Source organism: Saccharopolyspora shandongensis (assembly GCF_900106995.1).
Classification (GTDB): domain Bacteria; phylum Actinomycetota; class Actinomycetes; order Mycobacteriales; family Pseudonocardiaceae; genus Saccharopolyspora; species Saccharopolyspora shandongensis.
The window spans coordinates 113,351-170,746 of the sequence record NZ_FNOK01000008.1 but is presented as its reverse complement, the minus strand read 5'-3'; the positions used below and the strand labels follow the sequence as shown (position 1 = coordinate 170,746).

The window sequence follows — 57,396 nt, the reverse complement described above, 5'->3', positions numbered from 1 at the left end:
GGCCAGCGGGCTGGCGAAGATCCGGCCGCCGCGGTCGGCGGATTGTGCCGGTGCAGGCCGGGATTCCGGGATCTCCCGCCGAACCGGCTGCTTGGTCTCCGCCGGCCGCGCGACCGCGACACCCAGCTCCGTCAGCAGGGCATCGACGTCTGCGATGTGCTCGCCGTCGGCGCCGAGCACCGCGATCGCGGCCCCGACGGCGACCTCGGAACCCGGCTCGTACAGGGTTTTCAGCAGCACTCCTGCGGAATCGGCGCTGATCTCGACCTCGGCCTTGTCGGTCTCGACCGCGACGAGCGCGTCGCCCTCGGCGAACGCGGCGCCCTCGGTGAGCTGCCAGGTCGACAGCACGACTTCCGCGGTGTCGGCGGCCACCTCGGGCACGCGGAGAAGCTCGGCCATGTTTTACCCCTAAGGAGCGTTTCGAAAGTGGTTTGCGTAGCGGTGCCTGTAGCGGCCCCCCTGCGGGAGTTACGGCCGCCGCCTCGCTGTGGGATCCCCGACTTATGTATGTCCAATACGCGGCGCTGGGGCTGTCCTCGCAGAGAACCCAGCGGGGTGGGCACCGTCTGAGAACCCGCGGCGGTGCAAGGTGAGTCTCACACCGTAAGCGGCTAGCGCCGCTTGGAAAACGGACTGTAGGTGCCTCGGGTCAGCGGCCGGTGATGTTCTTGAGCCGGTCGACGATTTCGTCGGTCTGCGCGATCGCTGCGCGTTCGAGCACCTTGCTGATGCTCGGCGAGGCCTCAGCGCCGTGCACCCGTTGCACCGGCTGGTCGAGCCAGTCGAAGAAGCGGCGCTGGATCTCGTCGGCGAGCCACGCGCCGTAGGAGGTGCCGGGCGGGCCCTGTTCGGCGATGAGCACGTTGTTCGTCTTGCGGATGCTGGCGCCGATGGTCTCCCAGTCGATGCTGGCCCGGTCCAGCCAGCGCAGGTCGATGATCTCGGCGTCGACGGTGCCCAGCCGCTCGACCGCGTCCAGCGCGTACCCGGTCGTCGCCAGGTAGGTCAGCACGGTGATGTCCGAGCCGGTGCGGCGGACCGCGGCCTTGCCGACCGGCAGGCAGTAGTCGAAGTCGTCGACCGGGCCCTCGCCGACCGAGCCGTAGAGGTCGACGTGCTCGATCACCACCACCGGGTCCTTGCACCGCAGGGCGCTGTTCATCAGGCCCACGTAGTCGAACGGCGTGGAGGGCGCGACGATGCGCCAGCCGGGCGCCGTGGCGAAGATCCCGGCGGGATCCATCGAGTGCTGCGAGCCGTAGCCGGTGCCCATCGCGACCTTGCTGCGCAGCACGAGCGGAACGTCGCTGTCGCCGCCGAACATGTGCCGCGCCTTGCCGATCTGGTTGAAGATCTGGTCGGCCGCCACCCACATGAAGTCGGCGTACATCAGCTCGACGACCGGCGTGTAACGCCCGTCGAGGGCGATGCCGCCTGCGAGGCCGGTGAAGGCGTTCTCGCTGATCGGAGTGCCGAGTACCCGGTCCGGGTGCGCCTCGGCCAGTCCTCGCGTGGCCCCGTTGGTGCCGCCCTTGAGCCGGTGCACGTCCTCGCCGAGGACCACCACCGGGTCGACGTCCATGCGCCGGCGCATCACCTCGGAGACCACATCGATGAACTTGCGCCGGTCGGTGCGGCCGGTGAAGGTGTCGCGGTCGGCGATGCGGGCGCCGGTGAACTCGCCGAGGTCACCGCGCACCCCGACGTCCCGGAACGCCGGGTCCGGCCATTCGCCGGGCTTGATCCGCCGCCGGCCGGGCTTGCCCTGCGGATCGGCTTCGAGGATCTCGTCGCCGATCGACGCCATCAGCCGCTTGGCCCGCTCGGTGGCATCCTCGACGTCGTCGGCGCCGAGGATGCCGCGCGCCACCAGCCGCTCGGCGAGCCGGGCCAGCGGGTCGCGGGCCCGCCACTCCTGCTCCTCTGCCTTGGTGCGATAGCCGAACGCGCTGCCCGGGAACGGCCCGTTCTGGTGGAAGTAGCGGTAGACGTCGGCCTCGACGATGGTGGGGCCCGCGCCGGAGCGCATGTGCGCCACGGCTTCGGTCATGGCCATGTGCACGGCCAGCGGATCCATCCCGTCGACCCGCCAGCTCGGGATGTTGAACCCGAGTCCGCGCGCCGACAGGCGGGGCTCGGCCGTCACCTCGTCGACGTGGGTGGACACCGCGTACCGGTTGTTCTCGATGAAGAAGCACACCGGCAGCCGCCATGCCGCGGCGAGGTTCATGGTCTCCAGCACCGAGCCGATGTTGACCGCCCCGTCGCCGAAGTAGGTCACCGACACCGCGTCGGTCCCGGCCTGCTTGGCCGCCCAGGCGAACCCGGCCGCCTGCGGGACTCCGCCGCCGACGATGGCATTGGTGCCCATCGCCCCGGCTTCCTTCCACTGCAGGTGCATCGAGCCGCCGCGGCCGCGGCAGAAGCCGCGCGACAGGCCGCAGATCTCCGCCAGGCTGCGGGACAGCACCTCGGAGACCGCCGGGTCGGTCGGCTGCCGCGGGTCGATGCCCTCCGGCGCGACGTGGCCGAGCGCCTTGGCCAGGAACTGGTGGTGCCCGCGGTGCGATCCGTTGACGAAGTCGCTGCTGGTCAGCGGCAGGATCGAGCCGACGGCCCCGCCTTCCTGCCCGATGCTGGAGTGAGCCGGGCCGTGGATCAGGCCCTGGCCGGCGAGTTCGAGGACGTACTCCTCGAAGGCCCGGATCAGCAGCGTCTGGGCGAACATCGACCGCAGCAGCCGCGGGTCGGCGGCCGCCCAGTCCGGCTCGGTGGTGGTCACCTCGATCCACGGCGATGACGCGGTCAGCTTGCGGTGTTCAGGCATGGCACTCTCCTGTGCGACCCGGCGGGGCCGGGCGTCCTTCAGGGATGGCGGGGCGCCGGCCGCGGCTATCGGCGCGGCGGGCGGAAGATGGATCCAACGGTGGCATCGATTGGATCCATTTTCAAGTCCTAAGTCAGCGAGGGCGTGGTTCAAGATCCGCCTAAGGGGTCGTTCCGGAGGGCTCCGCGCAAGGTCATCCCAAGGGGCGCCCGGGCCCTGGCGCCGGTGGCGATTTCGCGCGAAATCGCCACCTCGTCGCCGCGTGGAGTGGTGATTTCGCGCGAAATCGGCGCCCTGTGTTCCAGGTGGGCGTGGCTCACGCGTGCCCGCGCCTCGCTCTGAAACGCCCCTTGAAACTGCGTATTGACAGGTCGTTGGTGCTGGCTGAAACTTGTCGCAACTTCGCCATTGGATCCAATGGTCGTTCCCCTCGATGTGGAGGTGATGGTCGCGATGCCCGGACCGCGCCCCGGCGGGCTGCCCGGCCTGGCCGGTGTCGAGCACGTCGGATTCACGGTGCCCGACCTGGAAGAGGCCACCAGGTTCTTCGTGGACGTGATCGGCTGCGAGCTGGTGTACTCCCTGGGCCCGTTCCGCTCCGACGGCGAATGGATGGCCGAGCACCTGGACGTGCATCCCCGCACCGTGATGCGGGAACTGCGGTTCTTCCGGTGCGCCAACGGCCCCAACTTCGAGATCTTCGAGTACGAAGCGCCGGACCAGCGCACGGCCCAGCCGCGCAACAGCGACGTCGGGGGCCACCACCTGGCCTTCTACGTCACCGACCTCGACGCGGCCGTCGCGCACCTGCGTAGCCACGGCGTTCGCGTGCTGGGCGAGCCCACGACCAGCTCCGGCGCCAGCGCGGGCCAGCGGTGGGTGTACTTCCTGACGCCCTGGGGCATGCAGCTGGAGCTGGTGTCCTACCCGGACGGAAAGGCCTACGAGGAAAACGCCCCGGTTCTGCTATGGCAACCTCAGCGGGAAGAACAGGGCTAGAGAACACTGAGGAGAGATCGTGTCCGAGAAGGCAACGGCGTCGACGGTGGCGAGCCAGCGGGTCGCCGAGCACCTGCGGAGCATGATCCTCAACGGGGAACTGGCGCCCGGCACGCGGATCCGGCAGGAGGACGTGGCCGCCCGGCTCGGCGCCAGCCGGTTGCCGGTCCGCGAGGCGCTGCGGATCCTGGCCGCCGAAGGACTCGCGGTGCTGAAGTCCAACACCGGCGCCTGGGTGTCCAAACTGGACATGAACGAGTGCGAGGGGATCTACAAGATCCGCGAACGCATCGAACCGCTCGCGCTCAGCGAGAGCGTCCCGAACCTCACCGCCGGCGACATCGCCCGCATGGAGCGGATCCAGGACGAGATCGAGGACAACACCGACGTCGACCGGTTCCTGCTGCTGGACCGCGAACTGCACCTGGCGACCTACGCCGGATGCGGCAACCGCGAGCTCACCTCGATGGTGCACCGCTTCTGGAACACCACCCAGCACTACCGGCGTGCCTACGCGCGGGTCATCGACTCGGCGGGGCACCAGCTCATCAACTTCGAGCACCGGCTCATCATCGAAGCGGTCAAGCGCGCCGACGGCGTCGACGCAGAGCGCTTCCTCACCGGCCACATCCGGCGCACCCGCCTGGAACTGGCCAAGCACCCAGAACTCTTCGCCGAGGACGAACATGACTGATTTCCAAGGAAAAACTCTGGTGCTCTCCGGGGCGGGCGGTTCCATCGCCCGCGAGATCGCCCGGCAGTTCTTCGACGCGGGCGCGAACCTCGTGCTCGGCGATCTCGACGGGGAAGCCCTGCGCGAGCTGGCGGCGACGCTGGATCCAACCGGTGCCCGGACCGCCACCTTCGTGCTCGACGCCGCTTCCTCCGCCGCCAACGACGAGTTCGTCCGGTTCGCGGTCGAGCGGTTCGGCGGCATCGACCACCTGGTTCCCGCCGCCGGGATCTACCCCGAGCAGCCGGTCGCCGAGATGACCGACGAGCAGTGGCACCGCGTCGTGTCGATCAACCTCGACGGCGTCTTCTTCCTCGTCCGCGCGGCCCTGCCGCACCTCAACCGCGGCGGCTCGATCGTGCCCATCGCCTCCGTCGCCGGGCACCGCGGCAGCGCGCGGCACGCCCACTACGCCGCCACCAAGGGCGCGCTGCTGTCCTTCTCCCGAAGTCTGGCCTGGGAACTGGGCGACCGCGCGCGGATCAACGTGGTTTCGCCCGGGATCATCGAAACGCCGATGACGAACGACCTCGTCGCCGCCAAGGGCGGGGACCTGATCGCGGCCACCCCGATGGGCCGACTCGGCAAGCCCGGCGAGGTCGCCTCCGTGGTGGCCTTCCTGTGCGGTTCCGCCGCCGCTTTCGTGCAGGGCGAGGTCATCCACGTCAACGGCGGCCTGCACATGGCCTGATCGGCAACGAATCTCTCGATGACGCCGCGCCCACCGGACGCGTGCTACCCGAACGCGCTTCGAAATCAGTTCCTCAGCGGTCCTTCGAGAATGCGGCGTCAGCCGCATGCGGTGTGGGACTCAGCTTGCACCGCCGCGGGTTCTCAGGCAGCGGCCCGCCCCTGGGCTCTTGGCGAGGACAGCCCCGATGCCGCGTATTGGTCATACACAAGTCGGGGATCCCGGAGTCCAGGCGGCGGCCGTAACTCCCGCAGGGGGGCCGCCACCCGCACCGCCACGCAAGCACATTGAAGAAATCACTTCCTACTCACAACGAGGTGACCGACCATGGCGCAGAACGCCGCAACGACCGAGGCACCGGATCTCAGAGCCCGCCGCAGGCTGATGGCCGCCGGCCTGATCGCCAGCTCCATCGAGTGGTACGACTTCTTCATCTACGCCACCGCGGCAGCGCTGGTGTTCGGACCGCTGTTCTTCCCCGGCGCTTCGCCGCTGGTGGGGGTGCTGCTGTCGTTCGCGACGTTCTGGGCCGGCTTCGTCGCGCGCCCGATCGGCGGGCTGATCTTCGGCAACCTGGGCGACAAGGTGGGCCGGAAACGCGCCGTCGTGATCTGCCTGATGATGATGGGATCGGCGACGTTCCTCATCGGCCTGCTGCCCGCCAGCAGCACCGTCGGCGTGCTGGCGCCGCTCGCGCTGGTGGTGCTGCGCTTCCTGCAAGGCATCGCCGTCGGCGGACAGTGGGGCGGGATCGTGCTGCTGCTGACCGAGAACGCCGAACCCAGGCGCCGCGGCTTCGCCGGCACGTTCGGGCAGATGGGCGTGCCGCTGGGCGTGATCCTGGGCAACGTGGTGTTCCTGGCCGTCACCGCCGCCACCAGCACCGAGCAGTTCGCTTCGTGGGGCTGGCGAATCCCGTTCCTGGCCAGCGCGGTGCTGGCACCGGTGGTGCTCTACATCCAGCTCAAGGTCGAGGACGGTCCCGTCTACCGGCAGCTGGAGCAGCAGCGCAAGGCCAACTCGGAGGCGGTCGAGCAGGCGCCGCTGTCGGAGGTGCTGCGCAACCACAAGCGGATCGTGCTGCTCGGCACCGGTCTGCTGTTCGCCACCAACGCCATCTTCTACGCGTGCATCTCAGGCCTGCTGGACTACGCGACCCGAAACCTCGGCGTGGCCCGGACGCCGCTGCTGATGATTTCACTGGTGGCGACCGGTGTGATGGTGTTCGCGATCTTGATCAGCGGTGCGCTGTCGGACCGGTTCGGCCGCCGGCCGCTGATCCTCGCCGGCTCCGGCTTGGTCGCGCTCTGGGGATTCCCGCTCTTCTGGTTGGTCGACACCGCATCGCTGCCGCTGATCGCGATCGCCACCACGGTCGGCCTGATCGGCTCCGCCCTGACCTACGGTCCGCTCGCCGCGTATCTCGCGGAGTTGTTCCCGCCGCGGATCCGCTACTCCGGCGCGTCCCTGGCCTACCAGCTGGGCGCGATCGTGGTCAGCGGTGGCACGCCGTTCCTCATGACGACGCTGTTCGCCACGACCGGCACATCCGCCTCGATTTCGGTGTTCCTGGTCTTGATGGGGCTGGTGACGTTCGTGTCCGCGTGGCGGCTGCACGAGACCGCCGGCGTCCGGGCCGACAGGTCGCAACCCGAGCGCGTCGCGACCGCCTGACCCGGGAGCCGACGGGCGCCGGCCGGGACCGGTCGGCGCCCGCCGGGATCAGGTGTCCGGACGGGTTGCCCGCAGCGAGTACAGCAGGGGGACGCGCGCATGGCCTTCGGGGAAGCGGAACTCGTCACCGCGCTGCTCCAGCACCGGGAAGCGCTGGAACAACGTGACGTCGTGCTCGTGCAGGAAGTCCAAGCGCAGTCCCGCGTTCGCCAGTGCGGTGAGCACCTCGCCGAGCGGGTGATGCCATTGCACCGAGCGGGTGTGGGTGAGCGCCGGGCCTCCCGTGTAGGTGTGCGGGTGGTCGATGTGCAGGCCTCGCGTGTCGAAGTAGTCGTGCTCCACCGCGCGACCGTCCTCGCCGAGCACGTCGCTGAACGGGTGAAGTTCCACGAGGTAGAGGAAACCGCCCGGGTTCAGCAGCGAGGCGACGATCTGCGCCCAGCGGTCCAGGTCGGGCAGCCACACGAGCGCGCCTATGCCGGTGTAGACGATGTCGAAGCGCTGTTCCTGGAGGGCTGTCCTGGCCTCGTGGACATCCGCGACGACGAAGCGGGCGCGCCCGGACAGCCGGGTGTCCTCGGCGAGCGTGCGGGCGGTGCGGATGGCCGGCTCGGAGAAGTCCAGGCCGGTGGTGTCGGCGCCGAGCCGGGCCCAGGACAGAGTGTCCTGACCCATGTGGCACTGCAGGTGCAGCAGCCTGCGCCCGGACACGTCACCTGCCTCGGCGCGCTCGAACGACCGCAGGGTCGAGGCGCCGGCCCGGAACGCGGAGAGGTCGTAGAAGTCGCTGGCGGAGTGGATTCCCACGCGGTCGTCCCAGTTCGCGCGGTTGAGCCGCAGCCAATCGGGGACGAGATCACCTTCGGTCATGGCGTGACGGTAGCGAGCGGCTCCCGCCACGGGCATCCGGTTTTCCCCGCGCCCGCGATCTGTCCAATGAGGACGCGGGCCGTCCATCAACCCGAAGAGGAGAAGCGAGAACATGGATCCAGCGCGGAAGGAACTCCTGCCGCCGAGCTTGCGGTCCCGGCCGGTCGCGCAGGTGGGCATCCTGGTGCCCGATCTGCGCGCCGGGATGCGAACCTGGAGCCCGCTGCTCGGCGAGGACGACTGGCTCGTCTACACCTACGGGCCCGAGACGGTGCAAGACCTCACCTACCAGGGCGCCGCAGCCGGGTTCGCGATGCGGGTCGCGCTGGCCGGCACCGGGCCGCAGGTGGAACTGATCGAGCCCCTGCGCGGGCCGAGCATCTACCACGAGTGGCTCCGGGAGCGCGGCCACGGGCTGCACCACCTCGGTTTCCACGTCGACTCGATCGCCGAGGCGATCGAGGACTTCCGGGACAGCGGCATCCCGCTGCTGCAGTCCGGGCGCGGTTACGGCCTCGACGGCGATGGCGGATTCGCCTACTTCGACACCCAGGACACCGTCGGCGTGATCGTCGAAGCGATCGAGGTCCCGAAGCGGCGGCGGCCGAGCGAAGACCCGGCCGACTGACCGGTGCGGCTGTGGCGATGCTCACCAGGTGTTAGGCCATCCGGTCCATATCCTGTAGTCCTGACCAGTTGCGCCGCCAAGCATGGGGAGAGGACCGCGTTGACCGAGGCATCCGAGAGCACGCCCAGCTACTTCGAGCGGCTCGACGCGCATCGCTTCAAACCGACCACCCACGCCAGCGGCGCGTGGCGGAACGACGAGCAGCACTTCAGCCCGCTGGGCGGGCTCCTCGTCCACGCCATCGAGCGCGCGCGTGCCGGTCGGCCCGACCTGCTGATCAGCCGCATCAGCTTCGACATCCTGGGCAAGATCGCGCTCGACGAGTTCGAGATCCAGGTGGAGACGACCCGGCCGGGCCGCACCATCGAGCTGGTGGAGGCCACCGCGATCATCGCCGGTCGCCCCGTGGTCCGGGCTCGCGCGTGGTTCCTGGCGGAGCTGGACACCGGCGCGGCCGCCGGGGGCGAGCCCGATCCGCTGCCGGCCCCCGAATCGCTGGCCTCCTGGCCGATGAACTCGCTGTGGCCGGGCGGTTTCATCGCGTCGCTGGACACCCGGCCCGTCGGCACGCCCCGGCCCGGGCGCAACACGGCCTGGGTGTCCACCCGGACCGACCTGGTGGCCGGCGAGCCGGTCAGCCCGGTGGCGTCCTACGTGGCGCTCGTCGACACGGCCAACGGCATCGCCGTGCGGCAGGAGCCGACCAAGTGGATGTTCCCCAACGTCGACCTGTCGATCCACCTCTACCGCCAGCCGGAAGGCCGCTGGACCGGGCTGGACACCACCGTCGTCTTCGGCGGCCGCGGCCAGGGCCTCACCAGCAGCGTCCTGCACGACACCCGGGGCCCGATCGGAACCGCGCAGCAGAGCCTCACCGTCCGCCCCCTGGAGCAGTAGCCGGCGCTCACTTGCGCCCGAAGAACTCGAGCTCGCCCAGCGCGATGTGCTTGCCCTCGGTCAGACCCGTCACCGTCTCGATGCGCACCCGGACCTTGATCACGTCGCTGGTCTTGATGCGGACCTCGTGCGTGGCCGGGCTGTCGGGCACCTCGACGGTCTCGGTGCGGGTCCGGCCGTCGGAGCTGGTGGCGGTGATCTCCAGCCGGGATGGCCGGGCCTGGCTGCGGAACTCCTCGTCCCTCCGCGACGGCCCGGTGCTCACCAGCACGCCCACCAGCCGGAACGGGTGATCGAAATTGAACTCGGCCCATTCCCCGGGCCGCTCGGTTCCCCAGTACACGTCCCTGAGCCCGTCCACGGCCTTGCCTCGCGGGTGGTCGGGCATCTCGCCGCTGGCGCTGGAGCTCACCGGGCCGATCGGCGCCGCCCCGAAGGTCTTGTCGAGCACGTCCTCGACGATCTCCCGGCCCGTCGGGTAGAGCAGGACGCCGCCGATCACCAGGATGATCAGCACGGCAAGGACGACGAGCCGCCGCCACACCTTGCCGCGATCGATCCGGCGCCGCCGGCGGCGCGCGCGATTCGATTGCGGCGCTTCGGAATCCGGGACGAGCGGCGCGGCGCAGCGGATGCAGAAACGCCGTTCGGGCGGGTTGGGAGTGCCGCACGCGCCGCACGGCGGGCCCTCGACGGCGGGCGCCTCTACTGGCGTATTCGTCTCGGGCCGCGGCGCGACGGGCTTCGCCGGTTGCACGGCGGCCGGTTGCGCCGGTTCCGGCTCGGCGACCGGTTCCGCGGGTGGTTCGGGTGCCGCCGGGACAGGGGTTTGCGGAACCGGGATGCGTGCCGTCGGCGCGGACGGGTCCGGGGCGGGTGGCTCGGGCTCGGAGCCCTTGTCCCAGCCCAGGTAGGCGCCGCAGGTGGGGCAGAAGTCCTCGCCGCGGGCGACTTGGGCGCCGCACGTCGAACAGGAGCGCATCAGGTCATCCTCCTTCCCGTTGTGGCGGCCCGGGCAGGACCTCGACGGTGCAGGTGAGGTGGATCGGGCAGGCCGCCTCGACCACCGCGTCGACCTGCTTCCGGTCCACCGCCGAGCGGCCCGGCCAGACCTGGATCACGGCCCGGGTGATCGCGTTGCCGGGCAGCGCGGTGCCCGGCCGGGTCGACCAGACCGCGCCCGGGCCGTCGAGCACCCGCGCGTGCACCCCGGCGCACAGCCAAAGCCGGTCCACGAGCCCCCGCACGGTGCCGTTGCGGCGGTGCAGCTCGACGGCGCGCATCACCACCGCCCGCCGCAGCGGCGGCGGCCACGCCGGGTCGAGCTCCACCGAGACCCAGCCGGCCAACCAGGACACGAAGTCCTCCGGCGCCACGCGCGGGTCGAAGTAGCGCGCGATGTTGTCCATTGTGGACACGATCGGGGCGAGGACCGAGTCCAGGCCCGCGGTGAACCGCTGGGCGAAGTCGTCCCCGGCGTACAGCGCGGGAAGAAGGTCGCCGAGCGGGTAGCGGCTGGGCAGGTCGGGTACCGCGCGGCGGCTCATCGCGGCCCCTGGCCTTCCGCCGGATCCCCGGAACCCACCAGCACCTGGTGCTGGTGGGAGAAGACCAGCGCGTGGGCGGCCAGCTCGACGCGATCCACCGGCGTGCCCCGCTGACCGGTGATCGGATCGGCGGGGAACAGCCGGATCTCGTCGATCAGCTCGACGCCCTCGACCTGCTGGAGCACGGCGAAGATCTCGCCGACCTGGACCGGCCGCCCGAACGGCCAGCCGGTGCCGTCGGCGCCGCCGCGCAGCGGGTTGAGGTACCGGTAGAGCGCGGCGAGGGCGTCCCGGTTCACCCGGTTCACGTCGGCTTCCGCGGAACGCATCCGCGCCACGACGGTGATCCCCTGGTAGAACGGCGGCTCCACGACGAGGCGGGTGCCCAGCAGCCGGTGCTCGTCGAGCCGGGTCGCGATCGCGGCGAGCAGCTGCGGCGAGGGGATCAGCTGCTCGAACCGCAGCTGGTCGCCCGCGTCGGCCACGGCGTTCGGCACGACCAGCACGCGGGCCGCGCCCGGCTCGTGCTCCGCGCCCGCGGGCAGGCAGCGGATCCGGGCCGCGGCCGGCGCCGCCTGCCACGCGATCTGCTCGTAATCCGCGGCGGTCACGGCCCGCTCCTGCACCCGAAGCTGGTGCGGCGCGCGCACTTTCGCCTCCGCCACGGTCTCCCCGTCGACGCCGCCGCCTGCGGCCTCGCGGTTCTCGACATCGGACACATAGGGCACCGAGCTGCGCAGCACCGAGATCGCACCGCGCGCCACGTTGCCCGATCGGCCGCCGCCCGTGCGGTACTTCGCCACCCTGAGGTGCGCGCCCTTGGGCGGCACCGCCCCGTACCTGCGCAGGCTGCCGTCCGGCGCGCGGACGGCGGGCGGGAAGAGGAACTCGCCGTTCGTCGCGTCGAGCGTGACGTGCCGGTCGGCGGGGCCGGAGTTGCCGAAGTGCTCCACGACGTGCCAGTCCTGCCAGCCGTCGTCCGCGGCGACCTGCACCACGACCGGCTCCGCGTCGGTGAGCACCGGCGCCCGGTCGAGCCGGAACCGTTGGCCCGGCACGCCTTCGGAGAGGCCCAGCGGGACGTCGGTGACGGTCTCGGCGTGCTCGACGGTCGTGGTGCCGCCGATGGTGAACGCCTCCGCCACCCGGACGGTCGGCGACTCGGAGTAGAACGGCTGGTTCTGTTCCGGGGCCACGACGCGGCAGCGCAACCAGCCCGCCCGGACGCCCGCCACCGACGACAGGGCGTGCCCGGCGGGTACCTGCAGCACCACCTCGCCGGGCCGGTTGAGGCCGCCGGTGGTGTCGTCGAAGACCGCGCACTCCGTCCAGCGCACCCCGTCCCACGATTCCCACACCAGCGGTGGCTGCCGGGGATCGACGCCGATGCCTTCGACCTGGCTGTCCAGCCGCACCGCGATCACGCAGCGCGGGACGGCGTTGCTGAGGCCGAACAGCATGGCGTCGTCGACGGCCGGTTCCGCCTGGAAGCACGGCACGTCCTTGCCCGCGTCGAGGTCGCCGGTGTGGTTCTGCTGCGCCCCGGCGGCCGAGATCGTCACGAGCGTCGTCAGCTCGCAGGGCACGATGGGCAGTTCGTCGGTGGTGGCGAAGACGACCGCCTCCTCGGTCTCCGAACGCGCGGTGGCGACCTCGGTGCCCAGCGGGAGGAGCACCGTTTCCGGCTGCGCGGCCGACAGCCAGAAGGTCACGTCGGCCCGCGCCGCCGCCGGCGGGAACAGCCGGACGCCCAGCAGGTCGAGGAACGCCAGGTAGTTCTTCTCCGGCACCCTGTTCAGCCGGTAGATGAGCTGGTCCACCATGTGCGCGAACGTCTCGATGAGGGTTACGCCCGGATCGGAGACGTTGTGGTCGGTCCACTCCGGGGCGCGCTGCTGCACGTAGCGCTTCGCCTCGTCGACGAGTTCCTGGAACCGGCGGTCGTCCAGGTTCGGCAGGGGCAGGGCCATCAGTCCGCGTCTCCCTCCGCCGCGCCGTGCGGGATCGTGTAGAAGGGGAAGACGAGGTTCCGGCGGTCGTTGGTGGCGCGCAGCGTGTAGTGCACGTCGATGTACAGCACGCCTTCTTCGACGGTGTCGAACGCGACGACCACATCGGTCACGTCGATCCGGGGCTCCCAGCGCCGCAGCGCGCTGCGCACCTCCTGGGCGATGCGCCCGGCGGTGGCGCCGTCGCTCGGGGCGAACACGTACTCGTGGATGCCGCAGCCGAATTCCGGGCGCATCGGGCGCTCGCCCGGCGCGGTGCCCAGCACGAGGCGGATCGCCTCCTCGATCTCCTGCTCCCGCTCGACCATCGCGATGCCGCCGGTCGCCCCGACCCGCATCGGGAAGGCCCAGCCGCGGCCGATGAAGCGCTCGCTCACAGCGGGCCTCCGATCAGCACGTTCGGCGCCCCGATGACCACTGTCGCGCCGCAGGTGGTCTTGTCGTTCATCCGCGCGGCGGGCAGGCCGCCGATGAGCACCACGCCGGAGCGCGGCGGGCTGGGCATGAGCACGTTCCCCGCGCTCAGCACGGTGTGCGGCAGCAGCGGGCACAGGTGCTGACTTCCCGTCACCGCGGCGGGTTTGCCGCCGATGAGCACGGTGGCCACCTTGAGGGCAGCGGGCGCGGGAGGCGGGCCGATGGTGCCTCCGTGGGAGGTGGGATCGCCCATCCGGGCTGCGGGTGGCATCGCGGGAACTCCTTGTCAGCTCGGGAAATCGGTCTGATCAGTTGATGTGGACCATGCGGCCGCGCAACGTGGCCATCGCGCCGCCGTCGATTCCCACGTTGGTCCGGCCGTTGATCGAGACCGACGTCTTCGCGTCGATCGACACCGACTTGCCGGTCAGGGTGATGTCGCCGGTACCGGCGTCGAGCGTGATCCCGCGGTCGGTCAGCGACACCGAGCTCAGCGCTCGCCGGCCGCCCACGGCCGACACCGTGATGTCGATCGTCCGCCGCTTCTCGTCCATCCGGATGTCCAGCCGCTTGTCGCCGCTGGTGAGCCGGATCCCCGGCGTTTTGGTGGTGGAGTCGATGAGTTCGAGCCGATGTCCCTTGCGCGACACCAGGGAACGCCGGTTGACCTTGCCGGTGGTGCGGTCGACCAGCGGCAGGTCGTGCGGTGACGGGTTGTCCCGGCCGTTGTAGAGCCCGCCGAGCACGTAGGGCCGGTCGAGGCAGCCCTGCTCGAAGCCGACCAGCACCTCGTCGTTGACGTCGGGGCTGAACACGCCGCCACCGCCCTGCCCGCCGAGCTGCACGGTGCGGACCCAGTCGGTCACGTAGGCGTCGTCGAGCCACGGGAACTTGAGCTTCACCCAGCCCCGCTCGGCCTTGCCCGCCTCCTTGATGTCGGTCACGATCCCGGTGGCCAGGCCCGGGATGCGCGGGCCTCGGTCCGGCGCGTTGGCGCCGGTGACCAGCCCGGTCAGCGACCGGTCGGGGGAGGTGCTGACCAGCACCGTGGTGCGGTAGCCGTTCCCGGGTTCCAGCACGTGGTGCACCGCCGTCGCGGTGAACCGCCCGGAGAACTTCGGCCCGACGTTGCCGAGCGCGATCGGCACTCCCGCGCGCAGTTCCGGGTTGCCCTCCGCGACCGCTTCGATCTCGCCCAGCCCCGCGCTCATCGACGCCGCCAGCGCGCGTGCCGCCGCCGTGGCCTCGGCCTGCGTGCCGTAGGGCGTGTCGGTGACGCGCATCCGGGCGCCCTTGCCGAACTTGCCGGTCGCCTCCGCCGCGGTGAGCCCGGGTCGCACGGTCGTGCTCTTGGTGGCGTTCTCCTCGGCTATCAAAGGACGTTTGGTGGCGACGTTCCAGCCGCGCACCTCGACCTTGTCGACCTGGTCCACGGCCGTGAGCGCCGCGCGCAGTGCCATCAGGTTCCGGCCGTATTCCAGGACGAACGGGCTCTTGGTCGCCGGGGTGTTGGGCGAGGGAGCGCTCGCGGCGGGTTTGAGCGCGGCGAAGTCCAGCCTCCCCTTTTCGTCGACCCGCACGGTGACGCCGTGTTCCTGCGCCAGGCCCTGGAGGAACTCCCAGTCCGACACGTTCGCCTGGGAGATCTGGGTGTAGGTGATCGGCTTGGCCTGGATGCGGCCGGCCGACAGGCCCGCGCCCGTCGCGACCTTCCGCACGATCGCGGCGGCGGTCATGTTCCGGAACGCCGTGACCTTCCGGCCCCGCATCAGCCGGTGCGCCTTGCTCATCGCCCGCACCACGGTGAACGAGCCGGTGTCGTCGGTGTCCAGCTCCAGGCCGGTGACCTCGCCGGTGAACAGGCGCTTCGGTGCCTGGCTGGAGGTGGTGGCGACGGACACCGTCAGCGGCGAGCCGATGGTGATGCCGGTCGCGGTCAGCAGTTCGTGGTTCGGGTCCCGGAAGGTCAGCAGGGCTGCGTCGGGCAGGCCGACGTTCTCGTCGACCACGCAGCTGGTGAGCTGTTCCTGCCAGGCCGCGGGCAGCGGGCCGGGCGTGGCCACGATCGGATCGGCGGCGACAGAACGCCCGCCCTCTTTTCCGCCCATCACACACCGTCCTGTCCGTCGTCGAAGGCGGGCACCAGCAGTTCGGTCCCGGGCGCCAGGATCATGGGGTCGTCGATCTCGTTGGCCTCGGCGATGATCCGCCACGCCGTGGCGTCGCCGTACTCGTGCCAGGCGAGCTGCGGCAGGCTGTCGCCGGCGATGACCCGGTGTGTGCGGCGGGTGTTCTCGGAGCCCGAGGTGGGGTTCTGGCCCGGGGTGTCGACGCTGGCCTCTTCGATGCCCAGCGAACACGTCGCCCGCAGCGGCTTCCCGTCGACGTCGAACAGCGAGTAGTCGACCGAGAAGCTCGACAGCACGCCGTTGAACGACGTCGTCCTGGCCGTGCCCCATTCGAACCGCACCCACGGGCTGGCGGGCTTCTTGCTGGCCAGGCTCTTCGGGGTCGGCACGCAGGCCACCATCAGGTCCTCGATCTTCTTCTCCACCGAGCCGTCGTGCTTGTCGGTGGCGTCCAGGAACACTTCGAGGGAGAGGGAACGCGGGCCGCTGCCGACGAACTCGGGCAACGCCGCGTCGGGCGCCATCCGGGACGGCTTGCGCCGCCACTCGGTGCTCTTGGTCAGCGCGAGCTTGTTCGGGTTGAACTGGAACCTGACCCGCTTGATCGTCGCGCCCGGTTTCGCGCCGACCTTCGCGGGTGGCTCCATGATCAACAGCTGGGCGCGGGCGAGGTTGTTGCCCGGTGCGGCGGCCATCCGGCCCCTCCTCTCACGATGGTTGCAGGCCCAGGTGGGCGATTTCCAGCGTCTCCACCGCGGCCTGCGCGTTGGACGGGTCGAAGGACGGGCCCTGCCAGCTGACCGGGATGATGCCGAGCACCTGCCACCGGGCGATGGGCGTGAGATCCGGCTTCAGCGCGACGATCTCGCCGTTCTTGCGCTCGGCGCGCTGGATGATCTTCCCGAGCCACCGCGAGATCTTGGTGGTGTCGCTGGTGACGGGGCGGGTCAGCGTGATGTTGGTCCAGGTGATCCGGGTGGGCAGCTGCCAGGCGAAGCCGTTGTTGCCGCCCTCGGCGAACTGCTCCACCTCGACCTGGGCGCCGAGCCCGGAGCAGGTGTTGAACCTGCCCAGGTCGTTGCCCCCGATGACCAGCCGGAAGAACACGCTGGACGCGAAGATCTCCTGACGCACCGGCAACACTCCTTCCGAACGTGCTAGCGGCGGCGGTCGTGCAGCCGCCCGATTCGTTCCCTGCCATGGCGGAACTCGGCGCGCAGCAGCCGACCCACCGGCTCGATCAGGCGACGAGCGAGCTCGTCGATGTCGTGCCCGCCGGCGCCGCCCGCCGCGACGGCCGGGGCGGGGTCTTGCTCCCCGCTGGCGGCCGGTTCGGGCTTGCGCTGGACCACCGTGACCGGAACTCCTGCCGGGACACCGGGAATCGGGCTCGACGCGGCGACCGGTTTCGGGGCAGCGGCCTTCTGCCGTTCTGCGGGCTGCTCCACCGGGGTTGGGCTCGAACGCTGCACGGTTGGGGCCGCTGGGCGGGATACCGGGAGGACTTCGCGCGGAGTTTCGGCTGGCTGGTGTGTCAGCGCAGCGCTCGGCAGGGCTTCACCGCCGGGTGGTGCCGGGAGCGGGGCGAGCTGTACCGGAGTGCTGGGTGCCGGGGGAGCGGCCGAGATCCGGGCTCGCTGCACTGGCGTGCTCGGCGCGGGGCGCGGCGGCGTGACCCCGGAAGGCGGTGCCGGGTCGGCCTGGTTCCAGCGCACCGGTGCCACCGGTCGTGCGGGTTGCTGAGGGCTGCGCGCCGCGCCGACGCCCGGGTCCTGTCCGATTCGTGCGGTCAGCGACCACGCCGACAGCAGTGGCAGGACGCGCTGGACGGGTTCGTGAGGGCGAGCCCCGGCCCGCGTCGTCACGCGGTTCGGTGGTGCGGATTCGGGTGCCCGAACCTGGCGTTGAACGTCGGCGGCGGAGCCCTGAGCGGAGGAAGCCCCGGTCAACGGGAGCGCGGTCGGCGCATCCCTTTCCGGTGGGTGAGGCCGTGTCGTCGGACCCTCGGCCTCGGGTGTGGCCGTGGAGGGCCCCTGGTGCTGGCTCAGGGGCGCGCGCTGGACCACCGGCACCAGGCCTGGCCCAGGTTCTGCCTTGGCATCCCCGAAGGGAAGGCCCGCGTTCAGATCCGTCCGATTTTGCCTAAAATTGGGAACCTCCCGATTTTGCCTAAAATTGGGAGGTTCCTGATTTTGCCTAAAATTGGGAGTCGCCTGGTGTCGGGCCGCTTCGGTGGCGTCCTGTTCGGATTCCGACGCCCCGTGTGTCGCCGGAGGGGGATGGCCCGGCGGCGTGCTGAGCGGGCTCTCGATCCGTTGCACGGCAGTGGAATCATGGATCAGGGGTGCTGCCGGCGCGTCCTCGTCGTGCCCGGGGTTGGCCGGGGTCGCGTCTCGGATCGAGCGCGGGACGACGAGTTCGGTCGGCGGCGAGTGCACGTCGACGGGTTCGGGTCCTTCTGGCGTTTCGCCGGGGGAATCATCGTGCGCAAGCCGCTGCACCACCATGGATTCCGCGGAATCGTGGATCAGCGGCGCGATCGGGGACTCGGCCGACGTGCTTCGCGGCGGGGTTCCGGCTGGTTCGTGTGGTATCTCGCCTGGGGCGTCCGGCTCGGCAAGGCCGGGCGACGGCAGGACCTCCGAGACGCTCGTAGGCGAGTGCGAGTGCGAGTGCGCGTTGCGGGCTTCGGGCTCCTGCGGCGGTGTCGGCGGCGCGGTGAGCCGCTGAACCACGCGATCTGCTTCCCCCGACGCATTGCGCGGCTGCGATGTAGGCGCGATTCGTTGCGGCTCAACTGGGTCCGAGGAGTCGGGGCGAACCGTCGCGGGTGAGCCGCTATCCGGGCTTGCAAGAGCCTCTGCTCCGGTGATCGAAGCGACCGGTTTCCGCTGCACAACGGGAGAATCGGCCGGAGGTGGGACCGACTCGGCGGGCGTCGGGCGGTCTTCGGCGCTGGTCGTTCCGGCAGGAGTCGCGGACGGTGGGATCTGGGCGATCGGCGCTCCGATGCCCAACCGAGGGCGAACCCGGGGCGGGGCCTGGCTTCCCTGGGCATCACGCGCGGAGGTCTTCGTGACCCGCTGGACCGCGCGGTGCTCACCGGTGCGGGACGGAGCCGGGTCGGTGCTCGCCAGCGGCAATGCCGACTCGGCGTCCGGAGGCTGGTCCTGTGCGCGGTCCGGGTCGGGGAAGACCACGGCGCTGGGCGGAAGGGCGCGCAACGGTTCGCCAGGACCTGATCGCGTCGCGGCGTCGGGCTTGGCCGATGAAACCTGGCGCTGCACGACCGGTTCCGGCGCAACAGCCGTCCTGTCGCCTGGATGTAAACCATCCACTATGGATGATTGGTCGGGCGTGGTACTCGGGCGCGGTCCCACTGCGCGCAAGGGCCGCGGCGCGAGTGGCGTCGCCAGCCGGGCCACGGTCAGCGGCGGAGAGAGCCGCCGTGGCAGCACCTGAGCAACATTACCTTCGGCGACAGGGGATTCCGCCGCGGCAACGGATGCCGGGGAGTGGTCCAGCGGCACCGGACCGCCGTCGTATGCGGGGACGACCACGGGCAGCGCCTCGGTCGCCGAGCGCTGCGCGGGAACCCCGGCAGCCGGGCGGAGCAGCCCATGCACGAGACCGGACGGCGCGCCTGCCTGGAGGCTGTGCCCGAGCCCGGTCAGCACGCCGTGGTCCTGGAACGAGGTCACGGATTCCCGGAACCGCATGGCCGCGGTCACGTCGATTCCGGCGCGCTGGATCACGCCGGGATTCGCGGCGGCCCGCCGCCACCCGCCGTCCCAGTCGGGCGTCGTGGTGGCAGGTCGCGCCGAGCCGTCCTCGCGCCGCGCGCCGCCGCGGCGACGGCGGAAGAGGTCCCACAGGCTCACCCGGTCACCCGCCTTCGTTCACCCTGGTGTTGATGCGCGCGATCTCGCGGACCCAACGCCGTCGTTCGTGGTGGTCGAGTTCGAGGATCTCCTCGCGCGGCCAGTGGAAGTGGTAGGCGACGTACGCGACCTCCTCGTGCAGCCGGTCGACCGCGTACGTCACCATTCCCCCAGGCGCCCACCGGCGAGGTCGACCTCGAACGCCGTGCCGCAGGACGGGCAGGTGACACCCGCCCTGGTGTGCCCCTCGCTGTTGATCCGCCGGTAGAAGTCCTGCAGGAAGGCGATGTCGGTGGCGTACATGTTCTCCACCAGGCCCGTGTGCACCTCGGTGAGCTCGCCGAGCCGGGTGATCACCTGGCTGAGCAGCACCACGCTGAGGTAGGCGGGGTTCTCCTTGACCCGCACGTCGATCAGCGGCCGGAGCTCGTCCTTCGCGGTGGCCAGCCGCATCCGGCCGTGCCGGTGCACGGTGCCGTCGGAGTGCACGTAGCCGCGGGGGAGTTCGAACTCGAACTCGTCGTGCTGCGTCGCCTGCTCGGCCGGGGCCGGGCGGGTCTCCGCCGCCTGGCCCTTGCCCGTGACCTCGTCGAGCTCGCCGAGCGACGCGATGCGTCGCCTCATTCGACCTCGATCCGCTCGAACGTGATGGTGGCCTTCTCCGTCGCCGCCTGGGACTCGCCCGCGGTGAGCGACGGGCCCGCCCACTTGCTGACCCAGGCGTCGAAGAGCTGGATCCGCCGCACCGTGTCGCCCTTGGAATCCTGGATCTCGATCGTCAGGTTCTCCCGCGCGACCTCGACGTTGCCGTCCAGCAGCGTCTTCTTGATCCAGTCGGTGAACTCGGCGCTCTGGTCCATGCCGCGGGTGATCGTCACCTCGCCGCCCTTCTGACCGCCGGGTTGCTTCTTGTTGATCCGCTCGCCGGTCGGCGTGACCTGCTGGGTCTCGATCACGTCCTGCTCGACGGTCAGGCCGCTGATCTCCTTGACCGATTCCACCGTGATGCCGCCGAGTTGCACACCGAACCGGTGCGTGGCGAGACTGTCGCCCTGTGCCATGGCTTATCCGCCGCCTTCCGTGCCGTTGGGGCTATTCGCTGAGCAGGCTGGTGCTGTCGGAGAACTGGGAGAGCCGGAAGATCACGAACTCGGCGGGCTTGACCGGCGCGACACCGATGTCGCACACGACCTGCCCCAGGTCGATCGACTCCGTCGGGTTGTTCTCCCGGTCGCACTTGACGAAGAACGCCTCCTCGGCGGTGCGGCCGAACAACGCGCCGTCGCGCCAGGCCTCGTGCAGGAACGCGGAGACGTTGCGCCGGATGCTCGACCACAACCGGTCGTCGTTCGGCTCGAAGACCACCCACTGGGTGCCGATCAGGATCGACTCCTCCAGGTAGTTGAACAGCCGGCGGACGTTGAGGTAGCGCCAGGCGGGGTCCGAGGAGAGCGTCCGGGCGCCCCAGATCCGGATGCCGCGCCCGGCGAACGCGCGGACGCAGTTCACGCCAATCGGGTTGAGCAGGTCCTGCTCGCCCTTGCTCAGGTTGATCTCCAGGTCCACCGCGCCGCGGATGACCTCGTTCGCCGGGGCCTTGTGCACGCCGCGCTCTGCATCGCTGCGCGCCCACACGCCGGCGACGTGGCCGCTCGGCGGGACCAGCGTGTTGCGCCCGCTGGCGGGGTCGAAGACCTTGATCCACGGGTAGTACAGCGTCGCGTACCGCGAGTCGTAGCCCGCCTGGTCCATCCGCCAGTTCCGCACCTGCTGGGCGTTGAGGCCCGGGGGAGCGTCGAGCACCGCGACGCGGTCGCCCATCTGCTCGCAGTGCGAGATCGCCGCGAGCTGCACGGTCTTCACGCCTTCGGCGTCGATCAGGCCGCGCTGGTGGGCACTCATCAGGTCGGGGACGGCGACCATGGTGATCTCGTCGATGGTCTCCAGCCCGCCGAAGCCGGTGCGCGCTGCGAGGTCCCCGACGTACTCCTGGGCGTCCACGGTGGCCGGTTTCGACTCGCGCGGCGGCGTCGCGGCGATCGTGACCGACTGGTTCTCCGGCCTGGTCAGGGCCGCGCTGGACCGCTCGGTGACCTCGATGAGCTTGGACCGCTCGCGGACCTGGGTGACCACGTAGCTCTTGACGTTCTTCTTGGTCGACACGTCGTAGGTCTCGGCGACCTTGCCGCCCTGGCTGACCAGCAGCCGGAACCGGTCCTCCGGCGGGTTCTCGCCCTCGGCGTCGGCGACCTCGACGGTGATGTCGGCGCCGGCGCCGGGCAGCGCCGAGATCCGCAGGCCACCGAGCTCCACGGGCGTCGGTGGGGCTGCGTCGGGTGCCGCAGCAGGCCCGCCGATGCGGACGACGTAGGCCGTGCCGCCGCCGTTGGCGAAGTAGCCGTAGATGGCGTGCGCCAGGTAGCCGTCGTCGAAGCCGCCGAAGGTCTGCACGTACTGGCTCCAGTTCGTCACCAGCGTCGGCTGGTGGAACGGCCCCTGCGGCGCGAAGCCGACGAAAGCGGCGATGGCGGTCCCGACCCCCTCGATCGGTCTGGCCCCGTTCTGGACCTCCTCGACGTACACGCCAGGGGACAGGTACGACGGCATGTTCGCTCCTTCGTCTGAAGTGTGGCGTGCCCAGAGCCTCGCGCCCGGCGATGCGGGCGAACAGGTCCGCCCGACCCCCACCGAGGGCAACACGACTGCCTTCCCGGGCAACCCGGTGCTGCCTTCCCGGGATATGCCGGTCGGGGTGCGCGGGGTTCTGCCCCCCAGATGTGCCCTTCCGGGCATGTCCCGACAGCGCTGGTCGCGGTACCAGTGGTGCACGGGCGTTGTGAGGAGACCTGATGCGCGACCGGCACAACAACGGTGAAGCGGAGTCGTCCGAGCGGGAACGGCGCGCTCGACCATCGGAACCCGGAGCACGGCCGAGCAGTGCTGTCGGCTCCGCCGAACACATCCTGCACCTGCAAAGAACGCTGGGGAATGCCGCCGTGGCGAGGGCGATCGCCGACGCCCGAAGTGGCGACGACGTGGCGGAGGTGCAGCGTTCGGCCGTGCACGAAGTGCTGCGGTCGTCCGGAGCGCCGCTGGACGAGCCCGTGCGGACGGATATGGAGGCTCGTCTCGGCGCGGACTTCTCCGACGTCCGCCTGCACACCGGACCGGCCGCACAACGCTCGGCGGCCGAGATCGGCGCCCGCGCCTACACCTCCGGAAACCACATCGTCGTAGGCGAAGGCGGAGCCGACAAGCACACCCTCGCCCACGAACTCACCCACGTCATCCAGCAGCGCTCCGGCCCGGTCGCAGGAACGGACAACGGCAACGGCCAGAAGGTGTCAGATCCATCGGACCGCTTCGAGCGCGAAGCTGAAGCCAACGCGATACGGGCCACAAGCGCCGCGGCCCCGATGCAACGCGCCGAGCAGCCGAACACGCCGGGGTTCGCTGGGGAAGCAACAGTTCAGCGGATGCTCAGACAACGCGGGAATCGGAGGGGTGGTGGCCAGTCCCACGGGCAGCCGTACAACAAGGACCGAAGGAACCGAAACCAGCCACAGCAGACGGAACAGGTTACCGCGAACGAATGGGCGACGCGTCGCGGAAAAAAGTGGGTGCAGGTTCCGGGGCCTGATTCTGGCAACCGTGCCAAGGTGAAGCACCACGTGATCTCCTGGTTGGAAGACAATGAGACCATCGTTTTGGGGGTCAAAGCAACGGAACCGCCGTATCCTGGGCAGGATCCGTACGGCGTTGGGTATCCCGCTGTTGTGGGCGGTACGAGTGAGATGACGGATGCTGCCAAGAGGAGCAGGTGGCGTCATGAGATCGGCCCAATTGATGATATGGCCAGGTCCACGCTGGAAAAAGAGGTGGACGAGGAGCTGAAGCGCGAGTACAGATTCGCTTCGGAGAGAGGAATGTGGAACATGGGGGAGGGGGCCTATGGAAATACGACGAATCGCATCTGGACGGGCTACGTATCTCCAACCTCCGCCAAGTACCGGGAAGATCATCCACTACCTAGCAAGGAAGATGATCCGTCGTTCCACGAGAACGAGAGGGTGTTCACGGTGACGCTGACCGAGCTTCAGCAGCGCTACCGGATCACCTCCGGTTCGAGCAATGAGGAGGTACTGCGTGCCGTGGCCGAGGTCGCGGGCACGTCGGTCCCCGATCAGCTGGAAGGCAACGAGCAGGCGGAAATCTATCTGGCACCTGACAACTATCCTCTCCAAGCACTTGCCAACCAGATCAAGGGTGCACTTACGGAGAGGGAGCAGGGTGCGCCGACGGCTCCCGAGTAGGCGCTCTGGACATGGAGATTCGGGACGCGGAGGTGCCTTCTCCGATGCTCAGCGCTCCGCCGCCCACTGCCCGAACTCCGATTCCAGCACCAGGCGTCCGAGCTTGCCGTACTCCTGGCGGACTGACGTGATCAGCTCGTCCATGCCCACCGGCCTGCCCGCCTCCGCCGCGAGGTAGGCGGCCGTGATGGCGCAGGAGCGGATCGAGCCGCCCGCGAGCCCGAAGCGCTCCGCGCAGAACGCCAGGTCCAGGTCTTCCGCTCGGGGGATCGCGCTGCCGAGGCAGCGGTCCCAGAGGGCTTGGCGCTGCTCCGGGCCCGGCATCGGGAAGTCGGCGATCACGTCCAGGCGGCGGGTGAACGCGTCGTCCAGGTTCGCCCGGAGGTTCGTCGTCAGGATCGCGATGCCGTCGAAGGTTTCCATGCGCTGCAACAGGAATGCCGACTCGACGTTGGCGTAGCGGTCGTGGGCGTCCTTCACCTGGGAGCGCTTGCCGAAGATGGCGTCGGCCTCGTCGAACAGCAGCACCCCGTTCACACCGACCGCCTCGGTGAAGATCCGTTCCAGATTCTTCTCCGTCTCGCCGACGTACTTGTCGACCACTGTGGACAGATCGACCACGTAGAGGTCCATCCCGAGGTCGGCCGCGACCACTTCCGCCGACATGGTCTTGCCAGTGCCGGATTCACCCGCGAACAACGCGATCACGCCGCGCCCGCGGCCGCCGCCGGGACGCATCCGCCAGTCGCCGAGGACGAGGTCCCGGTGCCGGGCGCGCATCGACAGCTCGGCCAGGTGGCGGTGGGTCGGCTCGGGCAGCACCAGGTCATCCCAGTGCACCGCCGGCGTGATGCGCCGGGCGAGGCGTTCCAGGCCCGCGCCGTTCTGGGCGCGCACGCCCGCCCGCAGATCGTCCAGCCCCACCGGGCGGGCGTCGAGCGTGGCGAGCTGGGTCGCCACCGAGGCCGCCCGGACGACCTGGTCGGCGTCCAACCGGTAGCGGGTGAGGGCATCGACGAGCGCGCTTTCGGGCACCGCTGCGGCGTCACCGGCCGCCGCGAGGGCCTCCCGCCAGGCCCGCGCCCGCTGCTCCGGCTTCGGGGCCGCGACGCGGATCGACACCGGAGCCTGCCGCGACCAGGCCGGATCCCAGCTGCGGGAACCGTGCAGGAACAGCGGAATGCCCGCCGCCGACGCGACGATCGCCCGCAGCAACCGGGCCTGCTCGCGCTCCAACGCCTCCAGCGGGCCGAACACGATCCCGGCCCGGTGCAGCCGCGCTTCCCGCACCAGTGCGGGCAGGACGGGCAGCGGCTCCGGCTCACCGGCCAGCTCCCCGGCGTCCAGGATGAGTGCGCGACGGCCGCCGACCGCCAGGGCGTCCGTCGCGACCTGCATCGCGCCCTCCGCCCCGGTGAGGTGGACGAGCCGGATCCCGGTGTCCAGCGCCGCGCCGATCCGCTTGGCCAGCACGTCTGGCGGGCGCGGATCGGCGTGATCGAGGCGAGCGAGGCGCGCGATGTGGGGATCGATGTCGTCGTTGCCCAGCAGGTGCGCCACGACCCGGTCGGGAACTCGCAGCGTCCGCGACAGCGCCGGCCGCTCCGGCTCCTGCACCTCCAGCAGGCCACCGGCGACCAGCGGCGCGCCCGCGGCGAACCGGAACCGCCCGTCGCCCGCCGCGGGCACCCCGCACAGCTCCAGCGCCAGCCCGGTGGTCGGCCGCCGCCGGGTCACGTCGTCGTTGAGGTAGCCGTAGAGCGGTTCGAAGCGGACGTCGACGTCGGGCGCCATCGCCACCAGCAGCAGTTCCAGATCCAGTGCGGTGAGGCCGAAATCCTCGGTGAGGCGCAGCAATCTCGGCCCAGGTTCGGGCACGGCCGCCGCGAGCGCGTCGAGCTCGGCGGACGCGGGATCGTCGTCGCGGGTCGCGGCCCAGGACTTCGCCGGGGAGGCGAGGATGCGGTCGACGTCGTCCGGGGTGACGTAGAGCCCGCGGTAGGGATCGTCCGGTTGCGGGTCGGCGGCCCGCCGCGCCGCCACGACCTCGCGGACGCGCCGTTCGATCAGCCCGAGGCGGGCCCAGAGGTAGTTCAGGTCCGGCCCGGTCACGAGATCGTGCCCCGCCGCCGTCGCTTCGGCTCCGGGCGCGGCCGGGTCGGGGCGAAGCCGGCGCCTTCTGCCGTGGTCGGCCCGTCGTAGCGCAACCGACGGGGGGACTCGTTCACCGGATCACCCGAGCTTTCCGCTTGCAGGACAGCGCCTTCGGTGACCGGCGGCCCGGCCGGGATCCGCTCGCCGGCCAGCGGCGCCGTCACCCGGAGGTTGATCGACGGCTTGAGCTGCCCGCCGAGCGCCGACCACACGTCGGAGGCCGACCGGCCCTCCGCCATCGTTCCGCCCGCGTCGAACGAGACCGTCAGCCCGAGCTCGGCCAGCGTCCCGGTCAGCCACTGCGACGCCAGCGCGTCGTGCCGCACCAGGCAGCGCAGCACGTCCGAGAGCAGCCGGTGTTCGTCCTGCGGACGGTTCGTCCACGCCGTCACCAGGTAGGAGAGCTGGAACCAGTGCGGCGGGCTCTGCCAGCCGATCATCTTCCCATCGTCGTCGTACTGCTCGAACGCGCCCGCGCGCCGGAGGTCCGGCTCCTCCCTGATGTCGTAGAGGAAGACGCTGACCGTGGGAGAGTTGCGCTTCGCCGCCCAGTCCGTCGTGGGTGGGTCGAAGGCGAGCTCCACGCCCGAGCCCGGCACACCCCCATCGGCCAGCAGCAGGCGCAGGCCCTCGTCCACCTCGTGGATCACCGGATCACCTCCGCCCGACCAGGTCCGGCGGCGCGATAGTGGGCTCCACCACCAGGAACTGAGTGGTGACAGGGCCGAATCCTGGGCCGGACGCGGTGATGGTGCGCGGCCCGGTCTGGTCCTTGGGCAGGATCAGCAGCTGCGCGGCGAACCTGCCGTCCGGGCCGGGCAGCGTCGGCGCCGCGGCGGCGGTGATGCCGGGCGTCCACAGCAGCTGCACCGGGGCTCCCGGCGGGAAGTCGATGCCGCGGACGGACGTCACGAAACCGGGTTCGCCGATGTTCGGCACCGCGACGATCCGGGGCTGCAGCACGCGGTACGGGGTGGTCGCGGCGTTGTCGGCCGGGTTGGCGTCCGTTCCGGTGGTCCGCAGCGTTGCGCCGATCACCGCCTCCAGCGCCGCGTTCGGCGCCAGCACCACCTGCTTGCTGACGACTCCGCCGGGAGGCAGGTCCGGCAGGGTGCACCGCACGGCCGAGCAGTCCGGCGGCAGGCTGGTCACCGGGACACCGCGCGGCAGCGCGATATCCAGGGCGAGGCCCGTCGCCGTGCCCTCAGCGGTGTTGCGCACGGTGTAGGTCACCTCGGTCCGACCGCCCACATAGGACGGATTCGGCTGGGCTTCCACCGCCACGGCGGGATTGGCGTCCGGCGGTGGTGGCGGCGGCGGGGGATCCGGCGGCACCGGAACCACCGGCACGACCGTCGTCCCGGTGTTGTCGTCGGGGAGGGAGTCCTGCATCGAGCTGCCCGCCCGCCAGCGGAGCCGGTGGTTGCCGGTGGTCACGCCGACGAGTTCCGCGGTGACCTGGATGGACTTCCCCGGCTGCACCACGTCGAGATCGCAGCGCGCTTTCTCGGCGTCGCAGCGGCCCGCTTGCGCCCGGAGCCGTTCCAGCCGCAGCCCGTCCGGCACGTCGAGGGTCACCCTCGTGTCCGGTGAGGCGGCCGGGCCGTTGTTGCGCACCGTGGCGGTGACCGGCACCGAGGACCCGACCTCGACGGTGGCCGACGACTGGGGAGCGGTCAGCGCCAGGTCGATGGTCGCCTGCCAGGTCGGTTCCTTCTGCCGCCCGGGGAGCCGGCTGGTGATCGGGGTCAGCCGGCCCTTCGCCGTGTCCAGGACCGCCAGGTGTTCCGGCGGGTTGAAATCCTTGACCGGGCGCGTGGACAGCACGATCTGGTCGCCGTCCGGCGCCAGGCTGGCGTCCCGGGGCTGGAACGGCCCGGTGTCCCCGCCGTCGGGCCGGTCCGCGCAGCTCGCCAGCCCCTTCGGCAGCAGCACCTCGCAGCGGTCATCGGCCAGGTACATCCGGTACAACCCGTCGGGCTCGCGGTTGAACACGATGCTGCGCCCGTCCGGCGAGAACGCCGGGCTGTCGTCGACCACATCGCACAGGCAGACGAGCTCGCTCAGGTCGCGTTGCTGGTCGAGGCCTTCGGCGCGGGCGATCCAGATGTGGTTCTTCCGCTTGTCCGTGTCGGCGACCCGGCCCCGGCTGAACGCGAACCGCTTGCCGTCCGGCGAGAACGCGGGCTGGGTGTCGTCCTCCTCCGCGTTCGCGCCCTGCAGGTGCCCGGTGACCTCGCCGGTGGCGACGTTCACGACGATGATCCGGCTCCGGCCGCGTCCTTCCTCCATCGCGCCGGGCGACCTGCGGGCCACGGCCATCTTCGTGCCGTCTGGCGACCACGCGGCGTCGGTCTCCCAGTCGCCGGACTTGCGGTCGTCGATGGGCAGCAGCTGGGGATCGGAGCCGTCGGCGCCGACGATCCAGATCCGCTGGACGCGCTGCCCGCCGACGGTCTCGAACCGGCTGACCGCGATCTTGCTGCCGTCCGGGGAGTAGCTCTGTCGCTGCGTCCACGGGTCGAAGCCCGCGTCCGGCACGAAGAGCTTGGTGGAGTCGACGACGGCTTTGGGATCCTCGGTCAGCACGTCGACCCCCAGGCTCCGCGGATCCGACCCGTCCTGCTGGATGTCCTGCAGCAGCGCGGTGTTCCGGAGCTTCGCGGTCGTGCGCGTCACCACGAGGCGCCCGGTGATCCCGTTGGCGAGCCAGGCGGGGGAGTCGACCAGCCGGTCCTCCTCCAGCATCTGCTGGGGCGGGGGAGCGGGCAGCGTCGCGGTGTCGGCCCGGTAGACCCGGTCGATGCTGTCCGCCGCAGCGGCGTAGCCGCCCTCGACCCGCTGGAGGTTGGGGCTGACGAACAGCAACCCGTCGCCGTTCGGCAGCCAACTGGGCTCCCGGCTCTGCCAGCCGTCTTGCAGCAGCGGCGCGCCGGTCCCGGTGCCCCGGAGCACCCGCACGCTCTGGTCGGAGGCGTCGCCGATGTTGCCGTCGCGGTCGAAGGTGTAGGCGATCTGGTCCCGGTGGTCGGCGTCGTCGACCGGGTTCCACGACGGCTGGAACGCGCTGCCGGACGGCTCGTCGGTCAGCCGCCGCAGGGAGCCGCCGCCGGAGGCCTGGTCGTAGATCTGCCACCGGCCGCCGGCATCGCAGGCGTAGGCGATGCGGGAACCGTCCGGCGAGAAGGTGGGATGCGTGTCGTTGTCGGCGGTTTCGGCGAGCCGGTGCGCATCGGTGCCGTCGACGCGCACCAGCCAGATGTCGCGCTGCGTCTGCTGCCCCGACGTCTCGGCCGAGTCGAACACCACCCACTTCAGGTCCGGCGAGAGCTGCGGATTCGCGGCATCGCGGCCCCGGGTGAGCCGCCGCACCTCGCCATCGGCGTCTCGCAGGTACACCTGCGGCTTGGCCTCGTCGCGGAGGCTGGTGAACACCAGCAGCCCGCCGTGCGAGGACACGTCCTGGTCGAAGTGCTGCGGGGATTCGTCCAGCAGCGGCTGCGTCGAGGTCTGCCCGGACATCCCGGTGGTGGTGACGCCCAGGCTGCGGTGCTCGGTACCCGAGTAGGCGGTGCGGGCCGGTGGTTGCTCGGCGGCCGGCCGGGGCGGTGCCTGCGCCGCGGTGCTCGGAACGCTGATCAGCCCGTCCAGCAACAGCACGACGCCGACCAAGGCGATCCCGAAACGCGTTGAGCCGCGCCGGAATCCTGGCACGCTGCCGATCACGGTTGACCTCCACCGCAGACGACCGATACCCCCGCATCCTGGCCCGGCACCCCGTCCCGCCCCCAGATCCCGACAGGCAGGCGAGCGGGCAGGCCTCCGGCACTTTCGGGCAACGTCCGGCGCGCGGCGGGTCAGATCAGGCCGTGGCGCATGACGTAGCCGACGGCGTGCGCCCGGTTGCGCAGCTGCAGGCGCGTGGTGACCTCCTGGAGGATGTTCTTCACGGTGCGCTCGGAGTAGGACATCTTGACGGCGATCTCCCTGGTGTCGAAGCCGTCGGCGATCAGGCGGAGAACTTCCACCTCGCGGGTGTTCAGCGTCGACAGGATCGGCCGCACCGCGGCGGTGGCGCTGCGCTGGAGCTTGCCGACGTGGTCGAGCAGCCGGCCGAGCATGTCGCCGGGCAGCATGCCTTCGCCGCGGACCAGCGCCGTGATCAGCCCGACCATGCGATCCTGGTCCGCTTCGCTGCGGCGCAGGACGGCCGCCACGCCGCATTCAATGGTGGTTTGCAGCGCGTCCTGCTCGAACTCGCTGACGATGAGGCCGGTGCGCACCGACGACGTCCGCTGCAGCCGGCGGAGCAGCTGTCCGGCCGCGTCGTCCAGCCGGTCGATCACGACCAGCGACACCTCGGCCCGAGCTTGCTCGCTCGGTCTCAGCACTTCCACCTCGGGGCGCGGGCGCAACTGCTGGGCGACGCCGAACTCCAGAATGGGATCCCCTGCGTAGACCGCCACCGGGACTCTCGTCATCGTGTCCTCTCCCTAGAACCGGGTCCTGTCGCTGCGTGTTCTCGGTGAGACCTGCTCGATGCCCGCCGCCGGGCGAACTTCGGGTGGTGCCGGATCAGGCCTGCGGCGCGGGACCGCCGCTCGCGAGGGCAGCGCGGCGGCGTTGCCGCGGGCAGCCGCCTTGCCCCCGCACTGCCCTCACCGCCCTGCTCGAAACCGCTCGGGTCGCCTAGCTTTTCTGAGGTGAGCCCTTATGCCGAACTCGAAAGCGCCACGGTGGTGGTGAATCCGGGCGGGGAGGCGACCACGACCCTCACCGTGCGCAACGACACCGAGATCGTCGAGGCGTACGAGTTCGAGGTGGTCGGCGAATGCGCGGCCTGGACGACGGTGGAACCGACCAGGCTGTCGCTCTACCCGGGAACCCAGGACGTGGTGACCCTGCACCTGCGCCCGCCCCGCTCGCCGGAGGTGCGGGCCGGCGAGGTACCGCTGGCCGTGCGGGTCGTGCCCGTGGAGCGGCCCGACCTGGTGACCGTGCCCGAGACGACGGTGATCATCACCCCGTTCCACCGGCTGAAGGCCGCGCTCGTCCCGCAGCGGCGCCGCACCTGGCGGACCGGCCGGTACGAGGTGGAACTGCACAACCGGGGCAACAAGCCTGCGGCGATACCGCTGTCGGCGACCGATCCGGCCGAGCAGCTGAACTTCCGGTTCGAGTCGGATCGCCCCGCGCTCGAACCCGGTGACCGGACCGAGGTCCGGCTGCGCGTGCGGTCGAGCAGACTCATGTGGTTCGGCAAGCCGACCAGCCACCAGTTCCTGATCACGGCCGCCACCGAGGCGGAGGCGTTGGAGGGCGAGCTCCCGCAGCCGGAGGAGCTGGACGGCGAGCTGGTTCAGCTCCCGCTGCTGCCGCGGTGGTTGCTCACCCTGCTGGCGCTGCTGCTGGCCCTGCTGCTGGCCTGGCTCTTCATGGTGGGCCCGGCGCTGCTGAGCGCGGCGCAGGAGGCCGCGCGGGAAGAGGCGAGGCAGATGGCGCAGAACGGCGAACTCGTGCCGCCGCCACCCGCAGAACCGCCCAAGCCTCCGGACAACGGGCAGCAACCGCCGCCCCCGCCTCCTCCGCCGCCGCCGGACGTTCCGGGAGTTCCGCCCGGCAACGGCGGGCCGCATTCGATGACCATCGAGGTGGTCACCAACCCCGGCGCCAACCTCTCGCGTTCCGCGAAGGCCCCGGAGGGCAAGGTCTTCTTCGTGACCGACCTCGTCCTGGCCAACTACCAGGGGGACGAGGGCCTGCTCACCATCCGCTTCGGCGACCGGACGATCACCACGATCGCGCTGGAGACCTTCCGGAACCAGGACTACCACTGGGTGACGCCGATCGAGATCCCGGCCGACGAGGACGTCACCGCGACCGTGCGCTGCGCCCGGCCGGGCACGCCGCCGTCCGGTCAGCAGGCGGGGCGGTGCGTGGAACTGCTCAACGTCAGCGGTGTGCTCCGCGACGCGCCTCGATAATCCGCCCCAGTTGTCGCTATTCGGCATCTGCTCCCCTAGCATGCCCGTTCGCCCCATCAACTCATAGCGCTGTTCCGCCAGCAAACCACGAAACTGTGCGGAAAACCACGGAGATCGATATGCGCGAAAATACCGCAACATTCCCGGTTCCGGCGGTCGGAGTGGTTTCCCGGATGCGACCGATCCACCATCCGGAGGTGGTGGGGTGGGCCGTTCAGTAGCGGTCGGGAGGCGCGTCCCGAGTTCGGGACGCGCGAACCGCTCGCCCGGTAGTCCCAGGTCGGATGCCGGGCCGGACGGTTCGGCTATGTGCTGGACGTTCTCCGGGAAACACGAACGCAAGACGGCATCGGTGTGACGGCTCACCTACTGGTCCACAGTAGACTGGAGGCGAACGGCGTAAGATACCGTCCGCCGTCTGCCGCAATTGCTCATAGAAGCGCGAACCTGCATTGAAAAGCGTGCATTTTCGTCCTGAGTGGAATCGCGGATGCGCTCGGCCTTGGGGTGGAATTTCGCGAGAGACTGCCCCGAGGGTGCGACATTGGCGAAGCGGTTTCATAAATTCTTAACGCATTTCACACTTCTTTTCCCGAGTCGTCCGATGGTTGCGAATCCGCGCTAAAAACACCCGATCGGCCGCATTGGTGCACCAAAATCGGCGAGGGCATTCGGCATTCCGGGACGTTCCGGCCCGGGAGTCGGCGACGAGAAACCTCTGGTGCGCGGGCGAAACCGAACCCGGGAGCCGCGCCGCAAGACTTGGCCCGCTCGCACCGGACGGGCGTCGGGCTGACGGGGTCGGCTACTCAGGGCGGCATCGCACCGGGTTTGCCAGTTCCACGCACGGGCGGTTGCCGTAGGCGCGGATGATGTCGCTGCCCACCTGGTTCGTCAGGTAGCGCCGGAAGCTGGCGGCCAGGGACGTCGGCGCGAGTTCGCCGAAGGTGTAGGCGTACTCCGTCTGCCAGAACGGATAGGCGCCGTGGTCGGCCGCTTCCAGGCTGGCTTCGTGGCCGTCGATGCGGACCTTGCGCAGCTCCGCTTTGCGGTTCTCGGCGGCCCGGAGCTCGCTGTAGCCGATTGCTCCAGGGGTGTTGGCCACGGTGTCCAGCAGGCTGCGGGTCTCGGTGCGCCGGCAGCGGAGGACGCTGCCGCGCAGGCTCTCGTTCCGTGGCTCCACGCAGTCGTCGGAGTTCTCGCCGGGCTCCACGTCGCCACCGAGGAGCCGTTCCTCCAGGGTGGCGCGGGTGCCCGACAGGGCTTCCCGGTCGACGATGCGCACCGGCACGTCGTTGCCGCCCACCGCCCGCCAGTTGACGACCCGGCCGCTGAAGACGTCCCGGATCTGCTCCGGCTTGAGGTCCTGGACGCCGGCATCCGGGTTGATGACGATCGTGAACAGCAGGAACGCCACGGGTTGCGGCAGCAGCTCCGGCTGCCGGTCGCCCTTGGGGCCGTCGGAGAACGCCAGCACCTCGGGCGATCGCGTGCTGTTGAGCAGTTCGAGGCCCTGGGCGCTGCTGCGCATCTCCCACTTGAAGTTGGCCCCCGGGCAGGACTTCGCGTACTCGTCGGCGGCCTCCCGCAGCACGGGTTCGAAGGCCGTGGAGCCCGTGACGGTGAGGTTCCCGGCGGCGCAGTCCAGCCGGGCCTCGTTCTTGGTGAGGTCGATGATGAACGGCTCGACGAGGCTGATCATCAGCAGGAAGCACACCAGCGCCACCACCCAGCGGGGCGTCCCGGTCTGGCTCTTGGTCTCGTGCACCTTCCCGCTGCCCACGCCGCCGCTGATGGTGCCGACGACCTCGGGATCCGGGATCTTGCCGCCGCCGTCTTCGTCCCCCGCGCGTTCCAGCACGACCAGGACCTTGTAGTGCGCGGAGCTGTTCAGCTTGACCTTGGGCAGCTCGACGAGCCCGACCGTCCGGTCGGCCTCCTCGACGTCCGACATGCCCAGCCCCGGCGCCTTGGCGTCGAAGTACGTCGCCAGCGACGGGTCGCTGAGCTCGGTGACGACGACGCCGGCGACCCGGCGACCCGGGAACCTGACGCGGATGCCCACGGAGGTGTCCTCGGGGAAGCCGTAGTCGCCCTCGGCGATGTTGGTGGTGCCGGTGTTCTCGATGCGCAGCAGGACGAACGACGGGTCGACCAACCGCTCGCCGTCGTCCCGCTCCAGCCGCCGCCACGCGCCCGCGTAGAGGGCGCTGACATCGGTGGGGGTGGTGTCCATCTGCACCCGGTAGCCGAGCCGCTTGCGGCCGACGAACGCGAATTCCCACAGGAAGGCCATGAGGGGGACCAGCGCACCGACGATCGCGAGCGCCAGCTCCCAGGGAAATCCGTCCACGACCGCCTCCGCAGGCACGAGCAACGAACCGAGATCGTCAACGTAGTGAGCCCGCGGAGGCGGCCGGTCTCACTTACCGACCAATTTCCCCGTAATTCACTGACCGTTCCTCATCGTGATCGATCGGCCGAGGTCAGTACCGCCAGTCGATGGCGCTTCCGCAGCTCGCGAACCCGTGCCGGTCGGCGGCGGCGTTCAGGGCGTTCTTCGCGTCGTCGACCTTCTGCTTGGCCGAGCCGAGTTGGAGCACGCCGATCATGTCGGTACCGGGAGCGCCCTTCCACGGCGTCACGGACTGCCAGGCCTCGCGATCCTCTTGGAGCGCCACGGTCATCCCGTTCCAGGCGTCCTGGAAATCCGCCGGTACCTCCGCATCCGCGAACACGCCCTGCGCTTCGCGCGCTGCCGCGATCTGCTCGTCGAGGCTGGGCATGATCTCGACGCCGGTGTCGTCCGGTTTGGTCGGTGGCACGGCGTCCACCACCTCCTTGACGTCCGAGCAGGCGCCGGTTGCACTCTGGAACAACGAGCAGCCCGACAGCAGCAGGGCCCCGCCAGCACTACCGCGCCGCCCCGGATGCCGTTCCCGATGATTCGTGACATGCCGCTCCTCGCGCTCCGCACTCGCTGGATCCGCGCGACTTTCGCACAGCGGCGCGGGGAGAGGTCCCGGCCGTTTCCGCGTGCGTCGCGGGCGACCGCTGGGCAAAGTCCGCTCGGTCGGGTGGCCGGACCTCGCCACGCTGGGGGAATGGGCTCCGCGGGCGCCATCGGAGCGCCGGTGGCGGGCTTCGGGCGCGCTGCCCGGCCATGGCGGATGCGGTAGTACTCGGCCTGACACCGAGCATCAGGGAGAGAGCGCATGACAACTGCGGACGTGCCCTTCTCGATGTACCCGCGGACAACCGCAGTGCCGATGCGGGATCTGCTGCGGCGCTGCGAGATCACCCACGACCACGCCGAACGGGCCGCACTGCTGGAACGGCTGGCGGACGAGCTGGACCGGGCCACCCGGGACCTCCTCGCGGGCCGGTCGGCCGAGGAGTGCGACCGGCGTGAGCTGGCCGCAAGCCTGCGCGGGCAGGCCGGCATGGTCCGATTCTTCGCCGACCTGGAACGCCGCGACCGGGCCAGGCAAGCATTCGACTCCGCGCGGCCGCGGGTGCGATGACCCGGCGGGATCAGCGGAGGTCGAGCGACGGCCAGAACGGCCCGGCCTGGATGACCCGGTGCGGGGCGCCGGGTTCGCCGGGCGCGGGGAGGCTGCGCAGGGCTTCGACGGTGGCGGCCAAGGTGCCCGAATACCGCCAGACGACCCCGCCGCGCCGGTCCGGCGAGTCGACGAGCAGCCGCACCGCGAGGGCCTCGTGGCGGTCGGCGATCCACAGCGCGTCGCTGTGCGCCGGCCAGTTCAGCACTCCGAACAGCCACTCCCGGCGCCCGGCCGCGCCGGTCAGGCTCCAGAAGGTCCACAGGGACAGCCCGAGCAGGACCGCCAGCTCCGGGTAGAGCTGCAGGGCTTCGTCGATTCCGGTCACGAACCGGCATCCTTCGCGAAATTCGCTCGGCCGCGTAGCAGGCGGGATGGCGCGTCGGCCGCTGCCGCCCTTCTGGGGGATGCGCGGAGGTCACGGTTCGTGCATGGCCGGACGCCTCCGCCGAGCGGACCTACATTGGTGAGCAGCCCGCCGGACGACCTCCGTGCCCGCTCGAACCGCGCCCGGTGGGGACCACCTGCCTGGCGAGGAGACCGCGATGGACTACGAAGTGTTCGACCTCGGCGACGTCCGGCTGCAGCGCGGTGCGACGCTGCGCGACGCGAAGCTGGCGTACAAGACCTATGGCGAGCTCAACGCCGCCAAGGACAACGCGATCGTCTACCCGACCTGGTACTCGGGGCAGCACTACGACAACGAATGGCTCATCGGCGAAGGCATGGCCCTCGACCCGTCGCGGTACTTCGTGATCATCCCGAACATGCTGGGCAACGGCCTGTCGTCGTCGCCCAGCAACACCCCGGAGCCGCACGACCGGGCGCGGTTTCCGCAGGTGACGATGCACGACAACGTCCGCCTCCAGCACCGCCTGGTGACCGAGCGGTTCGGCATCGAACGGCTGGAGCTGGTCACCGGGTGGTCCATGGGCGCCGGCCAGACCTACCAGTGGGCGCTGAGCTATCCGGAGATGGTGCGCCGCATCCTGCCGTTCTGCGGCTCGGCGAAGACCAGCCTGCACAACTTCGTCTTCCTGGAAGGCGTCAAGGCGGCGCTCACCGCGGACGGGCAGTGGCACCACGGCTGGTATCGGGAGAAGCCGGTGACCGGGCTGCGGGCGATGGCCCGGGTCTACGCGGGCTGGGGTTTCAGCCAGCAGTTCTACCGCGAGCAGATCTTCCTGCAGGAGCCGCTCGGCTACGGCTCGCTGGAGGACTTCCTGGTCGGGTTCTGGGAGGACATGTTCCTCAAGCGGGACGCGAACAACCTGCTGACCATGTTGTGGACCTGGCAGCACGCGGACCTCGGCAACACCCCCGGCTACGCCGGTGTCGAGGACGCGCTCGCGGGCATCCGGGCGACGACGATCCTCATGCCCGGCGAGCAGGACCTGTACTTCCCGCCGGAGGACAACGAGTGGGAGCAGGCCCGCATCCCCGGGGCCGAGCTGCGGGTCATCCCCGGCGCCTGGGGGCACTTCGCCGGCGGCGGCAGCAACCCGGTGGACACCGCGTTCATCGACGACACGCTCAAGGATCTGCTCAATCGGAAAGCCCCGTTCTGAAACCAGTCCTCAGTGGACGGTTGTGGGGTCGGATAGGATTGGCGGTGTGAGCTCCCCGACCCCGATCCGCGTGGTCGCCGACCACTTCGAGCTGGCGATCTCGACGTTGCACTACTGGGAACGGCGCGGCCTGATCAGTCCCCAGCGGCGGGCCGGGCAGCGCTGCTACGACGCCGATCAGCTCTACCGGATCGCGCTGATCAAGCTGTGGCGCACGACCGGGCTGATGAGCATCGACGAGATCGCGGCCATGCTCGACGCGGAATCCGGTTGGCAGGACACCGTTCCCGCCCGGATCGCGGAGATCGAGCGGCAGCAGGCGGCGCTGGAAGCGGCGCGGGACTACCTGAACCACCTGCTCGGCTGCCGTCACGAGTCCGGCCCCGACCGGTGCCCGGGGTTCCGCGCCGCCGTCGACCTGCCGTGATCAGCGGCGCGGCATGGCCAGCGCCGCGACGCCCGCCGCGACCGCCAGGCAGGCGGCGGAGGCGGTGAACGCGACCGCGTAGCCGTGCGCGAGCGCCTCCGCGCCCGGTTCCCACGCGATGGCGGCGGTCAGCGCCGCCAGCCCGATCGCGCCGCTGGTCTGCCGGACGGTGTTGAGGAGTCCGGCCGCGAGGCCGTTGTGGCGGGGCGGCACGCCGCCGGTGGCGGAGATGGTGATCGGGGTGAACGCGGCGGCGGTCCCGAATCCCAGCAGGATCCCCGGCAGCTGCACCGAAGAGAGGTACGAGGCGTGCACGCCGATCAGCGCCGCCACCCCGGCGAAACCGGCGCCGCCGAGCAGGCAGCACAGCACGGCCGCACGGCGGTTTCCCAGCCGCACCGATAGCGCTCCGGCGGTCTGCGCGCCGCAGAACATCGCGAATCCGATCGGCAGGTAGGCCAGGCCGGCTTGCAGCGGCGAATAGCCGTGCACGTCCTGCAAGTACAGCGACAACAGCACGGGGCTGGCGAAGAAGCCCAGGCCCAGCAGGAACATCACCAGGTTCCCGCTGCTGACCGAACGCAGCCGGAACACCTCCAGTGGCAACAGCGGATCCGCCGCCCATTTCGCCTGGTGCAGCAGGAAAATCCCGAGCAGTGCGAGGCTACCCAGCAGCGGCGGCAGGGTATCCCGGGCGGAGGCCTGCATCACCGCGTACACCAGCGCGCCCAGGCCCGCTGTCGCCAGCACCGCGCCGATCACGTAGAGCCGGGCCGGGGCTCCGGCGGTCGACCGGCCCGGCAGCACCGCGGCGGCGACCGCGACGGCCAGCACGCCGACCGGGACGCTGACGAAGAACACCCACCGCCACCCGGCCCACTGCGTCAGCACGCCGCCGATGACCGGACCGGACGCGGCCCCGACCGCGCCTACGGCGCTCCAGGTGCCCAGCGCGCGGGCCCGCCTGCCGGGCTCGGTGAAGGTCGTGGTCAGCAGGGACAGCGTCACCGGCATCAGCAGCGCCCCGCCGAAGCCCTGCACCGCCCGCGCGATGAGCAGCTGCTCGGCCGACCCGGTCAGCCCGCCGGCCAGCCGGGCGGCCGTGAACAGGCCCATGCCCAGCATGAACATCGCGCGCTGCCCGAGGAGATCCGCCAACCGCCCGCCGAGCAGCAGGAATCCGGCGAAGACCAGCGTGTAGGCGTTGACCACCCACGAAAGCGCGACCGGGTCGAACCCCAGCTCCGCGCGAACGGCGGGTAGCGCGACGGAGACGATCGTGGCGTCGAGGACCACCACGAACGAACCGGCGCAGGCCAGCGATAGCACCACCGCGGGCGCGGCGACCACCGGCGGTGAGGACTGTGCGTGCATGTTTTCCCTTCTGTCGCTGGAAGAACCGATGTCACATCGGAGGGAAGCATGCTGGCTCAACCCGGGTTGAGCGCAAGACCCGACCGCCCCTGGGACCTCGCGGGCGGCGCGAATGCGTTGGACTTTCGCCTTCTTCGGATGTGTCGCTGAACCGGGCCACAGGGGCCATCCCTTCCAGTGACCAGGCACATGTGCGCCGCGAACCCTTGTCATAGTCGCGCTTGGCGCCCCGGCGCCGACCCGCCGAGACCTGCGACTTCTCATGCAGGCCAACGATGACGGTGCTCGAATTCGACCACGCGGTGACCGACTACCGCCTGCAGCACGCGTACTGGCTCGCCAGGGCGGCGAAGCTCGCCTACGACGACGAGGCGACGATCCGGAAGACCACGCGGGAGTGGGGATTCGATCGGTGCGAGTACTTCCACGCCGAGCTCGACGAGTCGTTCCCCATCGAGGACACGCAGGCCTTCGCGGCGGGTAGCGACAAGATGGTCATCGTCGCCTTTCGGGGCACCGAGCCCAAGAAGATCAAGGATTGGCTGTCCGACACCAACACGCTGGCCGCTCCCGGCCCCGCCGGGAAGGGGCTCGTGCACCTGGGATTCAGCCGCGCGCTGGACTCGATCTACCCGCAGGTGCGGGACGCGGTGCAGCGATTCCGGGACGACGACCAGAGCCTGTGGTTCACCGGTCACAGCCTCGGTGGCGCGCTGGCGATGCTCGCCTCCGCCCGGATCTTCTTCGAAGACCCGCAGCTGCTCCCGGACGGCGTCTACACCTTCGGGCAGCCGCGCACCTGCGACCGGCTGCTGGCAGGCCCGTACAACGAGGCGCTCGCCGCGCGGGTGTTCCGGTTCGTCAACAACAACGACGTCGTCCCGCAGCTCCCGCCGGAGCCGGTGTTCCACCACGTCGACGACGTCCGGTACTTCGACAGCAGCGGGAAGCTGCACGAGAAGATCACCTTCACCGCCGGGCTGACCGACAAGTTCAAGGGGTTCACCAGCGACGCGTTCGCGCCCGCCGCCGACGGGATCCGCGACCACATGATCGACCGATACGTCGAGCTGATCCAGAAGAACCTCTGAGCTGTCCCGAGAACGCCCGCACCCGCACAGGTGCGGGCGTTTGTCGTGAGTGCTGGTTCCGGTAAGAACCGGAACCAGCACTCACGAGAGCACATCGCCTGCCTGTGGCGGGTGATTGGCGTTGCGTCGTTGCTTGGTTTGCACCAGACCGGGTTTCGACGCCGAATGTCGCGGAGGAGATCCCCCATGGCCGTCGCCGAGCTGATCCTGACCGGAGCAGAACTGTACACAATGGACCAATCTCGGCCATGGGTGACCGACCTGGCGATCGCGGACGGACGGGTGCTCGTGAACGGCCTGTTCGCCCCGAACTGGCCGTGCGCGGATGCCTTGGGTGGGTGGAGTGAACGGGCCGTTCACCTCGCCTACTGGGACGTATGGTCCGTTCACTCCAAGGTGGCCGGTGAGTCCTGCGGCGGCGGTGTTCGCCGTCAGCGGTCCTGGACCAGTGGTGGATCGCCCCAGTTGCAGTCGAGGCCGTCGCGCAGGGCTTCGACCGCGTCGGCGCCGATCTGCTCGGCCAGGACGTCTTCGATGGTCGCGATCATCCTCAGGGCGCGCTCGTGGGCGCGGGCTCCCGCCGGGGTGGTGCGGACCAGGCGGCTGCGCGCCGACGTCGGGTCGGGGACCTGCTTCAGCAGACCCATGCCGATCAGCCCGTGCACCGCCTGGTGGACGGACTGGCGGGTGGTGCCGATCCGGCGGGCGAGCTCGGAGATCGACGTCCCGCCCGCGTCCAGGTTCGCGAAGACCGCGGCCTGGGCGACGGTCACCGGGCGTTCGCCCGCCGCCTGCATGCTGTTCAGCAGCGCGTCGTCGAACCAGCGCTTGGCGTCGACGAGCAGCTGGGGGAGGTTCGGTGGTGGTGCCGTCATGGTTCCTGGGGTGCGGGAGCGGGCCCCGAGCATACCCAGCCGCCATCGCCTGCGACAAAATGTCAGGTAGCTTGACAAAACAGTCGCGCCCAAGAGGAACCGCATGGCGATGGAGTTCGCCACGCCCTACCGGTCCCGCTCGCGCATCCCGCCCGAGCCGGGAAGGCCGTACTTCGTCGAGAAGGGGATGGGCGACCGCGCGCACCTGTTCGGCGACCTGATCACCATCTACGCCGGCGGCGAGCAGACCGAGCGCACCTTCAACTTGTTCACCTGCGAGGGCCCGAAGGGCGACACGATCCCGGCGCATTCCCACTCGGAGACCTACGAGGCCTTCTGTGTCACGGCCGGCGCGGTCCGGCTCTTCGTCGAGGGCGCCGCCGGCGAGCAGTACGAGAAGCTGCTCGGCGCAGGCGATTTCGGCTTCGTGCCGAAGAACTGCCCGCACGTCTACCGGATCGAGCGCCACCACAGCCAGATCGTCGGGGTGGCGGCCGGGCCGGGCGGCACCTCAGTCCATCTCGTGGTCCGGCTCCGCCGCGAAGCCATCCAGCGACATCGTGAAGTGCCAGAGCACTTTTGCAGTTCGCGACCTGCGGTTCGGTGTCGCCCATTCGTCGCCTCCCGGATTCTGATTGCAGACTGCAATCGGTAAATTTCCAAGCTGGGCCACCCGATAGCAGGCCGCAACCGGTTCGTGGCGGTCAGTCCGGCGCATTCCTCTTGGTGCGAGCCGCAACCGTGCAATGTGGACAGATGTGGTGCCGGGACGGCCGCCCGCCCCGGCACCGGTGGATCACTCGCTCCGGCCCAGTTCCGCGAGGTATTCCGCCCGCTGTTCGGTGAGGCGCTCGACCAGTGCGGGCGCCTCGGCCCGCTCGATGGCCGAGGTGTAGCAGGCGAGCGCCTCGTCCGCGCGACCCTGGCCACGCAGGATCTGAGCGGCCAGGAACTCGCTGTTCGCGCCCGCGTTCGCGTCGCCGCTCGCGGCGTACCCGTCCGCCGCAGCCAGGGCGCACTGCACCGCCTCGTCGTGGCGTTCGGCGCCGGCCAGCTCGCGCGCCTTGGAGTCGGTGGCGTCGGCCGCGAGCCACGCCTCGCCCGCGGCGTTCGCCTCGGCGATCACCGCGTCGAAGTCCGCGATGGCCGACTCGTCGCCCAGGTTCGCCTTGGCCAGCCCGCGCTCGTTGAGCATCCGCAGCGCCGACCGGCCGTCCCCGGCGGCGCGCGCCCGCTCCAGCACGGCGTCGAGCACCTCGACGGCCTCGTCGTCGCGGAACTGCACCAGCATCCGCGCCAGCTGCGTCGCCAAGCCCACCTGCAGAGGCAGGTGCTCGGCCTCGACGGCGTGCCCGAGCCCCCGCTGGAACGCGCCGTAGGCGACGCCCGGTTGGTCGCCCCGCAGGGCCGCGACACCCAGGCCCAGCATGGTCTCGCCGAGCGCGACCGGCGGCGCCCCGGTCTCGGATTCGCCGCGGTAGACCTCGTCGATGACCTCGATCGCCTCGTGGGCCTGGTCCGACCAGGTCAGGTACTGCCCGAGCCGGAACTTCTCGGTGAAGGCGCCGGTGATCCCGGCGGACTCGGCCTGCCGCAGCGCGAACCGCATGCGGGCCGCGGCCTCGGCGTCGCGGCCCAGGTCCGAAAGCAGTTGCGAGCTCAGGCCGGCGGCGTTGAGCACCAGCCGGGCATCACCGATGGCCACCTGCAGGGACAGCGCCTCCTCGGCCGCCTGCAGGGCCTCGTCGAGCCGGTCCTGGTTGGCCAGCGCCTGCGCCTTCATCCGCAGCCCGCCCTGACGGGTCTGCCTGCCGATCCCGGCGTCCCGGAGCAGGTCGTCGATGGACCCGGCGGCTTCCTCGAACCGCTGCGACAGCATCAGCAGGAACGTGCGGTGCAGCACGGCGTGGTTGCGCAGCTGCCGCTCGGCGATGGTCGGCTCCGCCACCGGCATGAGCAGGGCCGCCGCTTCCTGAGCGTCGCGCAGTGCTTCGTCGATCCGATCCTCGGTGCCGAGCACGTCCGCCCGGGTTGCGAGCAGATCGGCCAGCACGTCCTGACCGGCGCGGGCGCGGGCGTCTTCGATCGCGGCGTCGAACGCGGGCAGGTCGGCCGCGGTCGCGGTGCCGTACAGGGCGAGGCCGATCTGGTCCTCGATGTCGGCGTAGTCGTCCCGGCCGAGCTCGCGCAGCGCCTTCCCGCGATCGGCGAGCGCGTTCGCGGCCTCCTCGTGCTGATCCCGCGCGACCAGGGCTTGGACCACGACGCGGTAGGCGTCGGCAGCGATCACCCGCCCGCCCGCGGCGAGAGCGCGCTCGGCAGCATCCACGACCCCGTCGTGATCTCCGGTCGCGGCGCGCTCACCGGCCCGCCGCAGCCAGTCCTCGGCCGTGGTCGGCTCGGTCGTGGCGACCTCGGCCGTCACGACCGGCGTGTAGGTGCTCGACTCCAGCGGCACGTCGTAGCGCTCGTCGGCGAGCGCCCGGGACCGGGCCACCTGCCGGGTGTGGAAGTCGTTGCCGTTGCGGGCGTCGAACGCCGCCGCCAGCCGGTCCGCCGCCGCCCAGAACGTGGCGGCCAGGTCTGCGGCCGTCCACGGGCCGGCGTGCTCGCCCAGCAACGGCGCGAGCGCCGGGGCGTCGGAGTGCCGCACCGGCGTCGAACCCTGGCCGGCCCGGGTGACCGCGTCCAGCAGCACGGCCGCGGCGCACGATCCGACGAACTTCTGCCGGTCGTTCATCGGGTCCACCATCAGGTCGCGGATGTGCCGCTCCAGCAACGCCAATCCGCGTGCCTCGTTGCCGGTGACCGCGCAGAAGATCCAGTGCCGGGCGATCATCGCGATGTTGTCCGGGTTGCCGCGCGCGGCCCGGTAGCCGCGCATGTGCGCGGCGGCGGCGTCCTCGCCGCGCCCCAGCCTCAGCAGCGGCAGCAGCGAATCGGCCTCGTTGCCCTCCGGCTCCTCGCCGCAGCTGAGCCGCTGCTCCTGGATCTCGTCGAACAGCGCCACCGCAGCCGCGTCGTCGCCGATGGTCTGCTGGTAGTCCGCGAACTCGCTGCGCGCGCAGGCCTCGCAGTGCGAGTAGTCGTCCTTGGGCAGGGCCTCCAGCTCCAGGCGGAACCGCTCGGCGTCCTCCAGCCGCCCCGTCTCCACGGACGAGGAGAACAGCGACTGCACCACGCCGGAGCGGCCGACGCCGGCCTCGGTGTAGCGGCGGTCCATGTCGGCGAGCACGGCCTCCAGCTGCTCCGAGGAGAACTGCAGGCTGCCGGTCACCGTGGAGGCCATCCACTTGAAGTACCAGAGCAGGTCCCAGGAATCGGTGCCGGTGATCTCCGATGGGAACCGGACCGGGTCCGAGTCGAATTTGCCCAGGCACCAGGCGAAGGCGGCGAGCATGCCGTCGGTGTCGCCGGTCATCTTCGCCGAGGTCACCAGGCGCATCCGCGCCGCGTAGGCGAGTTCCTCGTGCCCGGCCTCCTCGGACAGCGCGATGGCCTGGTCGAGCAGCGCGCGCTCCTGCGCGCCGTACGGCGTCTGGTCGGCCTCGTCGAGCAGGTCGGTGATGGTCTTGGCGGCGTCGCTCATGCCAGGTCGCTTTCGAATCCGATGGAGAGGTGGACGAGATCGGTCATCGTCGTCGTGAGCAGGCGGCGATCGCGGGCGGACAGCGGGCGGTGGCCGGCGAGCATCGCCTGCAGGTAGACCAGCCGCACCGAGCGGGAGAACACCGCCTCGTCGCGGACGTCCGCGAGTTGCCGCACCAGCGGGTTGGACCAGTTCAGGCACAGCCGGGCCGTCGCGTCCGCGCCCCGCACCGCCGCGTGCTTGGCCATGAACGCGTCCGCTTCGGAGACCAGGCCGGCCCACAGGGTGGGGGCGACGTCGGTGGCCTTGGAGCGCTCGATGTGCCGCAGCACCTCCGGATCCGCCACGTACAGGGCGGGCAGGTCCGCCGGGGCGAACATGCGCACCGCCGCCTCCGCGCCGGAATCCGCCAGCACCGCGGTGGCGCGATCCTCCAGCGCGACGACGGATTGCCGGTCCGCCAGCGGCGGCGGGTTGAGGTTGTCCAGCTCGGCGGTGACGTTGACCCGCTCCAGCGTCAGGCCCGGGGTGAGCTCCACCAGCTGCCGCAGCAGGTCGGCGTCGAAGGCGTACCCGGCGTTCACGATGGGCGCGTCCGCCGGGATCACGGCCGCGATCTGGCGGAACTCGTCGACGGTCTCGGTGTAGCGAACCCGGGGTGTGAGGGCGGTGTAGTCGGTGACCTTCATGGTGCCCGCGCTGGTCTCGACCGTGAGCCAGGAGAACAGGATCCGGGCCAGGTCGGCGTCGTGCACGGCCAGCGCCTTCATGCCCTGCTGGTGCACGCCCATCACCTGGCCGAACAGGTGCGGGTCGGTGCGGGCGGTGCCGAGCAGCCACCGGCGCAGCTGGGCGCCCAGTTCGGTGCGGGTGTGCTCCAGGTCGTCCCCGCCCACGAACGATTCCCGGGACGCCGTCGGCTTCAGGCCCGTCGTGTCGAGCACGCACCGAACGAAGAAACCCCAGTCGGGCAGCAGGTCGTCCACCCGCTCGCTCAGCAGCATCCGGCCCAGGTACACGCGGTTCGCCTGGTTCCCGCCGGGCGGCGGCGCGTACGGCAGCACGAACGCCACGCCCCGGGTACCGGTGCCGGGCGCCTCGACGGGGAACGCGGCGAGCGGTTTCGCGCCGACGATCTCGGTGCCGAGCTCCAGCACCTGCTCGGGGTGGGCGTGCGGGTCCAGGAAGACCGGCGCGCGGGTGATGGTGTCCCGGGTTCCGTCCGGTGCGGCGACCTCCACCGCGTGCGGCAGGTACTGGCCGAACCGGGTGGCCAGGGCGCGCACCCGGTTCGCGGAGAGCATCTCGGCCTCGTCCGGGCGCGGGGTCAGGCGCACCGTGGTGCCGGTCGGCAGCGCGTCGGTCTGGTCCTCGGGCAGCTCGCGGACGTGGAAGGTGCCCTCGGCGTGCCCGACCCACTCGATGGCGCGGCCGCCGCGCGCGGACCGGCTGAGCACGGTGATGTGGTCGGACACCATGAAGCAGGAGAGCAGGCCGATGCCGAACTGGCCCAGGTAGTCCTCCCGGCGCAGGTTCAGCACCTCGTCGCGCTTCGAGGAGCGGCCCACGGTGGCGAGCAGGTCGGTGGCCTCGGCCGCGGTCAGCCCGATCCCGTTGTCGGAGAAGGTGAAGTCGGGCCGGCCCGCGGCGGCGGGCTTGATCCGCATCCGTCCCTCGGGGGCCGCCGGGTCCAGCAGCCGGCGGGCCTCGATCGCGTCGCGCCCGTTCTGCAGCAGTTCCCGCAGGAACACCTGCGGGCTGGCGTAGATGTGCCTGCTGAGCAGGTCCACCACGCCGCGGAGGTCCACCTGGAACGGGCGCGCGGGTACCTGCTCCGCCGGGTTCCCGGGCTCGGGTGCGGTGGTGGACATGGCGGAACTTCCTTTCGCGGTGCGCCCGCTGGCGGGGGCGCGGGTTCGGGCCGCGTGGTGGGCGGCGGGGCCGTGCCGGAGGTCGCGATCAGGGCGCTTGCGCAACCCTGATCGCGGGCGAGTCCCGTTGGCAGGAGGGAAAGCCGATGCGCTGGGCCGCTTCGCATCCCCGGCGGCCTCGCGTGGTTTAGATATATCACCCGCCGCCGACAATTCCGACGCTCGGTCGCACTCGGCGGTGGTGATCTGGGCCATTCGGCCACCCGGAATCCTTGCGGTGTAGGCAGAATTACCCACAACGGAACCGGTGGCCAGGGCGATCAGTCAAGGCGGCCACTCGACGTGCTGGCAGCGGAATTTGCGGAGTCCTCTTCGGACCGCTGCGACAGCGCTTCAGGATCGCCCTGCGTGGACGGAGAAATCGAGCACGAACAGTTCACCTTCCGCCAGGGCAATGGCCATGGAATCCACACCGGACCCGGGCGGTCAGCCGGCGGGCTGGCGGATCAGGCAGGTCGTCGTGGCGTGCGCCATCAGCTTCCCTGCTCGTCAAGCACTTTTCCCTCGGCCGTCGCCGTGCTGCGGCGAGGTCTGCGGTGGACACGGGAAACTCCTTGCTGTTGCTGATGATCAGGCCGTTCCTCGGGGCCGGCCGGTGGTCTCTTGCAGGGTGCGGGCCAGCAGTTCGTGGATCTCGACCGCGGCCGCTTCCATCGGCGCGGCGCTCTGCTCGGCCTTGCACATGACCATCGCGCCTTCGGCGGCGGCGATGACGAAGGCGGCCAGCCGCTTCCCGCGTTCGTCGGGCAGGCCGTGCCGATGGAACAAGGCGGCGAGCGCGTCCTGCCAGCGGGCGAAGACCGCGCCCGCCGAGCGCGCGAGCTGCGGCGCGTCGTCGTTGGTCTCCACGGCCACCGCCACGATCGGGCAGCCGGCCCGGAAGTCGCTGGCCACGATCCGGTCGCGCCACAGCGCGAAGAAGGCGTCGATGACCACCACGGGATCGTCGGCCTGCGCGGCGGTCTCGATCAGGCCGGTGATGGACTCGCCGGCGAGCGTCACCGCCTCGTCGACGAGCTGCGTCCGCCCGCCGGGGAAGTGGTGGTAGACGGAGCCGCGAGGGGCGCCGCTGTGCGCGAGGACCCGGTCGATGGTCGTGGCGGTGGCCCCGTGCTCCCGCAACAGCGCCTCGGTGCTGGTGAGCATCCGCTCGCGGCTGTCGCTCCTGCGCGGGCTCATGAGGTCGCGGCCGATGAGCTGCCGACCATGCCGCATCGCCTCCCGCGGACCCGAAGAAACTTCCGTTCGGTAATTTATGATAGGTGACATAGTACCTGCGAACGGGCGAACCGCGGCGTCCCCGTGGAGGTTCGCGGCCTGCCGGTATGATCCCGATCTTGTTCTGGGGCGGGGCGACGACTGGGGACTCTTGTGCTGCAGGGCCTGGGCATCAGCGAGCCGGGAGAGCAGATCTACCGGTTGCTGCTGACCGGGTCCGTTGCCGAGGCTGGAGTCCGACTCGGCCTCGCGCCCGAGGAGGTAGCCACCGCGCTTGCCGAGCTCCGGGCGAGCGGGCTGGTGGAGGAGTACGACGACGGGACCGGCGCGATCCGCCCGGTCCACCCGAACATCGCCTTCGGGCCGCTGCTCGCCCGCGCCCGGGTGGCGCTGCGCGCCGAGGAACAACGAATCGAGCTGGCTTCGGCGACGGTGGAGGAACTTTCCGCACTGCAGCCGCAGGGAATCGCCGCGGGCTCGCCCGAGGTCGAGCTCAACCGCGGGCCCGCCGCGGCCTTCAGCTGCCTGGAGCGCATCGCGGCGACCGCGCGCGAGGACGTGCTGGTGCTGGCGGCGTCCGGGCCGGCTCCCGGCGTGCCGGATCCGACGGACTACAGCCCGGTCGTGCAGCTGGCGGTGTCGCTGGCCGAACGCGACGTCCGGCTGCGGGTGATCATGCTGGACAGCATCAACTACCTGACGCCGCTGGTCGAAGGCGCGCGGCGGATGCAGCAGGCCGGCGTGGAGATCCGGATGAGCCCGACGCTGCCGGTCTGGACGATCGTCGTCGACCACGAGTACGTGGTGACCGCCCTCGACATCGCCGACCACGACCGCGGGAGCATGCTGGTGCGGACTCCCGGCGCGGTGGCCGCCGCCACCGACCTGTTCGGCCGGTGCTGGCGGGCGGCCGCGCCGCTCGGCGAGGCCGGACCCGAGAGCGCCGTCGGACCGCTGACGACGGCCCAGCACCAGCTGGTGGTGATGGTCGTCAACGGCAGCAAGGACGAGGCGATCGCGCGCCGCTTCAGCGTTTCGACCCGCACGGTGCGCCGGATGATCGCGGACCTCTACGAGGTCGCCGGGGTGTCCGGCCGCATCCAGCTCGCCTTCCGCGCGGCCAAGCTCGGCTGGCTCGACGGTTCCGAACTCGACCGGCTGTGAGTCGGTGCCTGTCCGGTGGCGGACATGGCCGCCACCGGACGGATCGGCACGACCCGGCCCCGCCGTCTCACCTGCACGACCACCACGAACGTGACGGAGGTGCAGGCGATGTCGTTCAAGATCCGCCCGGACGAGCTGCGGAAGGCGGCCGGGCAGGCGAGCTCAGCAGCGGAGCAGGTGCGCGGAGTCGCGTTGCGGACGGGCGCGGAGCAGATCGCCCGCGCATTGCCCGGTGCAGCGGCGTCCTCGGCGGCCGCGGCGCTGGCGGGGGACTGGAATGCCGAGGTTGAGCAGTGGGCGAAGGCGACCGGCGACTACGGGCAGAACCTGGACGCGTGCGCCACCCAATACCTTGCGGGCGACAACAGCATCGCCGAGGAGTTCACCGCGATCCGGCTTTCGGCCTTCGGAGGTCTTCGATGAGCATCACGATCGGCACCATCCGGAAGTGGGAACCCGGTGCGCTGGACGAGGCGGTGCGGACGCTGCTCAAGCACCGCGACGAGCTGATCGCGCTCGACGACGAGCTCGCCGGCTGCAAGCCGCCGGCGAGCTGGCGAGGAGCGGCCGCGGATGCGGCGACCCCCACCCACGCCAGGATCGCCGCCTCGGCGCGGCAGCTGACTGCTGAGGTCTCCGCTGTCCAGAGGGCGGCCGCCGACGCCGCCGATTCCGTCGAGGCGCTGCGGAAATCCCTGACGGAATCCGAGAACCTGGCCAAGTCCAACGGCTTCACCATCGCCGACAGCGGCGCCGTCGAAGACACCGATCCGCCGCGGAACGTGCCGGCCGGTGAACTCGACGCGGTCAAGGCGGAACGCCGGGCGGTGCAGCTCGAACTGGTCGAGCGGGTCCGGGAACTGGTGCGGCGAGGAGGCATCATCGATGCCGGGCTCGCGAGGGTGCTCAGCATCGCCCGAGGCGACAAGTTGCGGGCCGGCGGAACGCTGAAGCAGGCCGCGGAGACTGGAGCGAAGGCGGGCGGTTTGGCGCTCACGCAACCGCCCGAGGGCAAGCCCGGGGCGAACGCCGCGTGGTGGGAATCGCTGTCGGAAGCGGACAAGAAGGCCGTGCTCAAGGAGCACCCGGCCTGGATCGGCAACCTCGACGGAGTGCCCGCCGCGGTCCGCGACCAGGCGAACCGGGCCTTGCTCAAGAAGCTGCGCGCCTCGGTGCAGGAGGAACTCGACGGCACCTTCACCGACGAGCTCTCCACGCCGTGGGTCTACACCGACGCGGAGAAGAAGATGGCGGCGATCCACGCGATCGAGAAGCAACTCGCGCAGGGCGACCGCCAGCTCCTGCTGCTGGACGCCTCGAAGGAGTGGCCGAAGGCCGCCGTCGCCACGGGAAACGTGGACACGGCCGACCACGTCGCGGTGCAGGTCCCCGGGATGAACTCGACGGTCGGCGGCACCCTGGAGCTGAAGCAGGGCGAGATGACCCGGCTGCACGACGAGGGCAAGTCGGTGGCCGGCGTGACCTGGCTCGGATACGACTCGCCGAACATGCCGGAGTCGCTCGTCAACGGCCAGGCGGAAGAGGGCGCCGCCGGCCTCGCCCGGTTCTTCCAGGGCATCAACGCTTCCCGGGACCACGACCCGCACTTGACCGCGCTCGGCCACTCCTACGGGGCCGTGACCACGGAGCAGGCGCTGAAGAACGAGGGGACCGGCGTGGACGACACCGTCCTGTTCGGCAGTCCCGGGCACGTCGTGGACCACGTCTCCGAGCTCAAGGTGCCTGCGAACTCGGTCTATACCCTCAGTGCGGACGCGACCGTCTCCCTGCAAGGCGAATCCGACTTCAACAACGACATCGTCGAAGCCGTGGGCAGCGTGTTCCGCACCGGCGAGCTCGACGGCGCGACGGAGCTGTCCACCGACGCCCAAGGCGAGAACCAGCCGACCAATGGACACTCGGCCTATCTCGACGCGGGCACCACGAGCTACGAGAACATCAAGAAGATCGTGACTGGAGAACAGGACGACGTGGTCGAATGAGTTTCCTGGCCGAGCGCGGTGACCGTATCCGTTCCCGGGTGATCCCCTCTTCTTCGCCTGGACCGACCCGTCCAGCGGACGAGTCGGGAACCCGATGCGGCCGCAGGCGGGCGTCGCTGAAGCGAGCACTTCTGCCGGATGCCGGGGGCGTGGCGGTCGGGGCTTCGTCGCGCGGCGTGCTCGGGATTCCGGCCGGTGGTGCGCTGTGAACGCCGATCAGACGTTGAGCGGCCGGACTCCGGTCGGCGTGGTGCTGCGCTCTCGTCACGTTCCGCGTCTGCTGTCGGCGTCGCTGATCGGTCGGCTGCCGACCGGCATGGCGCCGCTGGCGATCCTGCTCACCGTTCGCGACGGTGGCGGCGACTACCGCTTGGCGGGCTTCCTGATCGCGCTCTACGCGGCGAGTGCCGCGGTGTGCGGGCCGGTGATGGGCCGGTTGATCGACCGGACGCGCCAGGCCCCGGCGCTGTGGGTGAGCGCGTCGGTGTCGGCCGCCGCGCTCCTGGTGCTGGCCTTCGCGGATCCGGTGCGCAGCCCGGCGGTCGGCGCGATCGCGGCCGTCGTCGCCGGCGCGGCGACACCGCAGCTCGAACCGTGCCTGCGGGTGCTGTGGGAGCACGTGGTGGTCGGCGAGCGGAACGTCCGGGCCGCGTTCTCCCTGGACGCGGCGACCCAAGAACTGATCTTCGTGACCGGCCCGCTGGTGGTGCTCGGCGCGATCGCCGTCGCGGGCCCCGCCGCGGGCCTGGTTTCCGCTGCGGTGCTGGGCTTCTTCGGTGCCGCCTGGTTCGCGACCGCCCGCCCGGCGCGGGTGTGGCGCGGCACGCGGGTGGAACGCCACTGGGCCGGGCCGCTGCGCGGTGCGGGAGTGCTCAGGCTCTTCGCGGTGCTGGTCTGCGTGGGGGCCACGATCGGTGTTTTCACCGTCGGCATCACCGGATACGCCGAGGCGGCGGGAAGTCAGGCCCACGCGGGCTGGTTGATCGCGCTGAACGCGGCGGGAGCGCTGGCGGGCGGGATCGGGTACACCGCCGTGGGCGCGGCGCACCGCGAAGACCGCCGCCTGCTCGTGCTGCTGGCGCTGCTCGCCGCGGGCTACCTGCCGCTGGTGCTCACGCCCGGCATCGCGCTGATGTTTCCGCTGGCCTTCCTCAGCGGGTGCGCGCTTCCTGCCGTGCTGGCGTCGGCGTTCGCGCTCATCGCCCGGATGGCGCCGGACGGGACGCTGACCGAGGCGCACGCCTGGATGATCACCTCGTTCGGCGTCGGCAACGCGATCGGTTCGGCGCTGGCCGGGACGCTGCTCGACGTGGCCTCCGCCCGGTCCGCGTTCGTGCTGGCCACCGCCGCTGCGGCGGCGTCGGTGCTGATGGCCCTTCCGCACCTGCTGCGGCCGGGGACGGCCGCTCAGCGCCGGTCGGCCAGGCCGGACTCGTAACCGGCGATCACCAGCTGGGCCCGGTCGCGCGCGGCCAGCTTGGTCATCAACCGTCCGATGTGGGTCTTGACCGTGCTGCGGCTGAGGTGCAGGTGCTGCTCGATCTCGGTGTTGGACAGCCCGCTCGTGATCAGCGCCAGCACCTCCGCCTCCCGCTGCGTGATCCCGCTGAGCTCGCGGCGGGGCCGGGCCTGCGATGCCGGCCCGCGGGTGAACTCGGCGATCAGCCGCCGGGTGACGCTCGGGGCGAGCAGCGCCTCCCCGGCGGCGATCACCCGGATCGCGTCGAGCAGCTGGTTGGGCCGGATGTCCTTGAGCAGGAAGCCGCCGGCGCCGGCGTGCAGCGCCCGGTACACGTAGTCGTCGAGGTCGAACGTGGTGAGCACCAGCACTTTCGGTGCCTGCGGCAGCGTGGTGATCCGCACGGTGGCGTCGATCCCGTCCAGCTCGGGCATCCGGACGTCCATCACGACGACGTCGGCCGCCCGCTCCGATGCCAGCTCCACGGCGGCGGATCCGGTGGCCGCCTCGCCCACCACGGCCATCCCCGGGGTGGCGTCGATCAGCAGGCGGAGGGTGCTCCGGAAGAGCGCTTCGTCGTCGGCCAGGAGCACTCGCAGCTGCTCACCCATCGGCCACCTCGAACGGGAGCCGGGCGCGCACCGCGAACCCGCCGCCGGGCTCGGGGCCGATGTCGATCGTCCCGCCGTGCAACGCGACTCGTTCGCGCATCCCCAGCAGGCCCTGCCCGGGCGGCCCCGGCCGCTCGGGCGGTTTCCCGTCGTCGACGACTGACACGGTCAGGACACCTGCCGCGGTGCTGAGGCCGAGCTTGCAGCTGGTCGCCCTGGCGTGGCGAAGCACGTTCGTGAGCGCTTCCTGCGCGATGCGGTACGCCGACGCCCGCACCGCCATCGGCACCTCCGCCAGGCCGGACTCGTCGAGCTCGACCTCGACACCGGCCGCCCGGACGTTGGCGACCAGGCCGTCGAATCCGGAATCCGGCGACGCCTCGGCCGGGTCGCGCAGGGCGCCGAGGACGATGCGGACGTCGGCCAGCGCGCCGCGGCTGACCCGCTCGATCGTCGCGAGCGCGGCCCGGCCTTCTTCGGGATGGCTGTCCACCAGGTGGTTGGCGACCGCCGCTTTCATCGCGATCAGGCTGAGGTTGTGCCCGACCACGTCGTGCACGTCCCTGGCGATGCGCAGCCGTTCCTCGACCGCCGCCTGCCGGGCGCGGAGCTCGGCGAGCTGGGCGGCTTGGCCTCGGCGCGCTCGTACCGTCCGCGCGAGCACCCAGGTGCCGGTCAGCACGACCGCGCTGTAGCCGAACACGGCCACCGGAGTGGTCGCGAAGGACTCCGCGTTCTCCGCTACCGCGACGAGCGGCAGGCCCGGAACCAGGATCATTGCCAGCCCGGCGATCGCCACCCCGGCCAGCGAAATCACCAGCGACAGCCATGAGGGAAGCGCCGGGCTGGACAGCCCGACCGGGTAGAGCGCGAAGGCGATCGCCAGGACCACAACATCGCTCGCGGCGCCGGTGGCGATCGCGGCCATGCCCGCCACGAGCACGACACCGAGAACCGCTCGCGGCCAGCGCCTGCGCACCACCAGCGGCGCGCACAGCACGACCGCCAGCGCCCATTCGAAGGGCGCGGCGCCGGGCGCGCGCAGCGCCGCCACCAGCACGAGCGCAGCCGCCACCACGGCGTCGAGCGCGACCAGTCGTCGCGATCCGGCGGTCCCAGGAGCGATCACGCGACGACCCTATCCGCAGGAGAACGGCCCCACATCGGACCACGGTCCGATCCCGCGATTCGGCCCCTGGTCCGATGTGGACACGGCGACCCGCGGCCGACACTGCTCGGCGTGATCATCAAAGCACTCATCGCATCCGGCGCGTTCGCCGTCGCCGCCGCGTTCGCGCCGCCGGTCGGCGCCGCCGACATCGACTCCGTCGTCGAGGAATACCTCCGCGAAAGCGGCCTGCCGGGCGCCGCGGTCGCCGTCACCCGCGGCGACGAAGTCGTGCGCGCCGCCGGGTACGGCCGCACCCCGGCGGGCGAGCCGATCACGGAGCACACGACGATGGCCGTGGCCTCGGTGAGCAAGTCGTTCACCGCGCTGGCCGTGGTTCAGCTGGTGGAGGCGGGCCGGGTGGACCTCGACGAGCCGGTGCGCCGCTACCTGCCGGAATTCACCACGGCCGATCCACGCGCGAGCCGCATCACCGTGCGCCAGCTCCTGGACCAGACCTCGGGGCTCTCCGACTCGACCTACCCGCCCTTCAGCCGGCCGCAACCGGATTCGCTGCGCGCGGCGGTGGCCGGGATGAACTCGGCGGAACTGGCGGCCGAGCCCGGAACCCGGTGGGAGTACCACAATCCCAACTTCCAGGTCGCCGCCCGGCTGGTCGAGGTGGTCGCCGGGCGGCCCTTCGACGACTACCTCCAGGAGCACGTCTTCGCGCCGCTGGGCATGACGGACAGCCGCACGATCGACACGGCCGACGAGCTGCCGTCGAGCGGGTACGGCCATCTGAAGGTGCTCGGCTCGGCCATCGCGGTGCCCGAACCGCGCGCCTTCGGCAACGGCTCCGGCGGCGTGCTCAGCTCAGCGCACGACATGTCCGCATGGCTGATCGCGCAGAACAACGGTGGCCGCGGGCCCGGCGGGGTGGCCATCGCCACGGCCTCGGCCATCGCCGTCACGCACACCCCGTCGTCGGAGGTCTCCGGCGACTACGCCCTCGGCTGGTCGGTGGGCACGACCGGCTCCGGCGCGCCGGTCATCGCGCACAGCGGCGACCTGTTCACCTCCACCGCCTATCAGGCGTTGCTACCGGCCTCCGGGTACGGGATCGCGGTCATGGCGAACACCGGGCTCGCCCACGGAGATGCCAAGGCGATCGCGGACCGGCTCATCGCCCTGGTGGAGGGCGCCCCCTCGCCGGTGCGCGAAGATCCGCTCGTGGTGGCCGACGTGGTGTTCCTGGTGCTGACCGCGGGTGCCGCGCTGCTCGCGGTCCGTGGCGTGCTGCGTTCGCGGCGGTGGGCGGCGAAGCGGGCGAGCGCGGTTCGCGCCGCACTCCGCTTGCTGCCGCTGGCGATTCCGCTGCTGGCCTTCGCGTTCGTCGACCGGGTCGTCAGCGTGCTCTACCGCGGCCGGGACGTCGCCTGGATCCAGGTGCCGTACCTGTACCCGACGTTCATGCTGCTGCTGGCGACTGCGGCCGTCGGAAGCCTGGTGGTGCTCTCGGTACGGATCATGCGCGTCGCGCAGGCCGGTCGCGGCAAGTGAGTTCGGTCGTCCTTTGTGGACATGGGTAGGGCCGGGCTCGTTGCTTGCGAGCGCCCTCCCGAGTCGGGAGAGGACGCTCCGCATTGCCGTATTCTCAACGCATGTCCGGTTACCCCGACTCGGCGAAGGACTTCGAGCGCGTGCTGCGGCTCGCCGATCCCGGCGCCCGGCTGCGCATCGTGCTCGCCGACGGGAACCCGGCACGCCTGCCCGGGAATCCGGAGCTGGTCACCGGCCGGGTGCCCACGGCCGGAAAGGTCGTCCTGAACGGGGTTGCGCTCTGGGCCGTCACCGTGGCCGGCGTGTTCCTCGCCACCGTCACCGCGTGGGATCACGACGGGTTCTTCCCGTGGTTCTGGAACGTCGTCTGGCTGCTGTTCCCATGGTTCTTCCTGCTGCCGTTGTGGGCGGCGTTCTGCAAGCTGGTGGCGCAGCACGCGCGGGGCGCGCGATTCGCCAAGGCCTACCGCGAGGTGTGCGCGAATCCGCGCCCGGCGCGAGGAACGGTCGACGACGAGGAATTCCAGCGAGCCAAGCAGCGGCTGCTCGGCTAGGACCGTCGCCGGTTGATCAACGCATCCGAACCCGCCGAATCGCTTTCGTTCACCGGGCAGTCACCGCCCCAGGATGGAAAGGGATCGGCGGGTCGGCTGGTTCGACGCGGCCCGCGATTTCTGGTCGCCTGTTGACTTTCCCTTTTTCTTCTTCCTAGCATTCCTCGATCCCCCGGTCCCGAGGATGTGGTGATGCGGTCGAAGTTGGCCGAAAAGTGCGTGGTCGGGGGCTTTTCGGGGAACTTTGTTTCTGTTCCGGGAGATTGTTTCCGGCGCGGTGGTTCCTTTTGTTTCAGCCCACTTCTCGTGGAGGAAGAATGCGAAAATACCCGGCGATCGCTGCCGCGGTCGCAGTGTTCGCCTTCGGTCTGGGGCCGGTCGCGGACGCGATGCCGCGCCCGGCCGACCCGGTCGAACTCGACGTGCTGTTCATCGGTGCGCACCCCGACGACGAGGCAAGCACGCTGTCCACGCTCGGCCAGTGGAGCGAGCAGCACGGCGTCAAGGCCGGTGTCATCACGACGACCCGGGGAGAGGGCGGGGGCAATGCCGTCGGCTTCGAGGAAGGCCCGCCGCTGGGCCTGATCCGGGAGGGCGAGGAGCGGCGCGCGGTCGGCAAGGCCGGCGTCGGGCACGTCTACAACCTGGACAAGCTCGACTTCTTCTACACGGTCAGCGCCCCGCTGACCGAGCAGGTCTGGGACCACGAGGACACCCTCTCCCGGATCGTGCGGGTCGTTCGCGCGACCAAGCCCAAGGTGATCGTCACCATGGACCCGTCGCCGACGCCGGGGAACCACGGCAACCACCAGCAGGCGGCGCGGCTGGCCGTCGAGGCCTACCTGAAAGCCGGTGACCCGAAGGCGTTCCCGGAGCAGATCTCGCGCGAGGACCTGAACCCCTGGCGGGTGGGGCGGATCTTCCAGGCGGGCGCGCGGGGCACCGCGGATCCCGGCCCGGAGTGCGAGGCGACCGGCTACCGCCCGGCCGAGCCCACCGACCGGGTGCTCGGCGTGTGGGCGGGGCATCCGTCCGCCGCCAACGGCGGGAAACCGTGGTCCACAGTGGAACGCGAAGCGGAGTGGGAGTACCGCACCCAGGGCTGGGCGAGCAACCCGCCCGCGCCGACTGATCCCGCGAAGATCGGCTGCGACTGGTTCACCGAGATCGACAGCCGCGCGCCCTACGGCCCGGACGCCGCCGGGGTCACCGCCGCGCTGGACGGCGCCGTGCTGCCCGGCTCGGGCGGACTGCCGGCGGGCACGGAGCTCGTGGTCGAGGCCGACCGCTTCGACGTCGTCCCGGGCGCGCCGTTCGAGGTGACGGTCCGCGCCAAGGCCGCGGGCAGCGCCATCCCGCAGGGCCGGGTGCGGCTGGACGCGCCGGAAGGATGGCAGGTCACCGGCTCGGGTGAGCTCGGCGCGGTGCCGCCGGGCAGCGAGAAGGCGGTCCGCTTCACCGTGACCCCGCCGGCCGACGCCGCGCCGAGCACGCGCTCCCGGCTGGCGGCGAGGCTGGACACCGCCGACCACGCCAGCGGGG

The 57,396-nt window shown here is 70.8% G+C and carries 50 protein-coding genes (2 of these 50 only partly in view); 20 read left to right on the top strand and 30 right to left on the bottom strand.

Going from position 1 to position 57,396, the window contains the following annotated elements:
- Together BLW84_RS11380 and BLW84_RS11375 are read right to left on the bottom strand one after the other, a co-directional pair.
- A protein-coding gene (locus BLW84_RS11380) for a 2-oxo acid dehydrogenase subunit E2 (protein WP_093264725.1) crosses the window boundary here: on the bottom strand, positions 1-402 show its 5' end (the start). It extends 849 nt beyond the left edge of the window; 402 of the gene's 1,251 nt are visible here — the first part of the coding sequence; it begins with the start codon at positions 400-402; its stop codon lies off the left edge, out of view.
- A 250-nt stretch (positions 403-652) separates the two neighbouring features.
- Positions 653-2,830 (bottom strand): alpha-ketoacid dehydrogenase subunit alpha/beta, encoded by a 2,178-nt coding sequence (locus BLW84_RS11375; protein WP_093264722.1) that lies wholly within the window; start codon positions 2,828-2,830, stop codon positions 653-655.
- Positions 2,831-3,247: 417 nt separating this feature from the next.
- Between BLW84_RS11375 and BLW84_RS11370 the strand changes: the two genes are divergently transcribed.
- From BLW84_RS11370 to BLW84_RS11355, 4 genes are all read left to right on the top strand, one after another.
- Positions 3,248-3,829: a VOC family protein gene (locus BLW84_RS11370; RefSeq protein ID WP_245761072.1), complete on the top strand. Its 582-nt coding sequence runs from the start codon at positions 3,248-3,250 to the stop codon at positions 3,827-3,829.
- A 19-nt stretch (positions 3,830-3,848) separates the two neighbouring features.
- Entirely contained in the window at positions 3,849-4,523 is a 675-nt protein-coding gene (locus BLW84_RS11365) for a GntR family transcriptional regulator (protein WP_093264720.1), read from the top strand.
- Positions 4,516-5,253, top strand: a complete 738-nt coding sequence (locus BLW84_RS11360) for an SDR family NAD(P)-dependent oxidoreductase (RefSeq protein WP_093264717.1) — start codon at positions 4,516-4,518, stop codon at positions 5,251-5,253. Before BLW84_RS11365 ends, BLW84_RS11360 begins: the two co-directional genes overlap by 8 nt.
- 327 nt (positions 5,254-5,580) lie before the next feature.
- On the top strand, positions 5,581-6,927 hold the full coding sequence (locus tag BLW84_RS11355; RefSeq protein WP_093264715.1) for an MFS transporter: 1,347 nt from the start codon (positions 5,581-5,583) through the stop codon (positions 6,925-6,927).
- Between the two features lie 48 nt (positions 6,928-6,975).
- Here BLW84_RS11355 and BLW84_RS11350 read toward each other — a convergent pair whose 3' ends face one another.
- On the bottom strand, positions 6,976-7,797 hold the full coding sequence (locus BLW84_RS11350; RefSeq protein ID WP_093264712.1) for a class I SAM-dependent methyltransferase: 822 nt from the start codon (positions 7,795-7,797) through the stop codon (positions 6,976-6,978).
- Between the two features lie 112 nt (positions 7,798-7,909).
- On the opposite strand from BLW84_RS11350, the gene BLW84_RS11345 reads away from it, so the two are divergent.
- Entirely contained in the window at positions 7,910-8,425 is a 516-nt protein-coding gene (locus BLW84_RS11345) for a VOC family protein (RefSeq protein ID WP_093264710.1), read from the top strand.
- A 99-nt stretch (positions 8,426-8,524) separates the two neighbouring features.
- Complete coding sequence (locus tag BLW84_RS11340; protein WP_093264708.1) at positions 8,525-9,322, top strand: thioesterase family protein; 798 nt, start codon at positions 8,525-8,527, stop codon at positions 9,320-9,322.
- Between the two features lie 7 nt (positions 9,323-9,329).
- On the opposite strand, the gene BLW84_RS11335 is transcribed toward BLW84_RS11340, so the two are convergent.
- The 13 genes from BLW84_RS11335 to BLW84_RS11280 all read right to left on the bottom strand — a co-directional run bounded on the left by BLW84_RS11335 (position 9,330) and on the right by BLW84_RS11280 (position 21,912).
- Positions 9,330-10,304 carry an NADase-type glycan-binding domain-containing protein gene (locus tag BLW84_RS11335; protein ID WP_093264706.1) on the bottom strand — a complete coding sequence of 325 codons (975 nt, stop codon included), beginning with the start codon at positions 10,302-10,304 and terminating at the stop codon, positions 9,330-9,332.
- 4 nt (positions 10,305-10,308) lie between these two features.
- Entirely contained in the window at positions 10,309-10,869 is a 561-nt protein-coding gene (locus BLW84_RS11330) for a phage tail protein (RefSeq protein ID WP_093264702.1), read from the bottom strand.
- Complete coding sequence (locus tag BLW84_RS11325; protein ID WP_093264700.1) at positions 10,866-12,839, bottom strand: putative baseplate assembly protein; 1,974 nt, start codon at positions 12,837-12,839, stop codon at positions 10,866-10,868. The genes BLW84_RS11330 and BLW84_RS11325 overlap by 4 nt, the downstream gene beginning before the upstream one ends.
- Entirely contained in the window at positions 12,839-13,255 is a 417-nt protein-coding gene (locus tag BLW84_RS11320) for a GPW/gp25 family protein (protein ID WP_093264697.1), read from the bottom strand. Before BLW84_RS11320 ends, BLW84_RS11325 begins: the two co-directional genes overlap by 1 nt.
- Positions 13,252-13,566, bottom strand: a complete 315-nt coding sequence (locus BLW84_RS11315; protein WP_093264694.1) for a PAAR domain-containing protein — start codon at positions 13,564-13,566, stop codon at positions 13,252-13,254. The genes BLW84_RS11320 and BLW84_RS11315 overlap by 4 nt, the downstream gene beginning before the upstream one ends.
- Positions 13,567-13,603: 37 nt before the next feature.
- The gene (locus BLW84_RS11310; protein ID WP_093264692.1) at positions 13,604-15,403 is read right to left on the bottom strand and encodes a VgrG-related protein; all 1,800 of its coding nucleotides are present in this window, start codon (positions 15,401-15,403) and stop codon (positions 13,604-13,606) included.
- The gene (locus tag BLW84_RS11305; RefSeq protein WP_093264689.1) at positions 15,403-16,119 is read right to left on the bottom strand and encodes a CIS tube protein; all 717 of its coding nucleotides are present in this window, start codon (positions 16,117-16,119) and stop codon (positions 15,403-15,405) included. The genes BLW84_RS11310 and BLW84_RS11305 overlap by 1 nt, the downstream gene beginning before the upstream one ends.
- 13 nt (positions 16,120-16,132) lie before the next feature.
- The gene (locus BLW84_RS11300; RefSeq protein WP_093264687.1) at positions 16,133-16,558 is read right to left on the bottom strand and encodes a phage tail protein; all 426 of its coding nucleotides are present in this window, start codon (positions 16,556-16,558) and stop codon (positions 16,133-16,135) included.
- A 23-nt stretch (positions 16,559-16,581) separates the two neighbouring features.
- The gene (locus BLW84_RS11295) at positions 16,582-16,872 is read right to left on the bottom strand and encodes a hypothetical protein (protein WP_093264684.1); all 291 of its coding nucleotides are present in this window, start codon (positions 16,870-16,872) and stop codon (positions 16,582-16,584) included.
- A gap of 2,437 nt (positions 16,873-19,309) precedes the next feature.
- Positions 19,310-19,468, bottom strand: a complete 159-nt coding sequence (locus BLW84_RS47390; RefSeq protein ID WP_165968071.1) for a DUF6760 family protein — start codon at positions 19,466-19,468, stop codon at positions 19,310-19,312.
- Positions 19,465-19,929, bottom strand: coding sequence for a hypothetical protein (locus tag BLW84_RS11290; protein WP_093264682.1), 465 nt, complete (start codon positions 19,927-19,929; stop codon positions 19,465-19,467). The genes BLW84_RS47390 and BLW84_RS11290 overlap by 4 nt, the downstream gene beginning before the upstream one ends.
- Positions 19,926-20,366, bottom strand: a complete 441-nt coding sequence (locus BLW84_RS11285) for a phage tail protein (RefSeq protein ID WP_093264679.1) — start codon at positions 20,364-20,366, stop codon at positions 19,926-19,928. The genes BLW84_RS11290 and BLW84_RS11285 overlap by 4 nt, the downstream gene beginning before the upstream one ends.
- A gap of 31 nt (positions 20,367-20,397) precedes the next feature.
- The gene (locus tag BLW84_RS11280; protein WP_093264677.1) at positions 20,398-21,912 is read right to left on the bottom strand and encodes a phage tail sheath family protein; all 1,515 of its coding nucleotides are present in this window, start codon (positions 21,910-21,912) and stop codon (positions 20,398-20,400) included.
- 242 nt (positions 21,913-22,154) lie between these two features.
- Between BLW84_RS11280 and BLW84_RS11275 the strand changes: the two genes are divergently transcribed.
- Positions 22,155-23,618: an eCIS core domain-containing protein gene (locus BLW84_RS11275; RefSeq protein ID WP_093264674.1), complete on the top strand. Its 1,464-nt coding sequence runs from the start codon at positions 22,155-22,157 to the stop codon at positions 23,616-23,618.
- 48 nt (positions 23,619-23,666) lie between these two features.
- Here the strand turns inward: BLW84_RS11275 and BLW84_RS11270 are convergent, their stop codons facing one another.
- From BLW84_RS11270 to BLW84_RS11255, 4 genes are all read right to left on the bottom strand, one after another.
- Entirely contained in the window at positions 23,667-25,730 is a 2,064-nt protein-coding gene (locus BLW84_RS11270; protein WP_093264672.1) for an ATP-binding protein, read from the bottom strand.
- A complete protein-coding gene (locus BLW84_RS11265) occupies positions 25,727-26,422 on the bottom strand; it encodes a Pvc16 family protein (RefSeq protein ID WP_093264669.1) in 696 nt (231 codons plus the stop codon). The genes BLW84_RS11270 and BLW84_RS11265 overlap by 4 nt, the downstream gene beginning before the upstream one ends.
- Positions 26,423-26,426: 4 nt before the next feature.
- On the bottom strand, positions 26,427-29,498 hold the full coding sequence (locus BLW84_RS11260) for a hypothetical protein (protein WP_245761071.1): 3,072 nt from the start codon (positions 29,496-29,498) through the stop codon (positions 26,427-26,429).
- A 131-nt stretch (positions 29,499-29,629) separates the two neighbouring features.
- A complete protein-coding gene (locus BLW84_RS11255) occupies positions 29,630-30,253 on the bottom strand; it encodes a helix-turn-helix transcriptional regulator (RefSeq protein ID WP_093264667.1) in 624 nt (207 codons plus the stop codon).
- A 222-nt stretch (positions 30,254-30,475) separates the two neighbouring features.
- On the opposite strand from BLW84_RS11255, the gene BLW84_RS11250 reads away from it, so the two are divergent.
- The gene (locus tag BLW84_RS11250) at positions 30,476-31,756 is read left to right on the top strand and encodes a COG1470 family protein (protein ID WP_093264664.1); all 1,281 of its coding nucleotides are present in this window, start codon (positions 30,476-30,478) and stop codon (positions 31,754-31,756) included.
- An 805-nt stretch (positions 31,757-32,561) separates the two neighbouring features.
- Here BLW84_RS11250 and BLW84_RS11245 read toward each other — a convergent pair.
- Both BLW84_RS11245 and BLW84_RS11240 read right to left on the bottom strand, forming a co-directional pair.
- Complete coding sequence (locus BLW84_RS11245) at positions 32,562-34,109, bottom strand: substrate-binding domain-containing protein (RefSeq protein WP_093264874.1); 1,548 nt, start codon at positions 34,107-34,109, stop codon at positions 32,562-32,564.
- A gap of 133 nt (positions 34,110-34,242) precedes the next feature.
- Positions 34,243-34,590, bottom strand: coding sequence for a hypothetical protein (locus BLW84_RS11240; protein WP_143060923.1), 348 nt, complete (start codon positions 34,588-34,590; stop codon positions 34,243-34,245).
- A 381-nt stretch (positions 34,591-34,971) separates the two neighbouring features.
- Between BLW84_RS11240 and BLW84_RS11235 the strand changes: the two genes are divergently transcribed.
- A complete protein-coding gene (locus BLW84_RS11235) occupies positions 34,972-35,280 on the top strand; it encodes a hypothetical protein (RefSeq protein ID WP_143060922.1) in 309 nt (102 codons plus the stop codon).
- Between the two features lie 10 nt (positions 35,281-35,290).
- Here the strand turns inward: BLW84_RS11235 and BLW84_RS11230 are convergent, their stop codons facing one another.
- Positions 35,291-35,647, bottom strand: a complete 357-nt coding sequence (locus BLW84_RS11230) for a hypothetical protein (RefSeq protein WP_093264655.1) — start codon at positions 35,645-35,647, stop codon at positions 35,291-35,293.
- Between the two features lie 217 nt (positions 35,648-35,864).
- Here BLW84_RS11230 and BLW84_RS11225 point away from each other — a divergent pair, with 217 nt between their 5' ends.
- On the top strand, positions 35,865-36,887 hold the full coding sequence (locus BLW84_RS11225) for an alpha/beta fold hydrolase (RefSeq protein WP_093264652.1): 1,023 nt from the start codon (positions 35,865-35,867) through the stop codon (positions 36,885-36,887).
- 46 nt (positions 36,888-36,933) lie between these two features.
- Positions 36,934-37,314, top strand: a complete 381-nt coding sequence (locus tag BLW84_RS11220; protein ID WP_093264650.1) for a MerR family transcriptional regulator — start codon at positions 36,934-36,936, stop codon at positions 37,312-37,314.
- On the opposite strand, the gene BLW84_RS11215 is transcribed toward BLW84_RS11220, so the two are convergent.
- Positions 37,315-38,688, bottom strand: coding sequence for a DHA2 family efflux MFS transporter permease subunit (locus tag BLW84_RS11215; RefSeq protein ID WP_093264647.1), 1,374 nt, complete (start codon positions 38,686-38,688; stop codon positions 37,315-37,317).
- A 275-nt stretch (positions 38,689-38,963) separates the two neighbouring features.
- On the opposite strand from BLW84_RS11215, the gene BLW84_RS11210 reads away from it, so the two are divergent.
- The gene (locus BLW84_RS11210) at positions 38,964-39,779 is read left to right on the top strand and encodes a lipase family protein (RefSeq protein WP_093264644.1); all 816 of its coding nucleotides are present in this window, start codon (positions 38,964-38,966) and stop codon (positions 39,777-39,779) included.
- A gap of 431 nt (positions 39,780-40,210) precedes the next feature.
- On the opposite strand, the gene BLW84_RS11205 is transcribed toward BLW84_RS11210, so the two are convergent.
- Positions 40,211-40,654, bottom strand: a complete 444-nt coding sequence (locus tag BLW84_RS11205; RefSeq protein WP_093264640.1) for a MarR family winged helix-turn-helix transcriptional regulator — start codon at positions 40,652-40,654, stop codon at positions 40,211-40,213.
- 103 nt (positions 40,655-40,757) lie between these two features.
- On the opposite strand from BLW84_RS11205, the gene BLW84_RS48990 reads away from it, so the two are divergent.
- Positions 40,758-41,309, top strand: coding sequence for a quercetin 2,3-dioxygenase (locus BLW84_RS48990; protein ID WP_143060921.1), 552 nt, complete (start codon positions 40,758-40,760; stop codon positions 41,307-41,309).
- A 141-nt stretch (positions 41,310-41,450) separates the two neighbouring features.
- Here the strand turns inward: BLW84_RS48990 and BLW84_RS11195 are convergent, their stop codons facing one another.
- The 3 genes from BLW84_RS11195 to BLW84_RS11185 form a co-directional block, all read right to left on the bottom strand.
- Positions 41,451-44,243, bottom strand: coding sequence for a hypothetical protein (locus BLW84_RS11195; protein WP_093264637.1), 2,793 nt, complete (start codon positions 44,241-44,243; stop codon positions 41,451-41,453).
- Entirely contained in the window at positions 44,240-46,114 is a 1,875-nt protein-coding gene (locus BLW84_RS11190; protein WP_093264635.1) for an HSP90 family protein, read from the bottom strand. Before BLW84_RS11190 ends, BLW84_RS11195 begins: the two co-directional genes overlap by 4 nt.
- A 630-nt stretch (positions 46,115-46,744) precedes the next feature.
- Entirely contained in the window at positions 46,745-47,389 is a 645-nt protein-coding gene (locus BLW84_RS11185) for a TetR/AcrR family transcriptional regulator (RefSeq protein WP_218157278.1), read from the bottom strand.
- 156 nt (positions 47,390-47,545) lie between these two features.
- On the opposite strand from BLW84_RS11185, the gene BLW84_RS11180 reads away from it, so the two are divergent.
- The 4 genes from BLW84_RS11180 to BLW84_RS11165 all read left to right on the top strand — a co-directional run bounded on the left by BLW84_RS11180 (position 47,546) and on the right by BLW84_RS11165 (position 51,997).
- A complete protein-coding gene (locus BLW84_RS11180; protein WP_093264632.1) occupies positions 47,546-48,556 on the top strand; it encodes a LuxR family transcriptional regulator in 1,011 nt (336 codons plus the stop codon).
- Positions 48,557-48,580: 24 nt separating this feature from the next.
- Complete coding sequence (locus BLW84_RS11175; protein WP_143060920.1) at positions 48,581-48,979, top strand: hypothetical protein; 399 nt, start codon at positions 48,581-48,583, stop codon at positions 48,977-48,979.
- Positions 48,976-50,559: an alpha/beta hydrolase gene (locus tag BLW84_RS11170; RefSeq protein ID WP_093264627.1), complete on the top strand. Its 1,584-nt coding sequence runs from the start codon at positions 48,976-48,978 to the stop codon at positions 50,557-50,559. The genes BLW84_RS11175 and BLW84_RS11170 overlap by 4 nt, the downstream gene beginning before the upstream one ends.
- 205 nt (positions 50,560-50,764) lie before the next feature.
- A complete protein-coding gene (locus BLW84_RS11165; protein WP_093264624.1) occupies positions 50,765-51,997 on the top strand; it encodes an MFS transporter in 1,233 nt (410 codons plus the stop codon).
- On the opposite strand, the gene BLW84_RS11160 is transcribed toward BLW84_RS11165, so the two are convergent.
- Both BLW84_RS11160 and BLW84_RS11155 read right to left on the bottom strand, forming a co-directional pair.
- A complete protein-coding gene (locus BLW84_RS11160) occupies positions 51,967-52,629 on the bottom strand; it encodes a response regulator transcription factor (protein WP_093264622.1) in 663 nt (220 codons plus the stop codon). The two genes, BLW84_RS11165 and BLW84_RS11160, sit on opposite strands and share 31 nt — an antisense overlap.
- Entirely contained in the window at positions 52,622-53,758 is a 1,137-nt protein-coding gene (locus BLW84_RS11155; RefSeq protein WP_093264619.1) for a sensor histidine kinase, read from the bottom strand. Before BLW84_RS11155 ends, BLW84_RS11160 begins: the two co-directional genes overlap by 8 nt.
- A 111-nt stretch (positions 53,759-53,869) precedes the next feature.
- Here BLW84_RS11155 and BLW84_RS11150 point away from each other — a divergent pair, with 111 nt between their 5' ends.
- The 3 genes from BLW84_RS11150 to BLW84_RS11140 all read left to right on the top strand — a co-directional run.
- On the top strand, positions 53,870-55,300 hold the full coding sequence (locus tag BLW84_RS11150; RefSeq protein WP_093264617.1) for a serine hydrolase domain-containing protein: 1,431 nt from the start codon (positions 53,870-53,872) through the stop codon (positions 55,298-55,300).
- A 101-nt stretch (positions 55,301-55,401) separates the two neighbouring features.
- Positions 55,402-55,854: an SHOCT domain-containing protein gene (locus tag BLW84_RS11145; protein WP_093264614.1), complete on the top strand. Its 453-nt coding sequence runs from the start codon at positions 55,402-55,404 to the stop codon at positions 55,852-55,854.
- Positions 55,855-56,171: 317 nt separating this feature from the next.
- Positions 56,172-57,396, top strand: partial view of a sugar-binding protein gene (locus tag BLW84_RS11140; RefSeq protein ID WP_093264612.1) — the start only. It continues 1,460 nt past the right edge of the window; only the first 1,225 of its 2,685 coding nucleotides appear in the window; the start codon lies at positions 56,172-56,174; the stop codon falls past the right edge of the window.

What these genes read in the sequence shown, in the direction of transcription:
- BLW84_RS11375 (WP_093264722.1), bottom strand. Translation starts at nt 2,830, where the DNA reads ATGCCTGAACACCGCAAGCTGACCGCGTCATCGCCGTGGATCGAGGTG.
- BLW84_RS11370 (WP_245761072.1), top strand. Translation starts at nt 3,248, where the DNA reads ATGGTCGTTCCCCTCGATGTGGAGGTGATGGTCGCGATGCCCGGACCG.
- BLW84_RS11360 (WP_093264717.1), top strand. Translation starts at nt 4,516, where the DNA reads ATGACTGATTTCCAAGGAAAAACTCTGGTGCTCTCCGGGGCGGGCGGT.
- BLW84_RS11355 (WP_093264715.1), top strand. Translation starts at nt 5,581, where the DNA reads ATGGCGCAGAACGCCGCAACGACCGAGGCACCGGATCTCAGAGCCCGC.
- BLW84_RS11350 (WP_093264712.1), bottom strand. Translation starts at nt 7,797, where the DNA reads ATGACCGAAGGTGATCTCGTCCCCGATTGGCTGCGGCTCAACCGCGCG.
- BLW84_RS11345 (WP_093264710.1), top strand. Translation starts at nt 7,910, where the DNA reads ATGGATCCAGCGCGGAAGGAACTCCTGCCGCCGAGCTTGCGGTCCCGG.
- BLW84_RS11335 (WP_093264706.1), bottom strand. Translation starts at nt 10,304, where the DNA reads ATGCGCTCCTGTTCGACGTGCGGCGCCCAAGTCGCCCGCGGCGAGGAC.
- BLW84_RS11330 (WP_093264702.1), bottom strand. Translation starts at nt 10,869, where the DNA reads ATGAGCCGCCGCGCGGTACCCGACCTGCCCAGCCGCTACCCGCTCGGC.
- BLW84_RS11325 (WP_093264700.1), bottom strand. Translation starts at nt 12,839, where the DNA reads ATGGCCCTGCCCCTGCCGAACCTGGACGACCGCCGGTTCCAGGAACTC.
- BLW84_RS11315 (WP_093264694.1), bottom strand. Translation starts at nt 13,566, where the DNA reads ATGCCACCCGCAGCCCGGATGGGCGATCCCACCTCCCACGGAGGCACC.
- BLW84_RS11310 (WP_093264692.1), bottom strand. Translation starts at nt 15,403, where the DNA reads ATGGGCGGAAAAGAGGGCGGGCGTTCTGTCGCCGCCGATCCGATCGTG.
- BLW84_RS11305 (WP_093264689.1), bottom strand. Translation starts at nt 16,119, where the DNA reads ATGGCCGCCGCACCGGGCAACAACCTCGCCCGCGCCCAGCTGTTGATC.
- BLW84_RS11290 (WP_093264682.1), bottom strand. Translation starts at nt 19,929, where the DNA reads ATGAGGCGACGCATCGCGTCGCTCGGCGAGCTCGACGAGGTCACGGGC.
- BLW84_RS11285 (WP_093264679.1), bottom strand. Translation starts at nt 20,366, where the DNA reads ATGGCACAGGGCGACAGTCTCGCCACGCACCGGTTCGGTGTGCAACTC.
- BLW84_RS11280 (WP_093264677.1), bottom strand. Translation starts at nt 21,912, where the DNA reads ATGCCGTCGTACCTGTCCCCTGGCGTGTACGTCGAGGAGGTCCAGAAC.
- BLW84_RS11275 (WP_093264674.1), top strand. Translation starts at nt 22,155, where the DNA reads ATGCGCGACCGGCACAACAACGGTGAAGCGGAGTCGTCCGAGCGGGAA.
- BLW84_RS11255 (WP_093264667.1), bottom strand. Translation starts at nt 30,253, where the DNA reads ATGACGAGAGTCCCGGTGGCGGTCTACGCAGGGGATCCCATTCTGGAG.
- BLW84_RS11235 (WP_143060922.1), top strand. Translation starts at nt 34,972, where the DNA reads ATGACAACTGCGGACGTGCCCTTCTCGATGTACCCGCGGACAACCGCA.
- BLW84_RS11225 (WP_093264652.1), top strand. Translation starts at nt 35,865, where the DNA reads ATGGACTACGAAGTGTTCGACCTCGGCGACGTCCGGCTGCAGCGCGGT.
- BLW84_RS11215 (WP_093264647.1), bottom strand. Translation starts at nt 38,688, where the DNA reads ATGCACGCACAGTCCTCACCGCCGGTGGTCGCCGCGCCCGCGGTGGTG.
- BLW84_RS11210 (WP_093264644.1), top strand. Translation starts at nt 38,964, where the DNA reads ATGACGGTGCTCGAATTCGACCACGCGGTGACCGACTACCGCCTGCAG.
- BLW84_RS11205 (WP_093264640.1), bottom strand. Translation starts at nt 40,654, where the DNA reads ATGACGGCACCACCACCGAACCTCCCCCAGCTGCTCGTCGACGCCAAG.
- BLW84_RS48990 (WP_143060921.1), top strand. Translation starts at nt 40,758, where the DNA reads ATGGCGATGGAGTTCGCCACGCCCTACCGGTCCCGCTCGCGCATCCCG.
- BLW84_RS11195 (WP_093264637.1), bottom strand. Translation starts at nt 44,243, where the DNA reads ATGAGCGACGCCGCCAAGACCATCACCGACCTGCTCGACGAGGCCGAC.
- BLW84_RS11190 (WP_093264635.1), bottom strand. Translation starts at nt 46,114, where the DNA reads ATGTCCACCACCGCACCCGAGCCCGGGAACCCGGCGGAGCAGGTACCC.
- BLW84_RS11185 (WP_218157278.1), bottom strand. Translation starts at nt 47,389, where the DNA reads ATGCGGCATGGTCGGCAGCTCATCGGCCGCGACCTCATGAGCCCGCGC.
- BLW84_RS11175 (WP_143060920.1), top strand. Translation starts at nt 48,581, where the DNA reads ATGGCCGCCACCGGACGGATCGGCACGACCCGGCCCCGCCGTCTCACC.
- BLW84_RS11170 (WP_093264627.1), top strand. Translation starts at nt 48,976, where the DNA reads ATGAGCATCACGATCGGCACCATCCGGAAGTGGGAACCCGGTGCGCTG.
- BLW84_RS11160 (WP_093264622.1), bottom strand. Translation starts at nt 52,629, where the DNA reads ATGGGTGAGCAGCTGCGAGTGCTCCTGGCCGACGACGAAGCGCTCTTC.
- BLW84_RS11145 (WP_093264614.1), top strand. Translation starts at nt 55,402, where the DNA reads ATGTCCGGTTACCCCGACTCGGCGAAGGACTTCGAGCGCGTGCTGCGG.